The following is a 57,671-nucleotide window of genomic DNA, read 5'->3' on the forward strand; positions in this document are numbered from 1 at the left end:
TTGTCACAGATTAATGAATGTGATATTGTCATACAAACATTCTTGGATGAATATCAATCTATTATCGATAGCTTCGATCTTTCTACTTTACATAGGTATAAAAGAAAGAAGAATTCACGTTCTAAAAATGCTCCAAAATTTGATGTTGAACAGTATGCTTATTGCCTGTGGGGAGTAAATGTTTTTAATATCCCAGGCTTGAAGGACAGTGCAGTAATGCAACTGTTAGGTGAACTCGGGCATGATTTCGTAGAAAAATTTGAAACAGCTGAAAATTTTTGTAGTTGGTGTAATCTCGTTCCAAATAATAAAATATCCGGAGGAAAAATATTATCAAGTAAGCTGCCAAAGAGAAAAAATCCTGTTGGCCAAATATTTAGAATTGCAGCTTCGCCTTTATCACGTGACAAGGGTGAAATGGGAAATTATTATAGACGAATGAAAGCGAAAAGTGGAGGTATACAAGCAAATGTTGCGACTGCACATAAGATTGCAAAAATATTCTTTACTATCGTAAAAAAGAAGATAGAATATGATCCTTGCAAAGTTGGAATAGACGAAAAGGAATTAATTAAAATCAAAATGGCCAGATTAGAGAATTCTTTAGAAAAGCTGAATAGGAAACTTGCGGAAGCTAGTTAAAAAAATATAACATATTTCTGAATGTATCTGATTATTCATTTGTTATAAAACTGTTCTATGGAAGAATTATATTGATAGATTACCTGTCAGCTGTAAACTGCTCGGTGAACTCTATGGGTAGATGGTGAACTTCTGGAACGGCAATACCGTAATAATCTTAGTGGTTATCTGAGATGGGATCAGCTTCCACATGCAGAAGACTATTTATTGTTTGAAAAGAACATTGGAGCCTATGTCTGCATTGACGAAGTTGCCCTTTCACGAGGTGAGCTCTATACTATCCTTACCAATAAGGAGGGGCATGGCAGAAAAGGAAGTCTTATTGCTATAATAATAAGGAACAGATGTTCGTACTATTAGTTCTGTACTTCTGAAACTTCCACGACGACGTAGATACCAAGTACGAGAGATTACACTTGATATGGCTCCCAACATGGAACAGATTGCACGAACATGTTTCCCTGCCGCTAAAAGAGTAACTGACCGTTTTCATGTACAGAAACTGGCATATGAAGCCGTTCAGGAAATGCGTGTGAAAGCGCGTTGGGAAGCCTTGGATGAAGAATCAATACAGATAGCTCATGCCAAAGCATGTGGCAGAATGTATCATGCACCAATGTTCTCCAATGGGGATACGAGAAAACAGTTACTGGCAAGAAGTATTTATCTGCTTTACAAGAAAGAATCACTATGGACAAAGTCACAAAGAGAGAGAGCAGATATACTGTTTAAAGAGTACCCCGATATAAAGAAAGCCTATTATCTGGCCATGAGATTAGGCTTGATATATCATCAATGTAAATTTAAGGATGCCGCTCTTACAAGACTTGCAAGATGGTATGATGAAGTGGATAAATCAGGATTCCTTGCATTTGGGAGAGTGGCAAGATCTATTCAAACGCACTATCTTAATATCATCAACTTCCTTGATAAAAGATCTACAAATGCCGCGGCTGAGTCTTTCAGTGCTAAAATTAAAGCATTTAGAGCACAATTTAGGGGAGTTAAAGATAAAGCATTCTTTCTATACAGAATTAGTATGTTATATGCATAAAAAAATGAATCCCTCAACTTTTTACGTTGATCCGATTAGATTAAGCTGAAGCCTTCTTAGTAGAAAAAAGAAGAGGAGTTCGTATGAACTCCTCTTCTTGGTGATCCGCTTGGGGCTCGAACCCAAGACCCCAACATTAAAAGTGTTGTGCTCTACCTGCTGAGCTAGCGAATCATTTAATAATGCTATTCCTCTGAATTGCGAGTGCAAAAGTAGAGGCTTTTTTCGAATTATGCAAGTCTTATAGCGACTTTTTGCATTTATATTTCCAATAAAATTCTATTCTCACTAATTCTCAGAGGGTTGGTCGTTTGAATATTCTTCCTCTTTTCTTTTAATATATCTCTGATAATAGGAAAGCATTAGGCTTGTACATGGCAAAGCAATAATCATTCCCACTATTCCCATGAGAGAACCCCATACAGATAGTGATAAAAGTATGATAGCCGGATTAAGACCAGTAATCTTTCCCATAACTTTAGGTACTATTATAACATCTTGAATTATCTGTACAACGCAGAATACCACTATTACTCCAAGCATAATTATCCAGAAGCTCTCACCTGTATCTGCTGCCTTGAGTATGGCAAGTACAGTCATAGGAAGGAATCCCAGCAGTTGCAGATATGGGACCATGTTAAGTAACCCAATAAATAGTCCAAGTCCTATTGCAAGAGGAAAATCAATAATCAAGAAACCTATGCAGAACAGAATACCGACACAGAAAGCTACAATAGCCTGCCCTCTGAAATACCTGTTCATACCATTCTTTATATCGTTCACAACTTCTACAGTCTTATCTCTGTATTTCGAAGGAACCAGCGATACCCATCCTTCAGAAATCTCTTCATAATCTAGCAAGATAAAAAACGTGTATATAATGATAAAGAATATACTAACAATCCCCATAACTATGCTGAATGACTCAGATAATATCATCCATACTTTAGGAGCGATCTCTTTAATGGTTTCACTGAAGTTCTCTCCATTAAGAGCATTAAGGATGTACTCCATATTTATGTGTTCTGTAATAAATTTCTCTATTCCAGCCGGTATTGCAGATTGCTTGTTGCCTTCCGATATATAGCTTGCTATTAAATCCTTAAACCTGTAGAACTCATCAACTATAGATGGGACAATAAGATATGATAGTCCAGTGATAGCAGCAATAATAAATATGAAAACAGCAATGATGGATAGTACACGATTTTTAAATCTCAACTTGTGTTGAACAAAGTTTACGCAAGGGTACATCATGTACGCAATCAGCCATGCAATAAAGAATGGAAGGAGAACACTGCTTAGAATATCTATAATATATAATATTCCAACAATTATTATGGTAGTTAGTATGCCCCTGATAAAACTGTCAAAAGTGATCTTCTTCTGCATGTTGATAAGTATTATATTTTTTCTTCTTCCTCTAGACTTTTCATAAAGCATCTGCGGCAGAGAGGTTCATAGGTATCTTTCTCTCCTAATAACACTCTTTTCTCGCTTTTTGTTATTCTATGTGATGCGTATGCCAAGTTTCCACATTTCACGCAAATAGCATGAACTTTAGTAACCTCGTCGGCTATGGCACAAAGAGCAGGAATAGGGCCGAAAGGAATTCGTTTGAAGTCCATATCAAGACCGGCTATAATAACTCTCACTCCATTATCTGCAAGTTGGTTGCATATATCTACAAGTCCATCGTCGAAGAACTGTGCTTCGTCAATTCCTACCACATCAATATTTGATGAGAATAGAAGTATGCTGGCAGATGAATCAACAGGTGTTGATTGTATAGCGTTGTGATCATGCGATACTACCTCTTCATCAGAATATCTTGTATCTAATGCTGGCTTAAAGATTTCAACTTTCTGTTTAGCGAAGTTAGCTCGTTTAAGTCTTCTTATAAGTTCTTCGGTCTTGCCAGAGAACATTGAGCCGCATATAACTTCTATTCTACCTCTTCTACGTGTCTCTTGTATATTATCTTCAGAAAAAATTGCCATTTGTGTAAAAAATAGTTCTTATTCATGCAAAAATAGTATTTGTAAGGAAAAAAACCTCTGTTGTCTCTCTTTTTATTGATTATATTGAAAGATAAAGATACAACATCTGTTAAAAACTATGTATAGATAGTACTCTAATACAAAAACTTTTTAACTTTGCCCGATACTAACTCAATAAAAAGCATTATGGGGAAACTGTATGTCGTTCCTACTCCAGTTGGAAATCTCGAAGATATGACATTCAGAGCTATTCGTATATTGAAGGAAGCAGATCTGATACTTGCTGAAGATACTCGTACTTCGGGCATACTTCTTAAGCATTATGAGATAAAGAATGCTTTACAATCACATCATAAATTTAATGAACATAAGACTGTCTCTTCTATTGTAAATAGAATTGAAGGTGGAGAGACTGTTGCTTTAATATCTGATGCAGGAACTCCTGCTATTTCTGATCCGGGTTTTCTCTTGGTTCGTGAATGCGTAAGAAACGGCATTGAGGTACAATGTCTTCCAGGTGCAACAGCTTTTGTCCCTGCATTAGTTGCTTCAGGTTTGCCAAACGAGAAATTCTGTTTCGAAGGTTTTCTGCCTCAGAAGAAAGGACGAGTTACACGTCTAACTCAGTTACAGGAAGAGACGAGAACAATGATTTTCTATGAATCACCATATAGATTACTTAAAACCCTTACTCAGTTTGCCGAGTTTTTTGGCAGTGAAAGATCTTTATCTGTCTGCAGGGAAATTTCAAAAATCCATGAAGAGAGTGTAAGAGGAACATTGGCTGAAGTTATAGCTCATTTCACAGAAACTGAGCCAAAAGGAGAGATTGTAATTATATTAGGTGGAAAAGAAAAATAATTAACAACTCTAATTATAAAAGAAAATGAAAAAGTTATTGTTTTTATCATTATGTGTTGCCATGTTGGCATCATGTAATAATGGAGCTAAACAGGATCCTTTGAAAGCACAGAATGACTCTTTGTTAGTAGAACTTTCCAATCGTGATGCTGAACTTGACGAGATAATGCTCATTTAATGAGATACAAGAAGGATTCCAGCAAATTAATGAAGCTGAAAATCGTGTAGACTTACAAAAAGGCTCTGTACAGGAGAATAGCTCGAATGCAGCTAAGATAAAAGAAGATATTCGTTTTATCAGTGAGAGAATGCAGGCTAACCGCGAGCAGATTGCTAAATTGGAGAAACAACTTAAGAACTCAAGTTACAACTCTGCACAGTTGAAGAAGGCTATTGCAAATCTAACTAGCGAACTTCAGGCTAAACAGCAGCAGATTGAGACTCTTCAAGCAGAACTTGCTTCAAAGAATATCCGTATTGCAGAACTTGATGATGCTGTAGCAGGATTAAATCAGGATGTAGACGACCTTTCATCACAGAATGAAGCTAAGGCAGCAACACTGTCAAGCCAAGACAAAGCTCTCAATACAGCATGGTTTGTATTCGGAACAAAATCTGAGTTGAAAGATCAGAAGATTCTTCAGAAAGGTGATGTTCTCAAGAACTCTAATTTCAATAAAGATTACTTTACTCAGATAGATATCCGTACTGATAAAGAGATTAAACTCTATTCAAGCAAAGCTGAACTTCTTACTACTCATCCAGCCGGTTCATACGAACTTGTTAAAGATGCAAAAGAGCAGTTGGTTTTGAAGATTACTAATCCAAATCAGTTCTGGAGTGTATCTAGATATCTTGTTATTCAGGTAAGATAAGAAGATTACTAATATAAATTTAAGGACTGTATCTGAATAAGTACAGTCCTTTTTTATTATAAGCATAATAACAAAACAATAATAATGTATAAGAGTATATTTATAGACCTTGATGATACAGTGTGGGCTTTTTCTGATAATTCCCATGATACATTTAAGCAGATGTACGACAAGTTTGATTACAGTCGCTTTTTCTCATCTTTTAATCATTTCTATTCACTATATAGCGAACGTAACCGAGAACTTTGGGTGGATTATGGACAAGGCAAGATTACTAAGGATGAGTTAAACAAAGAGAGGTTCAGTCATCCGTTAAGAGTTGTTGGAGTTGATGATGATAATTTACCTGCCATGTTTAGCAAATCTTTCTTTGAGGAAATTGCCTTGAAGGATAAGTTGATGCCAAATTGTAGGGAGGCTCTTGAGTACCTTTATACAAAATATGACCTATATATATTATCAAATGGCTTTCATGGTCTGCAGCAGAAAAAGATAGACTCATCCGGAGTCTCAAAATATTTCAAGAAAATTATATTATCTGAAGATGCCGGAGTTCATAAGCCATATAAGGAAATTTTTGATTATGCTCTTGCTCAAACAGACTCTCAGGCAGAAACTTCAATTATGATAGGAGATAGTTGGGAAAATGATATTCTGGGAGCGCATGATGCGGGATTGAGCCAAGGGTTTTACAACATCAATTCAAGTGTGAATATGAGTTTCAACCCTACATTTATATTTCATGACTGGCTAGAAATTTCCGATTTCTTATAATTTTTTTAAAGAATAATTCCAATTTTACATTTTATTTTATAGATCGTAACATTGCTTTATTTTATATTTCTTTATTTATTTTATGACAAAAGTAATAAAAAAGGCGATAAATATGCAGAAAATGATATTGTTTATGATAATTTTATATTAAAACGTATTAAAATGTAAAAAATATTAATATCTTTGCGACTTGTTATTGTAATTAAAATATATTAATTAAGTCTTAAACTTTAAGAGAGAATTTATGAAAAGAAAATTAATGCTATTATTAACCTTACTTGTAATGAGTATAGGTTGGGCAACAGCACAAACATCCAAAGTCTCTGGTGTAGTTACAGCAGAGGAAGATGGTTTGCCCGTAGTAGGTGCCTCTGTTCTTGTGAAAGGTACGACTGTTGGTACTGTCACAGATATTGATGGTAAGTTTAACCTAACAAATGTCCCTAGTTCTGCAAAAACTTTAGTTGTTTCATACATTGGTATGAAAAGCCAAGAATTAGCAATCAAACAAAATATGTCAATTGTTTTGAAGGGAGATGCTGCAGTTCTTGAAGAAGTAGTTGTAACAGGATATGGAGTTACAAAGAAAGCAGCCTTTACAGGTGCAGCAACAACAGTTGCTACAGATAAGATTATTAACAAAACAGATGCCAACCCAATTAAAGCTTTGGAAGGTACTGTTGCTGGTTTGCAGTTGAATGTTGCATCAGGACAACCTGGAGCTCCTGCTAATATCTTTATTCGTGGACGTAACTCTATAAATTCAGGAACTCAGCCTCTATACATTGTTGATGGAGTACCTTATAACTCTGCAACAGTAGGTGTACGTTCTGATGAAGGACAAGAAACCAGCCCATTGGCAAACTTGAATGCAAATGACATTGAGAGTATGACTGTCCTAAAGGATGCTACTGCAACATCTATTTATGGTGCTCGTGCAGCTAATGGTGTTATTGTAATTACTACTAAAAAAGGTAAATCAGGAAAAACTAAGGTTAATTTCTCTGCTAAAGTCGGAGTTCAGATGATGCCTGCACATAAGCAATATGACTATTCTCCTGTTAGTGCTGATAAGTATAAAGAGATGTGGCTTGAAGCAATGAAGAATGAAGTAAGTGTTTACGGTGATGATAGTACTGTAAAATACTATATGGATGGTCTTGGATTGAACTATGATGAAGCAGGATATACCGAATTTTTAAATTGGGGTATTGGTAACACAAGTCCTGAAGGAACTGCAACAAACTGGTTGGATGAAGTAACTAGAAATGGTTTGACTCAAGAATATTCTTTAGATATACAGGGTGGTAGTAACGATCCACGTGGAGCTAAATATTTCTTATCTTTGAACTACTTAAATGATAAAGCTATTGTCAACGGTAAGGATTTGAAACGTTATTCATTCCGCTATAATTTTGACCAAGCTCCATCTAAATCTGTAAAATACGGATTTAATACAAACTTTGTTTATTCTGAAACAAATATGGGTTCAGGTGGTGGATATTTCACTGATCCAATCACTCAAGCATTTATGCAAAGTCCAATCACATCAGTTAAAAACACAGATGGTAGTTGGAACTTTGCTACTGTAAATGGATACAATCCAGTTGCTATTCGTAGTGAATTAGGTGATCAGAGTTTAGCAAAACAGTATCGTATATTGTTGTCACCTTATGTACAAATTAATTTTACTCCTGAGCTGTACTTTATGAGCCGTGGAGGTGCTGACATCTATCTAGTTGACGAATTTGGATTCTGGTCTTTCTTGCAGCCACAGGGCTCTGATATGAGAGGTATGGGTGAAAATAATAATACAACTCGTACATTATTGTCAATAACTAATACATTAAATTATATAAAGACATTTAATGAGAAACATAACATAAATGTTTTATTAGGACAAGAAGCACAATATACTTATTTGAAGGAAGCATATCTTTCTGGTTCAAATTATCCTGTTGATTACTTACCTCAGGTATCTAACACAGCTGTTCCAGGTAGCGCTTCTACAAGAATTAATCGCGTAGCATTAGCTTCTTTCTTTGCAAATGCAGAATATGATTATAATAGTAAGTATTATGCATCAGCAAGTTTCCGTATGGATGGTTCTTCTCGTTTTGGTAAGAATAACCGTTGGGCTCCATTCTTCTCTGTAGGTGCTAAATATCGTATTTCTGATGAGGCATTTTTGAAAGATAATGCAACATGGTTGAATAACTTGACATTACGTGCTTCTTATGGTACATCTGGTAACTCTGAAGTAGGAGCATCATGGTATGCATCTCGTGATCTATTTGGATTTGGCTATAACTACAATGGCATCCCAGGTATGGCACATGAGCAATTCGGTAATGAAGATCTTAAGTGGGAAAGAACTCAGAAATTTAATTTTGGTATAGATATAACATTCTTGGATCGTTTTACTGTTGAAATGGATTATTATAATCACCGTACTACAGATATGGTGTTTGCTGTACCTACATCTTTTGTTACTGGTCTAGATTCTTATTATAAGAATATCGGTGAATTAAAGAATACCGGTTTTGAAGCTACTTTAACAGCTCAAATTATTAACACAAAAGATTTATCATGGAATGTAACACTTGTTGGTTCTCATAATAAGAATAAGGTTGTTAAATTGAGCACAGATAACCCTATTGAAACTACTTATCAAATAACTGAAGTTGGCAAACCTTTATATCAATTCAAGATGAAAGAGTTTGCTGGAGTTGACCCTCAAACAGGTAATCCTACTTGGTACTTGAATGAGACAGGAGATGAAACAACTACTAATTATAATAAGGCTACTAAACGTTATTTAGGAAGTGCTAACCCTGATTTCCTCGGTTCTTTAAGTAGTACATTGAACTATAAGGGATTTGATGTATCATTCCAGATGAATTATTCTTTAGGAGGAAAAATATACGGTAATAACTTACGTTATGACGAACAGATTGGTGGATCATTTGGTGAAAACTTTACAGAATATGTTTATAAAAACAGATGGCAGAAACCTGGTGATATAACAGATGTTCCTAAATTGACAGCATTTGGTTCTTCAAACAAGGCATCAAGCCAATTCTTGATGGATGGTGATTATTTAAAGATTCGTTCATTGACCGTGGGATATACATTACCTACAAGTTGGACTGAAAAGGCATTCATTAGCCGTTTAAGACTATATGTACAAGCTGATAATATTTACACATTTGGTGCAAGTAACTATCGTGGTTTCGATCCATCGGGTATTGGAGCTAACGGAGTACAATGGTGGAACTTCCCAAGCCCAAGAAATATAGTTTTTGGTGCTAATGTTAGTTTTTAATTTAAACTTATAAAAGAATAAGACAATGAAAAAAATATTTAAATATGCACTTACAGCTACATTGATAATAGGTTTAAGTTCTTGTAACTCTTATTTTGATGTAGATTTAGAGCAAAACATTCCTTCAGAAAATGCATACAAAAGTGCACAGGATGTACAAAATGGTATGATTGGAGCATATTATGCTTTAGGAACTTATCGTTTTTATGGAAGAAATGTATTAGCTATAGGTGATATGGCTTCTGATGTTGCTTCTGCTGACGCTTCATCTGGTCATTATGTATCAATTAATCAATATACTATTAGTGATACAGAGGGAGATATATTAGATACATGGGACTATGGTTATAAATTGATTGATAGATGTGTACGTACTATACAAGGTGCTGAAGCTATTGAGAGTAAAGCTACCGAATTAAAATTAAGTGGGTCTGATCTTAATAAAATTAAGTCTTGCAAATCACAATGTTATGCATTGAGAGCTTTAACTACTTTTACAATGACTAACCTTTGGGGACTTCCATACCAACCAGGTAAAACAAATAGCCAATTGGGTATATGTTTATTAGATAAAACTCCTCTAGAAGCATTCAAAAAAATTGAACGTTCTACAGTAGAACAGTGCTACAGTCAGGTATTATCTGATATTAAATTAGCTAAAGACTTTTATAATGGTGAAGATATCATGAATGGCTCACCACAATTCTATTTTAATGAAGCTGCTATTTATGCATTAGAGGCACGTGTAAATCTTTATATGGGTAAATATAAGGAAGCTGAAGCCGCTGCAAAGAAAGCTATAGATTTAAGAGCTTCTGGAGATGTATCTAATGAGATGTATGTTAACATGTGGAATTCTACATCAATAACTAATGAAGACATACTTACTATTGCAAAATCTGATGATGATAATTTATCAGCAAATGCGTTAAATACATTGTATGGTTCATATGGTGGTACTATTGCAAAAACTGCTACTTCTTTATTTAAAAGCACTGATTCACGTAAAGCAATTTTAGATATTAAAGCTTATAAATTCTGCGGAACATCTACTTCTCAAGCTACAAGTAATATTCCTGTATTCCGTAAATCTGAGATGTATTTGATTATTGCTGAATGTGAAGCTCGTTTGGCAGATGGTACTTTGGAGAATGCTCAGAATGCACTACTTTATACTGCAAAAAGAGATGCTAGTATTAAAACTATTGCAGATCTTCCTCAGACTAAAGCTGAATTGCTTACTTTCATAGCTAAAGAAAGAGTTCGTGAATTGTTCCAGGAAGGACACAGATGGTTTGACATTCGTAGAACCGGCGAAGTAATCTCTACTGCTAATTATTCTAAGTTTGATGCTTCTAAGTTTGTTTATCCTGTTCCAGCTGATGAGATTAATGCAGGTTTCTGCACTCAACAGAATGATGGTTGGGAAGACGCATTGCCACAATAATATTTAACTATAGATGGTTTAGAGAGGATGTGTTATTATAACACATCCTCTTTTTATGTTAATACAAAATGAAATTAACTACGGTGTGTTGTGAAATAAGAAAAATTCTAGAAATGTATAATATATAAGATTCATGATATAATAGTTTAAAAAGGGTGAACATGTTTCACCCTTTTTTTGTTATATTTGTCACATACTTATAGATTAGTTGATAAATGAAAGAATTTGTAATTTCAGAGGCGCAGGTAGAAACTGCAATTTTGGTTGGACTAATTACCCAATCGCAGGATGAACGTAAGACAAGTGAATATCTTGACGAACTGGAGTTCCTGGCTCACACAGCCGGAGCAAATGTTGTGAAGAGATTTACACAAAAGATAGAACCAAATAAGGTAACATATGTAGGAAAGGGTAAACTAGAGGAGATACATAAATATATTGAAGAAGAAGACGAGGCAGAAAGAGAGATTGGTATGGTTATTTTTGATGATGAACTCTCGGCAAAGCAGATACGTAATATAGAGGCAGTACTTAAGGTGAAGATTCTTGACCGTACATCTCTAATACTTGATATCTTTGCAATGCGTGCACAGACTGCCAATGCTAAGACTCAAGTAGAACTTGCCCAATATAAATATATGCTTCCACGTCTTCAAAGATTGTGGACTCACCTTGAAAGACAGGGCGGTGGCTCTGGAAGTGGAAAGGGTGGATCTGTAGGGTTGAGAGGTCCTGGTGAGACACAGCTCGAAATGGACCGCCGTATAATTCTAAACCGTATGTCTTTGCTTAAGGAGAGACTTGCAGAGATTGACAGGCAGAAAATTACACAGCGTAAAAACCGTAGTGAACTTATACGTGTAGCACTTGTAGGTTATACTAATGTTGGAAAGTCTACTTTGATGAATCTCATAGCAAAAAGTGAGGTTTTTGCTGAGAATAAACTATTCGCTACTCTTGACACTACTGTTAGAAAGGTTATTATAGGCAATCTGCCATTCCTTCTGACAGATACTGTAGGATTTATTCGCAAACTTCCTACAGACCTTGTAGACTCATTTAAATCAACTCTTGACGAGGTACGTGAGGCAGACCTGCTCATTCATGTGGTAGATATCTCACATCCAGATTTTGAAGAGCAGATAAACGTTGTAGAGAAGACTATAGCTGAACTTGGTGCATCCGAGAAACCATCAGTGATTCTTTTCAATAAGATTGATGCATATTCATATATCAAGAAGGATGAAGATGATCTTACACCAAAAACAAAAGAGAATATATCACTTCAAGAGTTGATGAATACATGGATGGCAAAACTTAATGATAACTGTTTCTTCATTTCAGCTAAAGAGAAAACAAACCTTGATGCATTGAAGGATAAATTATACAATAGAATACGTGAACTTCATGTACAGAAATATCCATATAATAACTTCCTGTACCAGACTTATGATGATATTGAGTAAGAGTAATTAAATACTATATTATGAAAACATATCGCTTATTGAGAAAGGATGAGATCGAGATTCTCGAGAAACAATCCTGCACTGCACAAGAGTGGTCAACAATAGAGGTAGATATAAACTTTGACCCAAAGTATATACATAACACACGCTTTTCGGGTGTAGTAAAATTAGGAGTGTTTAAAGAGGAGTTCACCTTAGCAGGTGGTATTCAGAAACACTCCGGTATATCTAATTCGACTCTGCATAATGTTACAATAGGCGATAACTGCTGCATTGAGAATATTAAGAACTATATAGCTAACTATATAATCGGCAACAATACTTTCATTGAAAATGTAGATATAATACTTGTAGATGGAAAGAGCAAGTTCGGCAATGGTACAGAGGTCGCTGTGCTCAATGAGACAGGTGGAAGAGAGGTCTATATACATGACCGTCTTTCAGCTCATCAAGCATACATTATGGCTCTTTACCGCCATCGCCCACAGCTCATATGCCAGATGAAAAGTATTATATTCAAGTATGCTGAAGAGAATGCATCCGATGTGGGAACAATAGGAAATAACGTTACTATAGTAGATGCAGGATATATTAAGAATGTGCGAATAGGTGACTTCTGTAAGATAGAGGGTGCCGGAAGATTGAAAAACGGTAGTATAAACAGTTGTAAGGTAGCCCCGGTGCACATCGGTTACGGAGTTGTATGCGATGACTTTATAATATCTAGTGGTTCAAGCCTTGAAGATGGAACTATGCTTACTCGCTGCTTCATTGGTCAGGCTTGTCACCTTGGGCATACATATTCAGCATCCGATTCACTCTTCTTCAGTAACTGTCAGGAGGAGAATGGAGAGGCTTGCGCAATATTTGCCGGTCCTTTTACTGTTACACATCATAAATCTACTCTGCTCATTGCCGGTATGTTCTCGTTTATGAATGCAGGTTCCGGTTCAAACCAGAGTAACCATATGTATAAGTTAGGTCCGATACACCAAGGAGCTATGGAAAGAGGTGCAAAAACCACTTCAGACTCATATATACTTTGGCCTGCGCGTATAGGAGCTTTCTCACTTGTTATGGGGCGTCATGTAAACCATTCCGATACTTCCAACCTTCCATTCTCTTACCTCATAGAGCAGCAGAATACTACTTATCTGGTACCAGGAGCTAACTTGAGGAGCGTTGGTACTATAAGAGATGCTCAGAAGTGGCCTAAACGTGATGGACGTACCGATCCTAACCGCCTTGATCAGATAAACTATAATCTTTTAAGTCCATATACCATCCAAAAGATGATAAATGGAATGAGTATACTTAAAGATCTTAGAAAAGTGTCTGGTGAGACATCAGATATTTATGCTTATCAGAGTGCAAAGATTAAGAATTCATCGCTTAATAATGGTATTCATTTCTATGAAATGGCTGTTAATAAGTTTTTAGGAAACTCAGTTATTAAACGACTCGAAGGACTTATTCCTGAGGATGATTCGTCAATAAGAGAGAGACTTCAACCGGATACTGAGATTGGAAAAGGTGAATGGTAGATATATCTGGTCTTATAGCCCCAAAGAGTGAGATTGAGAGACTGATGAATGACATTGAAAGTGGAGAGCTGACTAATGTGGATCAGATTCATGATCGTTTTGCGATTATGCATGCCAACTACTATACTTATGAATGGACTTGGGCATACGAGATGATTCTGGAATACTATAAACTTGATGCATCTAAGCTATCTGCAAAAGATATTATTCATATTGTAAATGAATGGATGAATGCTGTCGTATCTCTCGACAATATGGTCTATGCAGATGCTAAGAAGGAATTCTCTCTCTCGGCAATGACCGGATTTGGTGCAGATGGTAACCGTAAGGAGCAGGAGCAGGATTTTGAACAGGTTAGAGGTGCTTTCGAAAGTAATACCTTTGTTACTGCCGTTCTTCAGCATATTGAGGTGAAGACTGAACTTGGAAATGAACTGATATCTCGTCTGAATAATATAATCTAGTTCTCTATTAGAAGAGATAGAGGAATATCTATTAAATAAGCTCTTTTTCTATTCATCACGAAGTATATTTTTCAATGATTAATAGAAGAAGAGCTTCTCTTATATCTGATTTATTATCCAAAGGCATAAAACAATTATCCAAAGCCTTTGGACAAATATCCTAAGGCTTTGGATAAGTAAATTAAGAGATAATATCTGTTATTTATTTTACTATTGGTAGAATTACTCTCGAAGCAGCTCCTTTTTGGTGGAATATCTCTATATTCTGCTTCATCATAAAATCTTCAATACTACAATTGTATGTATCAATGAACTTCTGTGGGTTACGGTCAATAATAGGGAACCATGAACTTTGAATCTGTACCATTATACGATGTCCTGGAAGAAAAGTGTGAGCTACATCATAAAGAGTGTAGTTTACATCGGTTACCTTGCCCGGCTTGAATGGTTTAGGATTATCGAAACCTTCACGAAAGCGTCCTCTGAATAGTTCACCTCGTACCATAAGCTGATATCCGCTCATAGGGTAGCTTATATTGTATCTATCCTTGATTTCATTGTTATAGTCGAAGTTTTCAGAGAAAACATCTATAACCTTTACCATAAAATCGGCATCAGTTCCCTCAATGGCAACTTTAAGCTCGACTTCTATTGGTCCACCTAATCTGAGAGTATCTTTCAGTGGCTCGCTTACAAATGTCAGCACATCTGGACGAGAAGAAGCGAATCTCTGGTCGTCTACCATGAACTCTTTCGTACGATATGTGGTAGGGTTTGCTGTGTATGGCACAGGATGTCCCATGTCAGATATATACTTGCTTGAAGAGGATTTATCCTGTGGCATATCTGTAGAGACAGAGCCATTGCCATGCAGATATAGTGGAGTAGGAATCATTCCTGTCAAAGGCCATTGATTGGATGCTCTCCAACGATTATCTCCCGAGAAGAATACACTGACATTATTTTGAGGCTTCTCTCCCTTACCCTCAAGATAGTATCTGAAGAAAGGATACTCAATGTTATCCTGATAATCCTTTGAAGAATCATTCCCAAAGTAGATATTTCCAAATGCTTGAAAATCTCTTCTAGTCCATGCTCCATGCCACCAAGGCCCAAATGCAAGATAAAGTTCGGTATACGGTGACTGTTTCTTTATTGCTTTATATGTTTCCCATGCTCCGTAGCAATCCTCTGAGTCGAAAAGACCTCCTGTTACAAGTATGGCAGGTTTAAGGTTGTAGCAAGCCTGGCGTACATCGCGCTCTTTCCAGAACTGGTCTAAGTTTGGATGATTCTTGATATTATTCCACATTGTCTCCGTACTATCGTTAACCATAGAGTCTATATCCTTAAAGGTACCGACTTTCAGGAAGTCTGTGTATACATCATTTTTTACTATATTGCTTATCACTCCACGTCCCATGTTTTTACCTTCTAGTCGTGGCAGGAAGTTTGTTGTCTGAAGTAGTGTGAAAGCACCGTTGTGATGGCGATCGTCTCCACGGAACCAATCGGTTACAGGAGCCTGTGGTGATACAGCTTTCAGTGCAGGATGGTTGCATGATGCACTCATCGTTGCATAGAACCCGTCATAGCTTATGCCCCATGTTCCAACTCTCTGATTACTGTGGGTGTTGTGTATAAGCCACTCTATAGTATCATAAGTATCCGTTGCTTCATCAATATCTTTGTTACTTTTCTTCTCTTTTAGAAGAGGACGTATCTGAACAAATTCTCCTTCGCTCTTATTGCGCCCACGCACATCTTGGAAGACTATTATATAGTTATTCTCGATATAGTTATTCAGAGAGCCATAAAAACCGCGGTCAAATCCATCACCATAAGGGGAGCATGAATATGGAGTGCGCATCATTAAGGTTGGGTGTTTCTCTGAGTTATCTTTAGGTTCATAAATGGCAGTATATAGTTTCTTACCGTCACGCATCTTTATCATAACCTCTCTTTTGGAATATATCTTTCTCAGGCTATCGGTTATGCTGTCACCCGAAGAGAGTCTTATTGCCTGTAAAGATGTGCTATTAAGAAAACAGATAAGTGATAAAATTAGATAAAGTAGCTTTGGAGTTCTTTTCATTCTCGTTAAATTATGATTAAAAAATAGTAGCTGCAAAGGTAGCCACTTTCCTAAAGTTTTTAAACCTCATTAAGGAAAAATTTCAATAATAGTTGTTACCTTTGTCACATAAATATGTAACAATTTAACTAATAATATAAATTTATGGCAACACCTGATTTTCATTATCAACCTATGTTCGATTTGGGACCTGATAAGACAGAATATTATCTTCTAACTAAAGATTATGTATCTGTTGGAGAATTTGAGGGACAACCAATACTTAAGGTTGCAAAAGATGGACTGACAGCAATGGCAAATGCTGCTTTTCGTGACGTATCTTTCTTGCTTCGTCGTTCACACAACGAACAGGTAGCAAAGATCCTTTCTGACCCTGAAGCTAGTGATAACGATAGATATGTAGCTCTTACTTTCTTGCATAATGCTGAAGTATCTGCAAAAGGAAAACTTCCTCTTTGCCAGGATACAGGTACAGCAATTATTCATGGAGAAAAGGGACAGCATGTTTGGACTGGATATTGCGATGAAGAGGCTCTTTCTTTAGGAGTATACAAGACTTATACTGAAGAGAATCTCCGTTATTCACAGAATGCTCCTCTTAATATGTACGATGAGGTTAATACAAGATGTAATCTCCCTGCTCAGATAGATATCGAAGCTACAGAGGGTATGGAGTATAAATTCCTTTGTGTTACTAAGGGTGGTGGTTCTGCAAACAAGACTTATCTCTACCAAGAGACTAAGGCTGTGCTTAATCCTAATACTTTGGTTCCATTCTTGGTTGAAAAGATGAAGAGCCTTGGTACTGCTGCTTGTCCACCTTATCATATAGCATTCGTTATCGGCGGTACATCTGCTGAGAAGAACCTTCTCACTGTGAAACTTGCTTCAACTCACTATTACGATGAACTTCCTACTTCAGGAAATGAATATGGTCGTGCATTCCGCGATGTTGAACTTGAGAAACAAGTGCTTGAAGAGGCTTATAAAATTGGTCTTGGTGCTCAGTTCGGTGGTAAGTATATGGCACACGATGTACGTATAGTACGTCTTCCTCGTCATGGAGCTTCTTGTCCTATCGGTCTTGGAGTATCTTGCTCTGCTGATAGAAATATCAAGTGTAAGATCAATAAAGATGGTATCTGGATTGAGAAGATGGATGATAAACCAGGAGATTTAATACCGGAAGAGTTTAGAAAAGCGGGCGAGGGTGATGCTGTAAAAATCAACCTTAACCAGCCAATGTCTGAAATCCTTAAGGAGCTGACTAAATATCCTGTATCTACTCGTCTCTCTTTGAATGGTACAATCATAGTAGGCCGTGACATTGCTCATGCAAAACTTAAAGAGCGTTTAGATCGTGGTGAGGATCTTCCTCAATATATCAAGGATCATCCTATATACTATGCAGGTCCTGCTAAAACTCCAGAAGGTATGGCTTGTGGCTCTATGGGCCCAACTACTGCAGGACGTATGGACTCTTATGTTGATTTGTTCCAGTCACATGGGGGTAGCATGATTATGCTTGCTAAGGGTAACCGTAGCCAGCAGGTGACAGATGCTTGCAAGAAATTTGGTGGTTTCTATCTTGGCTCTATCGGTGGTCCGGCAGCTATCCTTGCTCAGAATAACATTAAGAGCATCGAATGTTTGGAATATCCTGAACTTGGTATGGAGGCTATCTGGAAGATTGAAGTTGAAGATTTCCCTGCATTTATCCTTGTAGATGATAAAGGAAATGACTTCTTCAAACAGATTAAGCCACGTTGCGCAGGAAGCTGTGACATTAAAAAGTAATTGTTTATACTATTGCTTTTGAATACAAACTAATAATCATGCAACTTCTTTGTTGCAGAGCAAATAAAATAAAAATGGTTGAACTTCATTTTTGAAGTTCAACCATTTTTTATGAATTTTAAATAATATATATAGTTATCAGTGAACAGAAGAATATCTTAATGGGGAAACTCCTTTTACAATTTTAAATATACTACTAAAATAGTAAGTATCATCAAATCCAAGAAGAAATGTAATCCGGCTTATCTTTGATTACGCATAATCAATAATTTACGTTCCTTTTTGGGGCTATGATCCTATGGAATATAATATCTGAGGATGTGTGCTTTCCTTAATAAATTCATTCAATAGTCTGACTCTATCCGGAAGATGGCATGCACCATGTATATGTCTCTTAAATAAAATTACCCAATAGTCTGGCTCCATATAAGAGGAAAGAAATGGTTTTTTAATTACAATAAAGCCGGACTACTATTGTATATAGTTCTTATTGACAAAACAAATCTTATTATCGGGTTTCGAGATGGCTTAAAAATAAGCAGAGCCTATCTACTGTTTTACTAGTCCTATAGGCTCTCTATTTCATTAATATTTTGCGTTTGCCAGATTCCACATATTTAGGAATGAGCCTTCGTTATATCCACCACCTTGTTGTAATTTATCTTCTCGCTGAGTCGCCAGGCATATGGTAGTCGGCATGTCCGTCGGTGTGATACCATATTATAGGAATACCTGCTTTGGCAAAGCTTCCGTTATCACTACCTCCTACAGGATTATCCCATGAACGGTAGTCAGGTTCCAATTGGAGTCTGTAGGTCTCAATATCTTTCTTAAGCCATTCTCCGAAAATAGGCTTGCTGGCAGTATAGAAATAAACTACATATTTAGGTTTCTGCTCATTTTTGTTTCTTCCAATCATATCGTAGTTAAGATAACCCTTAACCTTGTTAAGCTCAGGATATGTCATAGTGAAGTAACGTGAACCTAATAGTCCTTTCTCTTCGCCATCCCAGAAAGCAAATATCACAGTTCTTTCAGGTTGTACATCTGTTGCCAGGAAAGCTCTTGCAACCTGCAGCACGGCAGATACTCCCGACGCATTATCATCAGCGCCATTGTATATCTTGTCGCCTTCAAGATGCTTATCCATTCCGAGGTGATCGTAATGAGCACCGATAATTATAATCTCATTAGAATTTTTACCATCTATCTTGGCAAGAATATTACGCATTGAAAGTTTCTGGTGTACATCTTCCTTAAGTATAGCAATAGAGTCAGGATGAATTTGGTATTGTCCTTTTTTCTGTCTCTCTGCGCGGTAAGCATCGAAAGGTTGATCATAGTCGTTGAAAAGAGGTCTCAGCCCCATCTGTTTAAGAATTGAGATGATATAATCGCCAGCTATCTTTCCACCATTTTCAGAAGCTTCGCGTCCTTGAAGTTGATCAGAAGCAAGAAAACCAATATGAGCCTCGGCTGTAGCACGGTTAATACTCTCAACACCTTTTTTCTCAGGCAGGCTCTTCTTAGGTGTTGCTGCATGTGTAATAACAGAGAAAGCCGTCATAAAAAATATAGCAGCAATAAAATAATATCTCATAATAAAATATGGTTTATTAATAAGCAGCCCTATATTTCCCCTCTTCCTTATCTTCCAACATGTTCAGGTAGGAGTTATATCTGGACTGGCTTATGTAGTTATCTTCTACAGCTTTGATGACAGCACATCCCGGTTCATGCCTGTGTGTACAGTTACCATACTTGCAGTCAACTGAAAATTTGAATATCTCTTTGAAATAGTGACTCATCTCTTCCTCATCCATATCAAAAGAGCCGAATCCTTTTATTCCCGGAGTATCTATTATATATCCTTCGCCATCAACAGGGAACATCTCTGAGTATGTAGTGGTATGCATACCTTTGTTGTGCATGACAGATATCTCTCTAGTCTTTTGCGATTCTTCAGGGAGCATGGCATTAATAAGGGTAGACTTTCCTACTCCGGAGTTGCCGGATAGGAGAGTGACTTTTCCATTAAGTTCTCTATTAATCTCATCAAGACCTATGTTCTCTTTTGCAGATATCTTGAAACATTCGTAGCCGATATTTGTGTATAGATTGATGAGGGCATCCATATAGTTCACCTCCTCTTGAGAGTATCTGTCAACTTTATTGAATATAAGCTTTACAGGCACCCTGTATGCTTCGGCAGAAGCGAGGAAACGGTCTATGAAGGTAGTTGAAGTCTCTGGGTAGTTTACAGTGACTATGAGCATACACTGGTCGAGGTTTGCAGCAAGTATATGCGACTGTTTGGAAAGATTTGAGGCGCGGCGTACAATATAGTTTTTCCTATCTTCAATTTCAGTAATGAAAGCGGCATTGTCATTGTTGTCAACAATCTGGACGTAATCGCCCACTACCACAGGATTAGTACTTTTGATACCTTTGAGTCGGAAGTTTCCTTTGATTTTACACTCAACATATCTTCCATCGTCGGTCTTTACAAGATACCAGCTTCCGGTGTTTTTTATAACAAGTCCTCTCATCTATTGTATTTCGCGCCTCAAATTATTATACTGTCATAATTTCTTTATCTTTCTCAGCAAGCAAATCATCAATCTTCTTGATGTACTTGTCGTGAACTTTCTGAAGTTTTTCTTCACCGTTCTTCTGCTCATCTTCAGGCATGCCGTCTTTTACAGCTTTCTTAAGGATGTCGATAGCATCGCGGCGAGCATTGCGCACACTTACTTTAGCAGTTTCACCTTCGCTCTTGCACTGTTTAGCAAGTTGTTTACGTCTTTCTTCTGTCAGAGGAGGAATACCTATTCTGATAATCTCTCCATTGTTTTCAGGCGTGATGCCAAGATCGGAATCGATGATAGCTTTTTCGATAGCGCGAAACATATTTTTATCCCAAGGCTTGATAGCGATACTTCTAGCATCGGGTGTAGATACAGCGGCTACGTTGTTGATAGGAACCATACTTCCGTATGAATCAACGCGGATTCCGTCGATAAGGCGTGTGCTGGCTTTTCCTGCACGGATATGAGCCAATGATTCTTCAAGATACATAATGGCCATGTCCATTTTTTCTTGAGCCTCTTCAAGGCAAGTCTTAACGTCTGTCATATAATTATATTATTTAGTATGAGCTTTATTTATACGAATCGAATTGTAGAAACAAAAGTAAAACAATTTTTGATTATCTGCAATATAGAGCTTTGTCGATTATTATACTAATGCTTTACCTTTTTTTATTTGATGCTGTTGTAAAAGTTGTAAATTTGTAGTGGTAGAAAGATTTAAAAGAATGATTACACTATATCTTGTCCGACATGGACAAACAAAAGAGAATTTAGAGAGGATATTTCAAGGGCATCTTCCTGGTACATTGACTGAGGAGGGTATTGAACAGGCTAAGCAATTGCGTGAAGAGTTGAAAGATATTAAATTCGATTCTATAATATGCAGCGACTTGCAAAGGGCTGTAGATACTGTTGATATTCTATTAGATGGAGAAGAGGTTGAATATTACCGCACTGAACTTCTAAGAGAGGTAAACTGGGGAAGTTGGACTGGCATGCTGATAAAAGATGTTGATATAAAAAATCTTCCATCGGATGTTGAGACACAAGAGATGCTTTATGAACGTGCCGGGGATTTTGTGAAGTACCTTAAGAAGAACTATGACGGCACTATCCTGGCAGTAGGACATGGACTTATAAATCGTGCCATTCAGGCAAACATTCAAGATATACCGCTTAGCAATATACGTACTATAGAGAGGGTAAGTAATTGCGAAGTCCGCAAGTTTATTATTAGATAGAAAAAGATCCATACTTAATTTGAACTGACCCCCAAAAGTTTTTGTCTAACTTTTGGGGGTCAGTTCATCCTTTTCTTATTAGTTGTGTACAAAAGTACCTATGTTTTCTTCGTTGATCACTTTCTTCAAGTTACCTACTGTATCCATATCGAATACTATAATAGGAAGATTGTTCTCCTTACACATACATGTAGCTGTGAGATCCATCACTTTTAGTCCTCTACTTAGTACTTCATCGTAAGTTATATCATCGAATTTTGTAGCAGTGGGGTCTTTCTCAGGATCGGCAGTATAAATACCATCAACTCGTGTTCCCTTTAACATTACATCTGCTTCAATCTCTATACCTCTAAGTGAAGAGCCTGTATCAGTAGTAAAAAATGGGTTACCTGTACCTGCAGATAATATGGCAACAGCACCGCTTTCCATTGCTTCAATAGCTTTCCACTTGCTGTAGAACTCACCGATAGGTTCCATTCTTACGGCAGTAAGGACTTTAGTTTTTACCCCTTCAACTTCGAGTGCAGAACTAAGACCAAGACTGTTGATTACTGTAGCCAACATACCCATCTGATCGCCTTTTACTCTGTCAAAACCTTTAGAAGTTCCACTCAGTCCACGGAATATATTACCACCACCTATCACAATTCCAATCTGAACTCCCAGATCGTGTATCTCTTTTATCTGTTTAGCATATTCGCCAAGACGCTTTTCGTCTATACCATATTGCTTTTCGCCCATCAGACTCTCACCGCTGAGCTTCAATAATATTCTTTTGTACTTAGCCATAATGTAGATAACTTTTATATGCTGCAAAAATAAGATATATTTTTATCTCTATCGCCAGATGGGCGGGTAAAATGCATCTTTTATATGATTTATGATAAATGGCTCACTATCTCCGATAACCGAAATTATATCAAATCGTACAGAGTTGTCTATCTGAAACAGACGGATATAAGCATCGGCCGAAGATACTATCCTCTTTATCTTACTGTCGACTACTGAATCCTCAGGGTTACCGAAATTGATATTTCTTCTTGTCTTAACCTCAATGATTACAAGCTCATCTTTATCAAAGGCAATTATATCTAACTCTTTCTTGCCCGATCTCCAGTTACGGTCCTTAATGATATATCCCTCTTTTTCAAGATATCTGCAGGCAACATCTTCGCCTCTATGTCCAAGTTCATTATGTAATGCCATATTATCTTTTTAAGAAGATAAAGATTGTTTTATCTCCATTAGTAACTATTTTTGTGCAACATTATACTAGTCAATTCATAAAGTATAAGTTGTTTTTGGTATAACATACAGATATGCTGAATGAATTTCACTATAAATATATGGATATCAGTAGCTAAAGTTAAATAAAATATGGAAATTCTAAAAAGAGACGATAATTTTTATATGAAGCAGGCACTCATTGAAGCTGAAAAAGCTCAGGAGAGAGGAGAGGTTCCGATAGGTGCTGTGGTTGTGTGCAATGGAAATGTTATTGGAAGAGGTCATAACCTTACTGAGACACTGCATGATGTGACTGCGCATGCTGAGATGCAAGCTATAACAGCTGCTGCAAATTACCTCGGTGCAAAGTATTTAAATAAATGTACTCTTTATGTTACCGTTGAACCGTGTGTGATGTGTGCCGGAGCTATTGGATGGTCTCAGATGGGAAAGGTTGTCTTTGGTACTGAGGATGAAAAACGTGGTTATCAAAGGTTTGCACCTGATGCACTGCATCCTAAAACAGAAGTAGTAAAAGGTATTATGTGTGAAGAATGTGCAGATATTGTAAAGAAATTCTTCAGAAATAAGAGATAAGTCTATTTTATATCTTGATAATCAACATACTCTCCCTCATCTTCACTTATTATCTTACTTTTTTGATCTTGAGAGTTACCGTTGGCTCTACTGTCTTCTTTAGTAGAGCTGTTACCGTATTCGTTATTATCACTTCTAGTATAGGTCTCTCTTCGGCTTGTACGTTTTTTCCCTATACCAAATATCCTTAAGATGCTCGATAATATTGTACTGACAAAGACTAAGCCTATAATCACTACAAAAATAATTATGATAAAGATGAATCCTAAAAAACCAAACATATAATAATTCGTTAATATACCATCAAAAAAATCTTTCCAGATTATTGTTTTGAATATCTAGAAGTAATAACTGATAGAATTATATACCACAATATAACTGCTGCAAAACCACTTATTCCTAAGAATAGAAGAAGAGGAATTGAGACAATAAGGAATATATAACTTATCTTATTTTTTTTCCATGATAGGCTTTTAAATTTAAGAGAGAACATTGGTATCTCACTTATAAGAAGCCAAGACATGAATATTATTAAAATTATTAGATATAGGGCGTTGAATGAATGTGATATCAGAAAATCGTGACCACCAACAACAAGTGATCCCCAAAATAGTGCATTAGCAGGTGTTGGAAGACCTATAAATGATGATGACTGACGAGGGTCAATATTGAACTTTCCTAATCTAAGTGCAGAGAATACAGCAATGATAAATGCAAAATAGGGAACTATATCAGATATTGGTAGTAGAAATTCAGGATAGTCTACCTCTTTAAGTAGTGAAAATACAATTGCAGATGGAGCAAATCCGAAAGTTATATCATCTGCCAATGAATCCAACTCTTTGCCCATTGGGCCTGATACAGATAGTAATCTTGCAAGCATGCCATCGAAAAAGTCGAATACAGCTCCAATAATAATGAAAAGAATAGCCATATCGTATTCAGCGTTGAATGCCATTACTGAGGCAATGCAGCCGGAGAATAGATTGCAGCAAGTAACTGTATTGGGAATATGGCGTGTTATAGAATTTGCCATTTTATTATGTTTTATGGTTTTAACTTAGCAATGACTGTGTCATTACCTACTGTTGACTGCCCCATCTTAACACAAACTTCTGTTCCTAATGGAAGATAGACGTCAACTCGTGAACCGAATTTAATGAATCCCATATGCTCGTCAATGTAGCACTCCTCGCCAACTTCTGCATATGTAACAATTCTTCTAGCCATGGCACCTGCAATCTGTCTTGTCAAAACAGTCTGCCCCTCAGGAGTCTTTATGACAATCGTTGATCTTTCATTATCTGTGCTGGCTTTAGGTAACCAAGCCTTAAGGAACTTACCGTTGTGGTGAGCAACATATTTTACTACTCCATCCACGGGATACCAATTTGCATGAACGTTTACTATGCTCATGAATATAGATATCATTAGTCGGCGGTCATGGAAATACTCATTTTCATCAACTTCTTCAATAACAACAACCCTACCATCAGCAGGAGCTACAACAATGTTTTCTGTGTCGTGTTCAAATAGTCTGATAGGGCAACGAAAGAAATTTATCATTAATAGATAAATTACAGTGCTTGTGAGAGCCAAGAAAAAGAATGGAATTTTACAATCAAATAACCAATATATGAATGCATTTACTGCAATAAGCAAAAAAGCACTTGTTATTAATATGCTTGTTCCTTCTCTATGTAGTCTTATTTTCTTTAATTTTTTTAGTCGGTTCATAATTTTGCGAAACCAAATGTTTGGCAAAAATATATTTAATTTAAAAGCTATGCAAATAAAACGAAACGGAATTGGATGTTTACAACCCTTTTAAAGAAAAAATAGTTCTCTTTATTTAATTAAAGATTATTCTTATTGCATCTTTTCCTAAAGGAGAGTATCTTTAAACCAAGTTTTAAAATGAAGAGATAATATTATGCAGGATTTTGTCCATTTACATGTTCACACACAATACTCAATACTTGATGGTCAGGCTTCTATCCCTAGACTTGTTGATAAAGCAATAGCTAATGGGATGAAAGGTATTGCTGTAACCGACCATGGTGACATGTTTGGAATAAAGGAGTTCTTTAATTACGTTAATAAGAAAAATGGTGGAACTAATGGTGAGATTAAAACTCTAAAAAAGAAAATTTCATCATTGGAGAAAGAGGGAGCTCCTATATCAGAGATTGAAGAGGCTAAACAGGCAATAGAAAATGCAAAAAAGAAACTATTCAAACCAATTCTTGGATGTGAGATGTATGTTGCCAAAAGACGTCTGTTCAATAAAGAGGGCAAACCTGATCAAAGCGGATACCATCTTATAGTTCTTGCAAAAAATGAAAAAGGATACCATAACCTTATTAAACTAGTTTCGAAAGCTTGGACTGAAGGTTTCTATATGCGACCTAGAACAGATAGGGTGGAACTGGAGAAGCATAGTGAAGGTCTTATTATATGTTCTGCCTGCATTGCAGGTGAAGTACCTAGAAATATTATTGCAGGTAAGTATGAACAGGCCGAGGAGGCTATCCAATGGTATAAAAAAGTATTTGGCGACGACTTCTATCTTGAACTACAGAGGCACAAGGCTACTGTTGCCAGAGCAAATCATGAAGCATACAAACTTCAGGAGATTGCTAACTCAAAGATAATAGAATTCTCAAAGAAATATGGAGTAAAACTTGTCTGCACCAATGACGTTCACTTCGTAGATGAAGAGAATGCAGAGGCACACGACAGATTGATCTGCCTTAGTACAGGAAAGGATCTTGATGACCCAAATCGTATGCTATACTCCAAACAGGAGTGGATGAAGACTAAAGAGGAGATGAACGAGGTTTTTGCAGACCAACCTGAAGCTCTTCAAAACACAGCAGATATATGCGACAAGGTTGAATTCTATTCTATCGACCATGCACCTATCATGCCTACTTTCCAAATTCCGGAGGAGTTTGGTACAGAGGAGGGATATAGGAAAAAATATAATGAGAAAGATCTTTTTGATGAATTCACTCAAGACGAAAATGGAAATGTTGTAATGAGTGAGGCTGATGCCAAGTCAAAGATTGAGAAACTTGGTGGTTACGATAAGCTCTATCGTATAAAGCTTGAGGCGGACTATCTGAGAGAACTTGCTATGGAAGGTGCAAGGAGATGTTATGGAGAAGAACTTTCGGACGAAGTTAAAGACCGAATAAAGTTCGAACTTCATATCATGAAGACCATGGGTTTCCCTGGATACTTCTTGATTGTGCAGGATTTTATCAGAGCTGCTCGTGAAGAGCTGGATGTATCTGTTGGGCCAGGACGTGGATCTGCCGCGGGTTCCGCTGTGGCTTATTGTCTTGGAATCACAAAAATAGACCCTATTAAATATGACCTTCTGTTCGAGCGTTTCTTAAACCCGGACCGTATCTCTTTGCCTGATATCGACGTTGACTTCGATGACGACGGACGAGGCAGAGTGTTGAATTGGGTGACCGAGAAGTATGGTCAGGAGAAAGTTGCACATATCATTACCTACGGTACAATGGCCACTAAATTGGCTATTAAGGACGTAGCACGTGTTCAGAAACTTCCTCTTCCTGAATCAGACAGATTGTGTAAGCTTGTACCTGACAAGATACCTGATAAGAAGATGAACCTTCCTAATGCCATTGCATATGTAAAAGAGCTGCAGGCTGCCGAAGTTTCACCAAATCAGATATTACGTGATACTATAAAGTATGCGAAGATGCTCGAAGGTAATGTGCGTAATACAGGTGTGCATGCCTGTGGTACCATTATCTGCCGTGACGATATTACCGATTGGGTACCTGTAAGTACAGCTGATGATAAAGAGACTGGTGAGAAGATGCTCGTTACACAATATGAAGGTAGTGTTATTGAGGATACCGGTCTTATCAAGATGGACTTCTTGGGCTTGAAGACCCTATCGATTATAAAGGAGGCTGTAGAGAATATCAAACGTAGTAAGGGAATTATACTGGATATAGATAATGTAAACATAGAGGACCCTGCAACATATGAACTCTATAGTGAGGGAAGAACAATTGGAACATTTCAGTTCGAGTCTGCAGGTATGCAGAAATATCTCCGTGAACTGAATCCGACAACTTTTGAGGATCTTATTGCGATGAATGCCCTTTATAGACCAGGTCCAATGGACTATATCCCCGATTTCATCGACAGAAAGAACGGTCGTAAGCCTATTGAGTACGATATACCTATCATGGAGAAATACCTTAAAGATACTTATGGTATCACGGTATATCAAGAGCAGGTCATGCTTCTTTCTCGTCTTCTTGCCAACTTTACTCGTGGTGAGTCAGATGCTTTACGTAAAGCCATGGGTAAGAAGCTTAGAGATAAGCTGGATCACATGAAACCTCAATTTATCGAGGGAGGACAGAAGAACGGACATAATCCAAAGGTTCTTGAGAAGATATGGACCGACTGGGAGAAGTTTGCATCATATGCGTTCAATAAGTCGCATGCTACATGCTACTCATGGGTAGCTTTCCAGACTGCGTTTCTTAAAGCGAACTATCCTTCTGAATATATGGCGGCTACAATGAGCCGAAATATTTCAAACATTACCGAAATCACTAAACTGATGGACGAATGTAAGGCAACTGGTATACGTACTCTTGGTCCTGACATAAACGAGAGTTACCATAAATTCTCTGTTAACCATAGAGGTGATATACGTTTTGGCCTTGGAGCGATAAAAGGTGTTGGTGAAAGTGCTGTTCAGAGCATTATTGACGAGCGTGAGAAGAATGGACCTTATAAAGATATATTCGATTTTGTCCAAAGAGTAAACCTGTCAGCTTGTAACCGTAAGAATATTGAAAACCTTGCTTTGGCAGGTGCTTTCGACAGTTTCCCTGAGATAAAGAGAGAGGACTTTTTCGAAATGAATGCCAAGGGTGAAGAATTCGCTGAGGTATTGGTTAGATATGGCAATAAATATCAGATGGATAAGTCGGCTGCTACCAACTCACTCTTTGGTGGTGACAATATGGTTGAAGTGGCAACTCCTGAGATTGTCTCTGCATCACAGTGGGGTGATCTTGAGAAGTTGAACAGAGAGAGAGAACTGGTAGGTATCTATCTTTCAGCTCACCCTCTTGATGAATATTCAGTAATTCTTGAGAACGTATGTAATGTTACCATGTTGGAGCTGTCTGATCTCACTCCGTTACAGGGCAGAGACCTTGTTATGGGTGGTATAGTTACTAATGTACGCGAAGGTCAGACAAAGACAGGAAAACCTTATGGTATTGCGAAGGTTGAAGACTACTCAGGCTCCTATGAATTTGCATTTTTCGGTTCAGAATGGATTGATAAAAGAAACTTCTTTATGGTAGGAATGTTCCTATTCTTGAAGGGCAAATGTCAATCAAGACAGTGGAAACAGGATGAGTGGGAGGTAAAAGTAGGTAATATAGAACTACTTTCTGAAGTAAAAGACAAACTTATAGATAAAATTACCATAAATGCACCTCTTTCATCGGTTGACGATGAGATGATAACCGATCTGCTTTCAATAGTAAAGGAACATCCCGGAAGAGCAGAACTATGCTTCGTTGTGAAAGATGAGGATGGTGAGATGCATGTGAGCCTTAGCTCGAAGACAATACACATTGAGGTTGAGAAAACAGTTATGAGTTATATAAAAAGTCAGCCCCAATTGTCGTTTAAAATAAATTAGTATATTTGCATATATAATCTATTAATAAGATAAGAGATGGCACTAGAAATTACAGATAATAATTTTGAAAGTATTTTGGCAGAGAACAAGCCTTTAGTATTAGATTTTTGGGCATCATGGTGTGGTCCATGTAAGAAAATCGGTCCAGATATTGAGGCTTTAGCTGATGAATATAAAGATCAGGTTAATGTTGGTAAATGTGATGTTGATGAAAATGACGAACTTACCGGTAAATTTGGTGTACGTAATATACCTACAGTGCTTTTCATTAAGAATGGTGAAGTAGTTGACAAACAGGTTGGCGCAGCTTCAAAAGCACAGTTAGAAGAGAAACTCAAAAAAATATTATAATCAACTTAGTATTAACCCATTAATTATTAATCTATGGGACAAGAAGACGATTTCCTACTAGAAGACGAGGATGATGAAAAGACTATTGAGTTTATCAAAGCCTACCTCCCTCAAGAGCTAAAAGACAAGTTCACAGACGATGACCTGTATTACATGCTCGATGTGATTGTCGACTATTACACAACAAGTGGTTGTCTCGATGCTGAACCTGATAAAGAGGGATATATTAGCATAGACCAGGATGAGATTGTTGATTACATAGTTAAAGAGGCAAAGAAAGATGAGATGGGACCATATGCTCCTGAAGATGTTCTCTTTGTGGTACAGGGAGAGATGGAGTATGGTAATTCTATTGGTCAAGTGGATTAAATCATAATCTTAATTACCATTTTACATGGTAGTGATTATTAAACTATAAAAAAGAGGATGAATCATTGATTCATCCTTTTTTTAATCTATATATAATGACTATTTTGCAATACCATTCACAGAGAGAAAGAAAAAGACCCCTGTGGCAATCATTAATAAGCCGATGAGGGCATAAAACCATCTCGCTTTTTTTCTTCCTGCGTTCTTAACGATAAACTCTGAGTTATGAGAGTTGAAGAACCAGTCCCAGTTGAATATTGCTGCCAGCAGTGATAAGCATCCAACGATTACAAAAACTGCTTGCAAAATATAGTGCATTGTCATGGCAAATCAATTAAGCTTCAAATTTTATAGAGCGGCTTCCGTCTTCATTCTCATCAATATATACCTTGACAGCATCTCCAGGTAGAAGTTCTTCTACTAGTTCAGGCCATTCAATAAAGCAAAGAGCTCCACTGTAGAAGTAATCTTCATATCCCATATCGTAAACCTCGTCTAGTTTCTTTATTCTGTAAAAGTCGAAGTGGTATATCAGTTCACCATTCTCATCTGAGCGGTATTCATTTACTATTGCAAATGTAGGTGAGTTGATTACATCAGTAACACCTAACTCTTCACAGACAGCTTTTATAAATGTTGTTTTTCCTGCTCCCATTTTTCCATAAAAGGCGAAGACTGTATTGTCGCCCATAGCAGAAATAAACTCTTTTGCAGTCTCATGGATGTTATCCAGTGAATTAATTTTTATTTCCATATTGTTTCTATTTAATTCCTTGATTTAACTGTATATATGTTCTTCCCTAATTTGCAAATTACATAAATCAGTATTGAGAAGAATATTATTGAAGCACCCGAAGGTACTTGAAGTGTATAAGACATTAGTAGTCCCCCAAGACAACCTATGTAGCCTATAGCTATAGAGAGCCATATCATATTCTTATAGCTATGTGTGAATATGTTGGCTGTTATCTGTGGTAGTGTAAGCAGGGATATTGCAAGAACGATACCTATCATGCGAAGACAAGCCACAATAGTCAGAGCAATGAAAACCATCATAAGATACTCAAAGAAGACTACTGGCATGCGCTGTGAACGAGCAAATTCCCTGTCAAAAGAGATATATACTATAGGGTGGAAGAACATTATAAAGAATATTGTTACAATGGCTGAGATGACAGCAAGGAATATAATGTCTCCTGTTGTTATAGTAAGTATATTTCCAAAGAGGAATGCTGAGAGATCAGGTGTAAAGCCAGGTGCAAGGAAGCTGAATATTATACCTATAGCCATTCCGAAAGTCCAGAAGACTGCAATTGCTGAGTCTTCTCTAACATCATTTCTTTTACTGAGCCACTCTATTCCTAAAGCTGATAATATAGAAAATATTGCAGCTGATATGATGGGTGATATGCCAAAGAATAGACCTATACCTATTCCTCCAAATGATGCATGAGTGATTCCGCCACTGATAAAAACAAGGCGTTTGGTAACAATATATGTTCCCATGATACCACATGCAATACTTGCAAAAAGGCTTCCGAGCAGTGCATTGCGGAAAAATGCATATTGAAGAAGTTCAATTAAATCCATTACTATCCTCTCTGTTAAATTCTTCTCTCACCAACAATCAGGAAAAGTTCATCTTTAAGTTCATCAGGTATTTCAATACCTCTTAGCTGAAGACTTCTTGCCCATCCGGCAACCTCATCTTCTTTGCAAGTATACATAATTTCCCTGAACTCATCAATCTCATCACTGCTATATTTGTCAGAAGGATAACTCTTGAAACGATCCAGTTCCTCATCATCGTAGTACTCAATATTTTTACTTACAGCAGCCAGAAGGCTCTCTTTTTCGCAGACCTCATGCTGACCGCAACATTCTGAATCAACAGTAATGATTTCAGGGGCTTTTTCAATTTCCCCTTTTTCAATCTGTCTCTTAATCTTTATATTCCTTGCCCATCCAACTATCATAGCTATGATGAAGACAACGAAAAATGAAATAATCAATATCCACATATCTTATTTGCCTTTCTATTCTACCTCTTCAACAATAAATCCTGCTTTTTTTAAATCTTCAAAGTATCTTGGGTATGATTTTGATACCACTTCAGGGTTGTTTATAGTTATCTTATCGATAAAAAGAGCAGCCGGGGCAAATGCCATAGCCATTCTGTGGTCCTCGTATGTGTCGATGGCTTGGTATGAAGGTTCAACGCGTTCTCCATTCCACCATAGAATAGAGTCTTCGGTGTCGTGTATTACATATCCGAGCTTTATCATCTCTTTCTTCAACGCTTCAATTCTATCTGTCTCTTTAATCTTCAGACTCTGAAGACCTGTAAATCGGAAAGGAATGTTCAACAGCGAACATGTTACAACAAAAGTCTGAGCAAGATCAGGCTGATTGACGAAGTCATAGTTAAATTCAGTAATTACATCACTCTTTTTCGCTATAGTAACATAATCTTTTCCATACTCTGTCTTTACGCCTAACATATCGAATATATCTGCCACCTTGCTATCTCCCTGTAAACTATCTGCAAAGAGCATAGGTAGTACCACCTTTGCACTCTGTGAGAGAGCAGCAATCTGATACCAGTATGAAGCAGCGCTCCAGTCATTCTCAATATAGAATGGCATAGATTTGTACTGTGACTTTTCAATCTTTATTGTAGCCTCATCTTTCCAAAATGCAGTAGCACCGAACTGTTTCATAAGTTCCATCGTGAGATTGATATAAGGACGTGATATAATATCACCTGTAAGCTTTATCTCGAGTCCATCTGTAAGGGTCGCACCAATCATCATTAATGCCGATATATATTGCGAGCTTACGCTTCCCGGTATGTCGATAGACCCTCCGATAAGCACCTTTCCCTTTATCCTCAATGGTGGAAATCCCTCTTCATTTACATAACTTATCTCTGCACCTAATTTCCTTAATGCTTCTACAAGAATCTTTATCGGACGCTTCTTCATCCTTTCCGATCCAGTGATAATCCTATCGCTACCTGGTAATACAGATAGATAAGCAGTAAGAAAACGCATAGCTGTTCCAGCAGCCATAATATCAATCTCTTCGCCCTCTTTACTCATCAAAGCCTTAACCATCACCCTAGTGTCGTCACACTCCGATAAATTATCAGGATATGATGATGATTGGGAGAGAGCATTAATTATTAATGCTCTGTTGCTTATGCTCTTAGATGCAGGCAGTATAATAGTAGTATCAACTGTTCTTGGAGCTCTTATCTTTATCTGCTTCATATAAGTAAAGTTTGTTGAGATGCAAATTTACTAAAAAAGAATATATACTCTGTTTGTCTCTCTCTTTATTAATTTTTTATTCAGCAATATCACACTACAAACAATGTAAAAATGATAGATTCAAATTAAAAAATATCTATTTTTGTATATTCTTGCACGAAGAACTTTATGTTATGGGCAAAATACAAAAACATCTCTTTGTCTATTTAATGATGCTGCTTATTCTAGGTGGTGGAATATATTTTTCCATCTCTTTAGGTGAGCAAATCTTCTCTTCGTCTACTGTTCTAACAAGCACAAAAAGTTCCTATCAACTTTTTATTGATGTGTTGAAAGATAACTTAAATCACCCTTTCGCACTTCTTCTTCTTCAGATAATAGTTGTGCTTTTTATGGTGAGAATCTTTGGATATATCTTCAAGAAACTGAAACAGCCAAGTGTGATAGGTGAGATTGTAGCCGGAATAGTTTTAGGCCCATCTGTATGTGGAATTCTTTTCCCTGATTTTTTTCAGTTTCTTTTTCAGCCATCATCCCTTAAGAATCTTGAGATTATAAGTCAGATAGGACTTGTGCTCTTTATGTTTGTAATTGGTATGGAGGTTGACTTCAGGGTATTGAAAAATAAAATTAATCAGACCCTTGTTATTAGTCATGCAGGTATCTTAGTCCCATTCCTACTAGGTATAATAGCCTCTTTCTGGATTTATGAGGAGTATGCATCAGATAGTTCTGACTTCTTGCCTTTTGCACTCTTCATTGGTATATCAATGAGTATAACGGCTTTTCCAGTATTGGCGCGTATTATTCAGGAGAGGAATATGGCCAAGAGCCATATAGGTATTCTTACCATAGCTTCAGCTGCAAACGATGATGTGACAGCATGGTGTCTGCTTGCGGTAGTTATTGCTATAACCAAGGCAGGAACATTTGGTGGAGCTATCTATACTATAATATTTACTTTGATATACATCTTTGTGATGTTTATAGCAGTAAGGCCATTTCTTAAGAAACTTGGATATCTATATTCCAACAAGGAGTTGATAAATAAGACATTCGTTGGCTTTATCTTCCTGGTACTGATAATTTCTTCTGCTACAACTGAGATATTAGGTATTCATGCTCTGTTTGGAGCCTTCATTGCAGGAGTTGTAATGCCTTCGAATTTCGGATTTAGGAAGGTTATGATGGAAAAGGTTGAAGATGTTGCATTAGTATTCTTCCTGCCATTGTTTTTTGCTTTCACAGGCTTGCGTACAGAGATAGGCCTTATAAATACACCGGAGTTGTTATTAGTCTGTCTTTTACTGATACTTGTTGCTGTAGTCGGAAAGATTGGAGGTTGCAGTATAGCTGCAAGACTTGTCGGAGAGAGTTGGAAAGACAGTCTCATAATCGGTACATTAATGAATACTCGTGGACTTATGGAACTTGTTGCGCTTAATATAGGATACGAGCTTGGTGTTCTTCCTCCTTCAATATTTGTGATATTGGTAATCATGGCGCTTGTAACAACATTTATGACTACGCCTATCCTTGATTTCGTAGAGTGGCGTTTCAGACCAAAAGGTGTTGCTTCAAAGAAGAGAAAGCTCTTCATCTTTTTTGGGAACCCGAAATCCGGCACAAAATTGTTGTGGGTCTATTCGACACTCTTTGGAAAGGGGCTTAAAGATAACTATATTGCAGCCATACACTATACAAAAGGTACAGATATAAATCCGACCAATGCCACTGAATTCATGAACAGTAGTTTTAATCCGATAAACAACTATTCTAAGCGTATAAATATAGATGTAGAGAATGTTTATGGAGTAACAGATAATATAGTAGGTGATATACTAGATAAGATTAATTCGGAGAAGCCTGCCATGGTGTTAATAGGTACCGGTCCAAGCTTTATGAATATAGAGGAGAACAAAATTCCTGCTATATTCAGCCTTTTCAAAAATAAGGTGGATAGTATTATTGATAAAGTAGACTCTACTGTTGGTGTGCTTATCAATCACTCACATATGAGCGGAGGGAGTGTTCCTGCTATATTTATAAATGGCGAGTTGGATAACTTCTTCTTCCTCTTTATTTCAAACCTTATGCAAGTGGGAAGTAATAAGATAAATATATATTATTGGAATACAGAGTCATTTAAATACAATACTCGCTTGAACTTCCTCAAACTAAATCATCCTGATAGGGTTAACCTTATAAAAGTAAATGATATCGAAGATTTGAAGATGCATAATAATGAAGGGTTATTGCTTATGAGCGCAACGACATGCGATTATATACTAGAAAATCATACATCGCTATTCAACTCTTTACCTCCAGTTCTGATGATAAAGCCCGGAAATCTTAATACCTCTGTAGTAGGTAATGGTCATTTATATTGAGAATACAATATAGGGAATAAAGGAAACAAAAAAACATCGGGCCATGTGGCTCGATGTTTTTTATAAATATCTCATTATCATTTCCAAAGCATAGGAAGGAATCCTTGATATAACAGGTTACGCCATGTTGACCAGTCGTGTCCTGTTTTGCCTACTGACAGATATTTATAGTCTATCTTACGGCTATCCAGAGCATCACGCAGACCTTTTACTCTAGCATTGAAGAATCCGGACTCTTCACCACCACCTTGTCCGATAAATAGCACATCTACTTTATCGTTTGCTTTAGGGTCATTTAAAAACTTGCCTATTGTCTTCTCGCAATTATTGTCACCGGCACTAAGTATTCCAAAGTTGCTGAACAAGTCAGTGCTGTTGAGGCCTACAAATATGGTGTGACGCCCTCCCATTGATAGTCCAGAAATAGCACGTCCCTTAGGGTTTGCTATTGTCTTATAATTCTTATCAATAAATGGTATAATAACCTCGCGGTACTCTCTCTCCATTATATCGAAGCTGAGCTCAGCGTGACGTGGATGGTTACGGTGTACGACCTGATTGTTTACTATTGCAATAATCATTGGTTTTACTTTTCCCTCTGCTAAAAGGTTGTCCATAATGAAATTCACACGTCCGTCATAAATCCAGTTAGATGGTAGTTCACCACTTCCACCCATAAGATAAAGTACAGGATATTTTTTATTTGAATCAAAGAATGGAGGAGTATATACATACATCTCACGCTCTCCACCTGTAACATCACTATGATATACATGTCTAGTCACAGCACCATGTGGTACATTCTGTGCGTCGTACCAAGTAGGTTTATCGCCATGAATAATCAGCTCGCTATAAGGTGGCATGGCAGTAAATGAGGCATATGTATTATTGGGATCAGCCATGCTTACCCCATCTACTGCCAGATTATATTGGTACATATCCACAGGTAGAGGGCCTAATTTTAGTGTCCATATTCCATCATCACCTTTAGTAAAGGGAACAGTACCTTTTAATCCAAGAACAGTAGTTATTGCACCCGAAGAGAGTGCTACCGACTCTGCCTTAGGAGCTTTGAGACGGAATATTACAGTCTGGTCATCGTTTACCTGAGGAGAGTTCAAGCTGGCACTGAATGGAATAAGTCCCTCTGTATCTTTCTGAGGATTATGGCTCAGATTGATATTTGACTGTTGCGCTGCTATAGTCAGAGAGAATAGCAGTGCGACAGGGGTAAGTATATATTTTCTTCTCATAGATTTATTATTTATCAAATTTCCAATTTCTGAACTTGAAACATCCATTCTCTTCAGTAGCCTTGAAGGTCTCGTTTACCTTAGGGCCATGGAATACAAAGAATAGATCGTGTACACCTTCGGCACCCTTGATCTTACATTTCTGTGCCTTTTCTTTAGCTCCGGCTTTAAGATTCAGAGTTCCAACTAATGGACCATCCTTTGAATCAAGACGAATCTCTATAGAACTTCCATTGATAACATCAGATACTGTAGCAGTAAAACGTGATGCACCCTTTCCGAAATCTACCTGCTTAAGGTTTATGAAGTCGGCATCGTCAATACCACATACATATATACCTTTATCATCCTGACGTGAAACCATTCTATATCCCCAAGCCATAGTGCTGGCCTTGATAGTGTTGTATGGGTTGAAACTCTCTATTGGAGTCATTTTTGTCTCAAGCCAGTAAGGTACCTCCTCGATATTTCCATTAGCATCATATTTCATCTCAGCAACAGAAACAGAACGTCTTTCGTGATGTTTGAATTTCTCACCTGCAGTGTTATAGTCAAGAGTCAATAGGTCGTAGTTCTGTCCGAATATGTAACTCTTTCCTTTGTAGTCAATTACGCCTGGATGGTTACCACGGTCACGCTCTGTCGGTGTCATAATATATCCCTTGAAAGTCCAAGGTCCCATAGGATCGGGAGCGGTTGCATAGCCTAATCCCTCAGGACAGCATGTTGAAGCATAAGCCAGATAGTATTTGCCATCTTTCTTGAATGCCCAAGGTCCCTCCTGATAGTGAGCAGGTGCTTTAAGTTTCATAATCTCACCGTCAGTGCTTATCATATCTTTATTAAGTTTCACGCAATATAGGTTAGGATTACCCCAGCTCATATATGCCTGACCGTCATCATCAATAAGTATTGTCGGGTCTATATCTTCCCAATGCTCCTTCTGCCAAACTAAAGGCTTACCTATAGGATCAACAAATGGTCCGTAAGGAGAGTCGGAGACAAGTACACCTATTCCGTTACCATGAAGAGGGCAGTACATATAGTATTTGCCATTACGTTTTACAACCTGTTGAGCCCATGCTCCATTATCACGTTTACACCATTTGAATGCATCAAGAGAAGCTACTACACCATGTTCAGTGAAGTTCACCATATCGGTAGTGGTGTACAATATCCAGTTGAGCATCTTGAACTCATTATTATCTGCGTCATCTTCATCATGAGATGTATATAGGAAGATGGTATCGTTAAATACTACGGGAGATGGGTCGGCATTATACTTAAGCTGAGAGATAGGCATTCCACCGAAAGAGTTATGCTGAGGAGTTGCAGGGGCTACACCTTGTGATGTAAGAGAGACAAACTTCATTGTTCCATCTTCATTATAGTTTAGCTTATCCACGCATACACTGCGTCTTCCACCTCCACCTGAGTATCCGTCAATGGCAAGCGTACCATTATGATAGAATAGGTACCAATTGTTTTTGAATTCGGCGATTCCCGGATGTATGGTAAAGCTGTCTTTAGCAGGTCCTGTAAGAGGTCCGCGGCTTGTCCATTCTCCATCGAGAGATGTTGCAGTAGCATATTCTATGCATTCGCCACCTCTACCCATAGATGCATAGGTAAGGTAGTAGATGTCATTTCTCTTGTGCAGCCAAGGTCCCTCTACATAGTTCTTCATATTGAGAACACGAATCTTTCCGTCAATACCTTTCAGGTCGGGAGTAAGCTTTGCAAGGAAGCATGTTCCGTTGCCCCAGCTCATCCATGCCGATCCATCGTCATCGATAAGTACTGTTGGGTCAATATCATTCCACCATCCACGAGCGCCATTATCTGTCATGGCATCTGTTACAAGAGGTTTGCCTATATGGTCAACAAATGGACCTTCAGGGCTATCGCTTACAGCAACACCTATCACCTTAGTGCTATCAGGTTTTCCTGACTGCATTGATGTGAAGAAATAGTATTTACCCTTATATTCAATAACTTGTGAAGCCCAGGCTTCACCAATGGCATATTTGAAATCGGTAGGTTTCATAATTACCCCATGATCTTTCCAATGTACCATGTCCTCTGTTGAATAGAGCAGCCATTCAGTAAGATTGTATCCATACTTACCTTCGAATCCCGGTTTATCTTCATAGCACTGGTCATGTCCTGTGTAAAGGTAGAGACGGTTGCCTACTACCAAAGGAGCAGGGTCGGATGTGTGCCTGTTGCGGATGATAGGATTTGATGTAATGGTAAATTCCTTTGCATCGCCTTTAGTGTCAGTAGCTTTGCAAGGCATAATAGCAGCTGTAATAACTGCAGCGGTTAAAATAAGTCTTCTCATAAATATTATTTAAGATATTTTTTTACAGTAGATTTCAAAAGTGATTGATTAGCTGATTTATCTATTGGCTTTAATATCCAACGTACTGTCCAGCTGATCTCTTTTCCCGGTTCTATCTTCTCATAAGCTCCCTGGTTTTCTATTTCAATATATGTAGTACCACGGTTGACGTAAATCTCTACTTCATCCTCTTTAGGAGCAGCCTTTTCTGTTGTTATGTTGTCAAATTGCTTAACGAATAGCATCCCATCGTTAGAAAAAGCCAGCCAACCTTCAGCATCGGCGAAAATCTTGCGGTTCTCTTTCTTATCCTCTGAGAATGGTAACCATGTCAGTCCGTTTTTTTTCTCTGAAGGAAGCACATTTTCAGGACGGATAGATGGTGCGTCAAAGAATATCACACCGGCTCCCGGTACTCTTGTTATCTCCCATGGAGCCACACTCACGGCCTTATCACTTGCGTTCTTTATAGTATATTTTATGGCAAAAGCACCATTACCTTCCGACTTAAACTCCTTAATGAATATATAAGGGTATTTATCATCCTTACCACTTGTCATGGTAACGCAGTTCTCACCGGCTTTTACGCTATATGGTGCATTGTCGTAAGTCTTGATAGGAGGCCAGTTCCAATCTGTCTGTGGGCTAGGCCAGAATGTAGAACCATAGTCGTTTACATTGTTTTGCCAACCTTTGGCAGGTACATGTTGAGCTAAAAGTTCTTTATCTACCAATTTAAGAGATGTCACTTTAGCACCGTTGCTCTGGTCTATTGTCATGACTACATCACCAGACTTAAGTGTATATGAAGGTTCTTTAACTCCTTCACTAATCTTTTTGAAATATTCTACCATCTTCTTGTAATATGGTTCACTGAAGCATACAGGACCATGTCCACCACCTTCGACTAACACTAATTCAGCTTTAACTCCAGCTTTATCATATGCCTCTTTTAGGTTTATACTCTGGCAGCATGGTACTACATTATCTTTATCTCCGTGGAAGATTAAAATCTCTGGATCTGCTTTATCTACATAGTAAAGAGGGCTCACAACACGGTCCCAGTCAAGTTCAGCACGTGGATCTTTTTTACCGATGAGCATAGCCTCAGGAGATTTGTCATCATTTGGCGTTGTACATCCATTAGCAAAACGAAGCATGTCAACAGGACCGAACCAATCAACTACTGCATCAACATTGCTTGATGTTGAGGTATATTTTCCTAAGTTTCCTTCAATATCAACTGTGACATTGCCAGATGTAAGAGTCTTAACTCCGTTTGTGGTTCCGGCAAATGTAGAGAGGTGCCCTCCCGAAGAGAATCCAGTGATACCGATGAAAGAGTTGTCGAGTCCATATTTATCAGCCTCAGCACGGATGAATCGTATCGCGGCTTTTACATCTTGAATCTGAGCAGGCCAAGGAGCCTCAGGGCTGGAACGATGGTTTATTGTAGCTACAGCAAAACCTGCATCAAGCAGAGGAATGCCTATTGTGGTTACAGGAGCCATTTTAGCATTGTTGGCGAACCAAGCGCTTCCATAGATAAGAATAATTACTTTACTCTTTCCGTTTGCACTTTTGGGAAGGTAAATGTCCATGTTGTGGCTTTCAATGTTGTCTCCAACATAGTTCACATCAGCAAACAACTTAGAATAGTTATCCTTTGATGGTCCTTTTGGCATCATTGGTGTGAAATTCTGAGCAGTTACAAAGGTACATATGGCAAGAAATGCCATTGATAATACAAACTTTCTCATTTTTTAATATTGAATATTAGATTTAAGACTGTAAATATATTAATTATTATCAATATAATATTGCGCAAGCTAAAATGTTATAAATGATATAGTTGAAAAAAGTGTAAAAATGACCCTTTTTTATGATAAAAAATGATATTTATACCAAAAAATAGTGGTGCTGTAATTGTATTTTCAACAATAAGGTGATATTGATCGAGAGAATATTAATTGAGATTCATGGATTAATAATTAAAAAGCTTAGAAAAAATTGTGATTTGCCGTCTCCGTCCGATATGTTGCCGCTGTCGTCTGATGATTTGGCGTCGCCGACTGATAAGTTGTCGTCGCCGTCCGAAGAAGAAGTAGTGATGAAAGTGTTTATCAACCGTGATTGTGTCTAGTTTCACTTGGTGAAATAGCGTTTGGTTATGTGCAATAAAAAAAGTTCCTCAGTAAAAACTGAAGAACTTTTTGTTGGGCTACTCGGATTCGAACCAAGAATAACAGGACCAGAATCTGTTGTGTTACCATTACACCATAGCCCAAACTTATGTTGTCAAATTCCCCCTTTGGAATTTGACGGTGCAAAGATATCTCTTTTTTTAAAACCTGCAAAAAAAACTACATCTTTTTTCTTTCATAAGTTGCCTAAGACTGCTTGGTTGGGCACTTAATTGGTTAATATATATGTTAATGCATTTTGATTAACTAACTAAAAATAGTGAAATGTGAATATATTTATACACAATTTTTCGTAAGACAAATAAAACCAAGTATATTTGTACTTTGTTATTTGTATAAATATCTCAGATAATTTTTATTTCTATAATGAAGAAAAAGAACATATTAGTTGAAAAAATAATAGAGGGTATACAGGAAAAAAAAGGTAAAGGAATAGTAGTTGCAGACTTGAGGGATACTGACAATACGATTTGCAGTTATTTTATAATCTGTCAGGGAAATTCTCCTACACAAGTTGCTTCAATAGCTGATTCTGTTAAGGATTATGTGAGAGAACAAATTGCAGAAAAACCTATAGCTGTTTCAGGAATAGAGAATTCTGAGTGGATAGCGATGGACTACTGTGAAGCAATAGTACATATTTTTCTTCCTTATACAAGAGAGTTTTATAACTTGGAACATTTGTGGGCAGATGCTAAGCTTACCAATATTCCAGATTTGGATTAATATTTAACATAAGAAAGATGGGCGATTCAAAAAATACTAATAAACCGAAAGTAAACATGCCACGATTCAACTTAACTTGGCTTTATATAATTATTGCTGTAACACTTGGTGTGTTGTGGTTCTCCGGACAAGAGGGAAATTACAGTAAGCAGTTGACATATACTGAATTCAAGGATATAGTGAACAAGGGATATGTCAATAAAGTTGTATCATATGATGACAAATCTGTTGAGGTATATATCAAGCCGCAGTTTGTTAAGACAGTCTTTAAGAAGGACTACACAAAGGTAGGACGCAATCCTGTGATGACTGTAGTTGTAGGCTCTCAGGAGTCCTTGGAGAAATTCCTAGATAAGGCTCAGGAGGAGGGACACTTCTCAGGAACTATTGTTTATGATAAGAAAAATGACTATTTCGGAGCAATATTCTGGAACATAGCACCATTCATATTTCTCATCGCAATATGGATATTCTTAATTAGAAAGATTGGTGGAGGTGGAGGAAACTCTGGAGGTGCAAATCCTTTCAATGTCGGTAAGAGCCGTGCTACAGTATATGAAAAGGGTAATGGTACTCGCGTTACTTTCAAAGATGTAGCAGGACAGGCTGGCGCTAAACAGGAAGTTGAAGAGATTGTAGAATTCCTTAAACAGCCTCAGAAATATACAGAACTTGGTGGTAAGATTCCAAAGGGAGCTCTACTTGTAGGCCCTCCGGGAACAGGTAAGACTCTATTGGCTAAAGCTGTAGCTGGTGAAGCTGATGTGCCTTTCTTCTCACTCTCAGGTTCAGACTTTGTTGAGATGTTCGTTGGTGTGGGTGCATCTCGTGTGCGTGACCTTTTCCGTCAAGCAAAAGAAAAAGCTCCATGCATTATCTTCATTGATGAGATTGATGCTGTGGGTCGTGCTCGTGGTAAAAATCCGAGCATGGGTGGTAATGATGAGAGAGAAAATACTCTTAATCAGTTGCTTACCGAGATGGATGGATTCGGCACAAACAGTGGTGTGATAATACTTGCGGCTACAAACCGTGTAGACATATTGGATAAGGCTCTTCTTAGAGCTGGACGTTTCGACAGACAGATTCATGTTGATTTGCCTGATTTGAACGAGAGAATAGAGGTGTTTGGAGTTCATCTTCGTCCTATAAAACTTGACTCAAATGTTGATGTCGAGTTACTTGCTCGTCAGACTCCTGGATTTAGCGGTGCAGACATTGCAAATGTTTGTAATGAGGCTGCTCTTATTGCTGCTCGTCATGGTAAAAAGTCAGTAGAGAAACAGGATTTCCTTGATGCTGTCGACAGAATAATTGGTGGTCTTGAGAAGAAATCAAAGATCATGACTCAGGGCGAGAAGAGAACTATTGCTATCCATGAGGCTGGTCATGCTACTCTTTCTTGGTTCCTTGAACATGCTAACCCACTTATCAAAGTTACTATAGTACCAAGAGGAGGCTCTCTTGGAGCTGCATGGTATCTTCCTGAAGAGCGTCAGATCACTACTAAAGAGCAGATGCTTGATGAGATGTGTGCTACACTTGGAGGACGTGCTGCTGAGGAGTTGTTCACTGGACATATATCAACCGGTGCGATGAATGACCTTGAGAGAGTTACAAAACAGTCATACGGTATGATTGCTTATGCAGGTATGAGTGATAAATTGCCAAATCTATGCTACTATAACAATGAAGAATATTCATTTAATAAGCCATACAGTAACAAGACTGCCGAACTAATTGATGAAGAGGTAAAGTCTATGATAGGCAGTGAGTACGAAAGAGCTAAGCAAATTCTTTCCGAACATGAGGATGGACATAGAAAACTGGCTGATCTGCTTGTTGAAAAAGAGGTTATCTTTGCCGAAGATGTTGAGGCTATATTCGGAAAGAGGCCATGGACTTCGCGTTCAGAAGAGATTATGGCTGACGAAAATAGGAATAACGGTAAAAAAGAGGAACAGCTTGCTTCTGTAGAGGAGGAGAGTATTGATTCTGATGAAGTTGTTTCTGATGTAGAGAGTCAGGATAAAACTGAGACTACTCAAGTTTAATTGTAATATTCATCCATTCTATACTATAATTGCTAAATGTAGTGTAGAATGGATTTTCTTATATTTTTAATTACTATGAAAAGTAATTTTGTAAAGAGGTCTATCACAGGTATAATATTTGTATCTGTTCTTATTGGATTTACTTTGATGAACCCAATTTCTTTTGGGGCACTATTCGTGTTGATAAGTGCATTGTCAGTAAATGAGTTCTGTAATCTTGTCAATAAAGAGGACGATGTTAAGGTGAATAACAGGATATGTATGCTTGGTGCTATGTATCTATTCTTTGCTTTCTTCTATCAGGGCATTGATACCACTCAGACTGCTGTTTTCATCCCTTATATATTATTTATCTTATATTTGCTTATAAGTGAGTTGTATCTTAAGAGAAAGAATCCTATCAACAATTGGGCATATTCTGTTCTCTCACAGGTTTATATAGCATTGCCTTTTGCCCTGTTGAATGTTCTCTCTTTCCATAATTCAGGAGAGTCTCAGTTGTCTGAATATAATCCTATACTACCTCTGTCAATATTTATATTCAGTTGGATAAATGATACCGGTGCTTATTGTACCGGAACCCTGTTTGGTAAGCACAGACTATTTGAACGTATCTCTCCAAAGAAATCCTGGGAGGGCTCAATAGGTGGAGGATTGTTATCACTCGTTGCTGCTTTGGTACTCTACTACTTCTTTCCATTCATGTCAATGCTTGCATGGCTTGGCTTAGGTCTTACAGTAGTGGTATTCGGTACTTTGGGTGATTTATCTGAATCACTTCTTAAGAGACATCTTGGTATAAAAGACTCAGGAAATATATTACCTGGACATGGCGGTATGCTTGACAGGTTTGACAGCGCTCTGTTTGCAATCCCTGCAGCAGTAGTATATCTTTATCTGATCAGCATGTTTTAATGCTGATCAGATAATTTATTTATTATAGCTTTAGCAGCCTTTCCCGAGGCGCTCTCTTTTCCAAGTATATCAATTATCTTGTCGTACTCAGATAGCATATTCTCTTTGTAATTCACATCGTAAAGTATTGATTTTGCTTCTTTATTGATGTTGTCTATAGTCATGCTGTCGGCTACCAACTCTTTCACTACCTCTTTTCCTGCTATAAGGTTTACTAAAGAGACATATTTTACCTTAAGGATGTGACGTTTCAGTAATGATAGTAGTTTTCCCATAGGAGTATAGTAACACACAACCTGTGGAACTCTGAATAATGCTGTCTCCAGTGTTGCTGTGCCTGATGTCACGAGTGCTATCTTTGCGAAGTTCAGGATGTCGTATGTCTTTCCGAAAAGAATCTTTACGTCACCATCAATGTAGTTCGAATAATACTCTTTGTCAATGCCCGGAGCACCTGCAAGAACTATCTGATAATCTTTTGAGAACTCTTTCATCGACTCAATCATCATTGGTAGATTGTCTTTTATCTCTTGTCTGCGACTTCCTGCAAGAAGAGCTATGACAGGTTTCTCGCTTAGCCCGTTCTCTTTGCAAAAAGAGTCGAATCCATCGTTGTTTTTACTCTTAAAGTCAAGTACAGAATCCATGCATGGGTTGCCTACATACTCTATCTCATAATTGTGCTTTTTGTAGAACTCTATCTCAAAAGGAAGTATAGAGAGCATATAGTCTATATTCTTCTTTATATCTTTTATTCTATACTCCTTCCATGCCCAAATCTTAGGTGATATATAGTAATATACCGGTATCTTAGTGTGCTCTTTTACAAAAGAGGCAATCTTAAGGTTGAATCCGGGATAATCTACAAGAATAACCACGTCAGGATTCCACGATACTATATCCATTTTACACATGTCCATATTCCTGAATATAGTGCGCAGGTGCAACAGCACCGGGATGAACCCCATGTAGGCCATCTCCTTATAGTGCTTTACGCAAATGCCTCCTACAGATTTCATCAGATCGCCACCAAAGAATCTGAACTCTGCATTTTCATCCTGTTTCTTGAGCTCACGCATCAAGTTAGATGCATGCAGATCTCCGGAAGCTTCTCCCACAATCAGGTAATACTTCATATTGTATAATCCCAGCTTTTCAGTTTGTTTATATAGTGATATGCAGTAACATCTATCTGAGTAGGAGTTATTGCTACATATCCGTTATCTAAAGCCCAGTGGTCAGATTCCTCGTTTTCCGGTTCATGGTTTTTGTAATTACCAGTCAGCCAGAAATACTCTCCTCCTCTTGGGTGTACACATGTCTTCCACTCATTTTCCCATGACCCTTTTGTCTGCTGGCACACTTTTACCCCTTTATATTCAGCTACATCAGGGAAGTTTACATTCAGGCATATACCTTGAGGAAGCTTATGTTTGATTACGTTCTCAGTAATCTTTCTGATATATGGAAGGGTTGGAGAGAAGTCAGCATCAAAGCTGTGGTTGCATAGAGAGAAACCTATAGATGGAATTCCTTTGAGACATCCCTCTATAACTATTCCCATAGTGCCCGAGTAGTGCACATTTACAGATGAGTTATCACCATGGTTTATTCCACCAATAATAACGTCAGGAGTACGAGGAACTACAGCATGCAAGGCTAGTTTTATGCAGTCAACAGGTGTGCCGGAACATTTGTATATGGTTATATCCTTATCTTTCTTGACTTTCACAAACTTTACAGGACTTTCTGAGGTGATTGCACTTGAAGCACCCGAGCGTGGACCGTCCGGTGCCATTACAATAATTTCTCCTAATCCATTTAAAGCTTTAATAAGTTCATTAATTCCCTTGGCGGTAACGCCATCATCATTCGAGAGTAGTATTAACGGTCTGTTATTCATATTAAGTTATTCGTTTTCAAAAGTAAAGATACAACCTTATATCCATTTTTAACCTTTCGTTATTGAAAATTATCTTAATGTTATACAACCATTAAGTCTATTGTTGAGAAATAATTATCTTTGTGACGGTTTAAGTTATTAACAAAACCTTTGAGTTATCAACAGTTTCGCGAAAGGCTTGAATAATTAATAAAGAAAATAATTTATTATTAGTTATTTAGCAATCTGAAAAATTGATTAAAATGGGAAAGATTATTGCTTTAGCCAACCAGAAAGGTGGAGTGGGAAAGACAACTACCACTATTAATTTGGCGGCTTCTCTTGCTACATTAGAAAAAAAAGTCTTAGTTATTGATGCAGATCCTCAGGCAAATGCATCTTCAGGTTTAGGAGTCAATATTAAAGAGGTTGAGTCCTCAATATACGAATGTCTTATCAATCAGGTTGACATTCATGAGGCAATCTATACTACAGATATTGACGGACTTGATATTGTCTCTTCTCATATTGACCTTGTTGGCGCAGAGATAGAAATGCTCAACTTCGAGAATAGGGAAAAGATAATGAAGAACCTACTGTCATCAATAAAGAATGAATATGACTATATACTAATAGACTGTTCACCTTCATTGGGTTTGATAACAATCAATTCACTTACAGCAGCCGACTCAGTAATAATCCCTGTGCAATGTGAATATTTTGCTCTCGAGGGTATCAGTAAGTTGCTTAACACAATAAAGATAATTAAGTCAAAGCTTAATCCTTCTCTTGAAATAGAGGGATTCCTATTGACAATGTTCGACTCAAGATTGAGACTTGCAAATCAGATTTATGATGAGGTTAAGAGACATTTCCAAGAACTTGTTTTCAAGACGGTCATCCAACGTAATGTTAAGCTCAGTGAGTCTCCTAGCCATGGTATTCCTGTAATTCTTTATGACGCTGAGTCTACCGGAGCGAAGAATTATCTTTCATTAGCAAAAGAAATAATAACACATAATAAATAAGTAAAGAATGGCAGTACAAAAGAAATTCGCTTTAGGACGTGGCCTTGATGCACTTATTTCAACAGAAGAGATTAGAACTTCTGGATCATCTTCTATAAATGAAATAGAATTATCAAAGATCTCTGTAAATCCTAATCAGCCAAGAAGGGAGTTTGATGCAGTTGCACTTCAGGAACTTGCAGACTCTATATTGGAAATAGGAATTATACAGCCTATTACGTTAAGGAAGATTGATGATGACTCTTACCAGATTATCGCTGGAGAAAGACGTTATCGCGCCTCTATACAGGCAGGACTCAAGACTATTCCTGCTTATATCAGGACAGCCGATGATGAGAATGTAATGGAGATGGCTCTTATTGAGAATATACAGCGTGAAGATCTTAATTCATTAGAGATTGCGCTGGCATATCAACATCTTATAGAGCAATATGAACTTACACAGGAGAGATTAAGTGAGAGAATTGGTAAGAAGAGAACTACTATAGCAAACTATCTGAGACTTTTGAAACTCCCTGCATTAATACAGGTAGCACTTAAGAATAAAGAGATTGACATGGGACATGCAAGAGCTCTTATTTCTCTTGATGAGCCAAAAACTCAGATAAGAATATTCAATGAAATTTTATCTCAAGGTTATTCTGTACGCAAGGTAGAGGAAATAGTAAAATCACTCACTCACGGCGAGATGGCCGATATGGGTAATAAAAAAATAAAACCGAAGGATGCATCTTTGTCTGAAGAGTTTCTCCTGCTGAAGAAGCAGTTGTCAAACTTCTTCGGATCGAAAGTTCAGTTGTCATGTACTTCAAAAGGTAAGGGAAAGATAAGCATCCCATTTAAAAACGAAGAGGATCTTGAGAGGATTATGGAGCTATTCGATTCACTTCGTTCAAATGATAATAAGCAGTAATATTGAAGTTGAATAGAAATAAATATATTGTCGTCCTTCTAATCCTGTTCACAGGATTGAGTTGTATGAATGCATATTCTCAGAAAGCAAGGCAGAGAAGATTGCAAATAAAAGCTGATACTACTAGTGTAGCTACTGACACTATCTCGCAGATAAATCGTGAAGGTCTTAGAAAGCTTACTACACCAGTCGATACAGCTTCATTAGTTAGGAAAAATGATTCTATACAAAAGGTAGAGAAGTCACCTAAAATAAAATTTATTCCTGATTCTAGAAAGGCTGTATGGATGGCTCTGGTTATACCGGGTGGAGGACAGTTCTATAACAGGAAATATTGGAAGCTTCCTCTTTTTTATGGCGGTTTTATGGGATGTGCCTATGCTTTGAACTGGAATAATAATATGTATAAAGATTATTCACAGGCATTCCTTGATATTATGGATGATGATCCTAATACGAAAAGCTATGAGGACTTCCTTCCTCCTGGAACTTCAATTTCAGGACAGGAAGAGAGATTTAAGGAGATTTTCAGAAAGAGAAAAGACCTTTATAGAAAACAACGCGATTTAAGTATTTTTGCCTTTATAGGTGTATACTTACTTTCTGTAATTGACGCATATGTAGATGCTGAGCTATCCGACTTTGATATTTCAAAAGATATAGGTATGAAGGTTTCTCCTGCTTATATTGACAGTCAGAAAGGTTATAAATTTGGCGCTGTAGGATTACAGTGCAGTATTAATTTTTAGATTTATGAGAAGAAAGTTATTTGTTATTTTATTAAGCTTTACCTTATTACAAGTAAATGCACAGGTAAAAGATGTAAACACAAACGAGACTGGTGAGGACTACGATACTGAAATGCCTGAGAGTATGCGCTCGAATATCGAGAGTCAATATAATATATGGCTTAAGAAGAATCTGATATCTTTCGAAAACGACTGCATGAGTACTAATAAGAGCCCTGTTGTAGCCGATTCTTTGATCATAGATCGCCTTTCACGCATACCTACTGTAATAGAGATGCCTTTCAATGAAGAGGTGAAAAAATATATCACTAGATATGCCAATTCTCTAAGAACAAAAGTATCGTTCATGCTGGGAGCAAGCAACCTATATGTTCCTACTTTTGAAAAAGCACTAGATCTATATAACCTTCCTATAGAACTTAAATATCTGCCTGTTATAGAGTCTGCACTCGATCCATTGGCTGTATCAAGACAGGGCGCCACAGGACTATGGCAGTTTATGTTGACTACAGGAAAGAAATATGGATTGAAGCACAACAGCCTCATAGATGAGAGAAGAGACCCGATTAAATCTACATGGGCCGCTGTAAACTACCTCAAGGATTTATATGATATCTATAGTGACTGGAATCTTGTTCTGGCTGCTTACAATAGCGGACCGGGAACAGTTAACAAGGCTATCCAGAGAGCTGGTGGTGTGAAAGACTATTGGAAAATATGCAGATTTCTGCCAAAAGAGACAAGAGGATATGTACCTGCATTCATTGCAGCAAACTATATAATGACATATTACTGCGAGCATGGAATATGCCCGATGACTAATGAACTTCCTGAGACAACAGATACTATACAAATAAATAGGGACTTGCATTTTAGCCAAGTTGCAGAGGTTTGTAAAGTGGATATTGAGGAGCTTAGAGTGCTGAACCCTCAGTATAAAAAAGATTTAATCCCTGGAAATAGTTTTGCTTGTAGCCTTAGTTTGCCTTCCCAAAATGTTGCTCTGTTTGTTAATAATGAAAAGACAATATTCGACTATAAATCTGATGAACTCTTTACAAAGAGAAGAGAGGTAGAAGTAGATAAGAGTGAAACTAAAACTACTCACAGCAGTTCAAGAAAGGCTAAAGTACGCCATAAAGTGAGAAGAGGAGAGACTCTTGGAACTATTGCAGATAAATATGGAGTATCAGTAAGTAAGCTGAAAAAGCTCAACCATATCAGAGGTTCTAAAATTACAGCTGGTAAGACTTTAAAGATCAGATAGTATTTTTGTTATATCTATTTTATCGATATAAAAATAGGTAATCATTGGATACAATTGATTTTTAATTATTTTTGCAATAACACTTGTTAAGGAAAGATTTATATTATGGAGGATAGTAAGTTATTACAACAGACAGATGATGAAATGATAGACCAGGCGTTTAAAGAACTTCTGGATTCTTATCTTGCGACAAAACACCGTAAGAAAGTTGAGATAATAACTAAAGCCTTTAATTTCGCCCGTGAAGCTCATAAAGGAGTAAAACGTAGATCAGGTGAACCATATATAATGCATCCTATTGCTGTAGCAAGAATAGTATGTGAGGATATAGGACTGGGTTCTACATCAATTTGTGCAGCATTATTGCACGATGTAGTAGAAGATACAGACTATACTGTTGAGGATATTGAAAACCTTTTCAATCCTAAGATAGCACAGATTGTAGATGGCCTTACAAAGATATCTGGCGGTATATTTGGAGATAGGGCATCTGCTCAAGCTGAGAACTTTAAGAAGCTGCTTCTCACAATGAGTGATGACATACGCGTCATACTTATAAAGATAGCGGATAGACTTCACAATATGAGGACTCTTGGTTCAATGCTTCCTACAAAACAGTTTAAGATAGCAGGCGAGACTCTTTATATTTATGCCCCTTTAGCAAACAGACTTGGACTTAATAAAATTAAGACAGAGCTTGAGGACTTGAGTTTCAAGTATGAACATCCTGAGGAGTATCTTCAGATACAGAAGAAACTTGAGAATACTCAAATGGCTCGTGTAGCTGTCTTCGAAGAGTTTACTTCACCAATAAAGGCGCAGCTGGATAAGATGGGACTGAGATATCAGATTCTGGCACGTGTTAAATCTCCATACTCTATATGGAATAAGATGCAGACCAAGCATATCTCTTTCAATGAAATTTATGATATACTTGCTGTTAGAATTATTTTCACTCCTAAATATCCTGATGATGAGATCAACGAGTGTTTCAGCATATATGCTTCCCTCTCTAAAATATATAAACCACATCCTGAAAGATTAAGAGACTGGATTACTCATCCTAAGGCTAATGGATATCAGGCTCTTCACGTCACACTTATGAGTAATCGTGGACAATGGATTGAGGTTCAGATTAGAAGCGAAAGAATGAATGATGTTGCAGAGCAAGGCTTTGCTGCTCATTGGAAGTACAAAGAGGGTGGTGGTAGCGAAGATGAGGGTGAACTAGAAAAATGGCTTAAGACAATTAAGGAGATCCTTGATGATCCTCAACCAGATGCCATTGACTTCCTTGATACCATAAAACTTAATCTTTTTGCATCCGAGATCTTTGTCTTCACTCCTAAAGGTGAGATTAAGACAATGCCTCAGAACTGTACAGCATTGGATTTTGCCTTCTCTATTCATACCTTCCTTGGAAGTCACTGTATAGGAGCTAAGGTTAATCATAAACTTGTGCCGCTAAGTCATAAATTGCAGAGTGGTGATCAGGTTGAGATATTAACATCAAAGTCACAGTTCGTACAACCTTCATGGATAAACTTTGCCACTACAGCAAAGGCAAAGGCTAAAATCCTTGCCATACTTAAACGTGAAGAACGTACTTTGCAGCAGAGAGGTGAGGAAGAGGTTGCCGACTTCTTTAGAAGCGAGAATCTTGAGTATTCATCTCAGAATATAAAGAAGTTATGCAGATATCATATGCTTGATTCTGTCGAGAAATTATATTCTGCCGTTGCAAGAAAAGATATTGTTCTTGGAGAGAGTGATAAGAATGTTGTTCTTGAGAAACCATCTTCGCAAGGGTGGAAGAAGTATATAACTTTCGGTTTCCGTAGTAATAAGTCACAGAAGAAGGAAGAGGATGAGGAAAAACCTGTTGCTCAGACTTCGGATATTGATATTAAGAAGGTGTTGCATATCTCTACCGATGATAAGAATAAGAATTATGTTGTAGCAGATTGTTGCAAACCTATCCCAGGAGATGATGTGTTAGGATTTATAGATGATAATAACCAGGTCGTTATACACAAACGTCAGTGTCCTGTTGCTACCAAACTGAAGAGTAGTTTTGGAAATCGTCTTCTTGCAGTAGAATGGGAGTCTGATCAAGATCTATATTTTCCTGTCAATCTATACATAAAAGGAATAGACCATATCGGTCTTTTGAATAAGATCACTCAGGTTATTTCACAACAGCTAAATGTAAATATCCATAAGCTTACTATAGAGAGTAAGGATGGTATTTTTGAAGGAAGAGTCCAACTTTTAGTTCATGATGTGAGTGATGTGAAGGTTCTGTCTACAAATCTGTTTAAGATTTCAGAAGTCAAAGTAGTAACACGTATAGAGAACTTTGATGATAAACCGGAAAACTAATCAGGTAATATAATCTAACGCTTTACGCATACTTAGCAACTCCTCTTTTATAGCTGTAAGTCGGTCTATTATTTCGGTCTGGTTTACAATAGTCTCTTTGTTATCTTTCAATCTTTGTCTGGCACCTTGAAGTGTCATACCTCTCTCTTTTACAAGGTGGTATACTAGTCTTATGTTCTCTATATCCTCTTTCTTGTATTGTCTTACATTACCTGCTACTTTCTTGGGCGCGATAATAGGGAACTCTTTTTCCCAATATCTCAGAAGTGATTCTGTGACATCGAACATCTGTGCTACCTCTTTGATAGAGTAATACAATTTCAACTCTTTGTTAGGATTATAAGCCATTTTTGTTTTTCTATTTATACAAATATATGAACTTTTTTTTACGAAGAGATGTTTAAGGATATAAATAAATACCGTTTAACTTTCTTCTGAAAAAGAAATTAAACAGTGATATTTGTTTAGTGATATAGGTAGATGTCTAAGGAAAATCTCTTTCTAAGGAGTACCCTTTGATAAAAATATTAGAATATGGAATTAATTAAGATTTTATTACGTGGAGCAAGTCAGGTAATGTTTCAAAACAATATTTGGTGTGGGTTGCTGTTTATTGTTGGTATATTTTGGGGCTCATATGAAACAGGTAACGGACTCGTTGCTTGGGGAGCACTTTTGGGGCTTATTGTCTCGACCTCTACGGGATTTATTTTAGATTTGCCCGACAATGAAGGTGAAGAAGGCTTATGGGGATTTAATGGTATACTTGTAGGATGTGCTTTCCCAACATTTATGGGTGATTCTGTTCTTATGTGGCTTTCACTGATATTGTGTGCTATGATGTCTACTTGGGTATACAGGGCATTCAACAATATACTTGCACCATACAAAGTCAGCTCTTTTACTTTCTCATTTGTATTTACTACATGGATATTCTTACTTGCCTCTAGGGCTATGGATGGCTTGTCTCCACATACTCTCCCTTCAATAGGTATATCACCCTTAACTCCACTTATTAAATATGACATTCTCTCACTTATAGAGTATTGGTTGAAAGGTATTTCACAGGTGTTTTTGGTTAATTCATGGGTGACAGGAGCAATATTCCTTCTTGGGCTCTTTATCAGTAATAAGTGGGCAGGAATATGGGCTGCCGTAGCTTCAGCAGTATCTCTCTTCATTGCTATTCTGTTCTCAGCTTCAGGAGGAAGTATAACAGAAGGATTGTATGGCTTTAGTGCTGTCCTTACTGGTCTGGCATTAGGTATGACATTCTACAAAGTTAATATACGTACAGCAATATGGGCTCTGTTAGGAATAATAGCGACCGTATTTATACAGGCTGCTATGAATGTTCTTCTCTCTCCTGTTGGAATACCGACACTAACAGGACCATTCTGTCTTGCAACCTGGTTGTTCTTGTTGCCTTTGATTAGATTTGATGACAAGGGACACTATTGCTCTTTATTAAGAGAAAAATTAAAGAAGTCTAGGGATGATGAGTAATTGGGGTGATTATTGTGATACATTAATATAGATTAATTGGATGGCATAACCAACCATATAATGGACGCTCTATGCAGTGGAATAAAAGCTTGTCAGTCAGCTCGGCTATGATGTTTTAATTATCCAAAAGTCAATATTTTAAGGATATTATATCATTAAAAATGATAAAACAGATTATCTTTGCACATTATTTCGAAAAATATAATCAAAAAATATATAAAAGCGACATGATGACAGCTAAAGAAATCAGGGATTCCTTCAAAAGCTTTTTTGAATCAAAGGGACATCATATTGTTCCTTCTGCTCCCATGGTCATAAAAGATGACCCTACCTTAATGTTTACAAATGCAGGTATGAACCAGTTTAAGGATATTATTCTAGGTAACCATCCTGCCAAATATAAAAGAGTGGCCGACTCTCAGAAATGTCTTCGTGTAAGTGGCAAACATAATGACCTTGAAGAGGTAGGTCATGATACATATCACCATACTATGTTCGAGATGCTAGGTAACTGGTCTTTCGGTGATTACTTCAAGGAAGATGCAATCAACTGGGCATGGGAATATCTTGTTGGCGTTCTTAAGCTAAATCCTGAACACCTTTATGCAACAGTATTCGAGGGTAGTCCTGAGGAGGGTCTGGAACGTGATAATGAAGCTGCTTCATTCTGGGAACAATATCTTCCAAAGGATCATATCATCAATGGAAACAAACATGATAACTTCTGGGAAATGGGTGATACAGGACCTTGCGGACCATGTTCAGAGATACATATTGACCTTCGCCCTGCTGAAGAACGCGCTAAAGTAAGCGGTCGCGATCTTGTAAATCATGATCACCCACAGGTTATCGAAATATGGAACCTTGTATTTATGCAGTTCAACCGTAAGGCTGACGGCTCTTTGGATGGACTACCGGCTAAGGTTATCGATACAGGTATGGGATTCGAGCGTCTCTGTATGGCTATGCAGGGAAAGACATCTAACTATGATACAGATGTATTCCAACCAATTATAAAGGCTATTGCTGCTATGGCAGGAACAACATATGGAAAAGATAAGCAGGCTGATGTTGCAATGCGTGTTATAGCTGACCATATACGTACTATAGCATTCTCTATTACTGACGGTCAGTTGCCAAGCAACGCTAAAGCCGGTTATGTAATTCGTCGTATCTTGCGTCGTGCTGTTCGTTACGGATATACATTCCTTAACCAGAAGCATGCATTTATGTATAAATTGCTTCCTGTACTTATCGACAATATGGGTGATGCTTATCCGGAGTTGAAGGCTCAGCAAGAACTTATCGGTAAGGTTATCAAGGAGGAGGAAGAGTCATTCCTTCGTACTCTTGAGACTGGTATACGTCTTCTTGACAAGACTATGGAAGATGCTAAGAAAGCCGGAAAGAAAGAGATTAGCGGATCTGATGCATTTACTCTTTATGACACATTCGGTTTCCCATTAGATCTTACAGAACTTATTCTTCGTGAGAATGGAATGACAGTAAACGAGGATGAGTTTAATGCAGATATGCAGAAACAGAAAGAGCGTGCTCGTCATGCAGCTGCTGTAGAGACAGGCGACTGGATTACATTGAACGAAGGTGAAACAGAGTTCGTAGGATATGACTATACAGAATACGAGACAAGCATTCTTCGTTATAGAATGGTAAAACAAAAAAATCAGACTCTATATCAGATTGTACTTAGCAAGACTCCTTTCTATGCAGAAAGTGGTGGTCAGGTAGGTGACACAGGTGTTATTGTAAGCGAGTTTGAAACAATAGAAGTTGTTGATACTAAGAAGGAGAACAATCTTCCAATACATATTGTAAAGAAGCTTCCTGAGCATATGGACGCTCCTATGATGGCATGTGTAGATACAGACAAGCGTACAGCTTGTGCTGCTAACCACTCATGTACTCACCTTTTGGATGAGGCTTTGCGTGAAGTGCTTGGTACTCATGTTGAACAGAAGGGCTCTCTTGTAACTCCAAATTCTTTAAGATTTGACTTCTCTCACTTCCAGAAGGTAACCGATGAGCAGATCCGTCAGGTAGAGCATATGGTTAATGCTAAGATCAGAGAGAATATAGCTCTTACTGAGCATAGAAATATACCTATCGAGGATGCAAAAGAACTTGGAGCTATAGCTTTGTTTGGTGAGAAATATGGTGATGAGGTAAGAGTTATCCAGTTCGGTAGCTCTATAGAGTTCTGTGGTGGTACTCATGTATCTTCAACTGGTAAGATTGGAATGGTTAAGATTATTTCTGAGAGCTCCGTTGCTGCCGGTGTTCGCCGTATCGAGGCAATAACAGGTGAGAAGGTAGAGGAGTTGATGGA

The 57,671-nt window shown here is 37.5% G+C and carries 44 protein-coding genes, 2 tRNA genes and 4 pseudogenes (1 of these 50 running past the window's edge); 26 read left to right on the forward strand and 24 right to left on the reverse strand.

What is annotated here, in order from left to right; all coding sequences use genetic code 11:
• Positions 1–642, forward strand: a 642-nt coding sequence (locus JCM15092_RS16620; RefSeq protein WP_024994302.1) for a transposase, incomplete at its 5' end; no start/stop codon positions are given.
• A gap of 70 nt (positions 643–712) precedes the next feature.
• Positions 713–1,696 (forward strand): annotated as a pseudogene (locus tag JCM15092_RS15545) (ISAon1 family transposase).
• A gap of 98 nt (positions 1,697–1,794) precedes the next feature.
• Here the strand turns inward: JCM15092_RS15545 and JCM15092_RS08575 are convergent.
• From JCM15092_RS08575 to JCM15092_RS08585, 3 genes are all read right to left on the reverse strand, one after another.
• Positions 1,795–1,870: transfer RNA gene (locus JCM15092_RS08575), tRNA-Lys, on the reverse strand.
• Positions 1,871–1,984: 114 nt separating this feature from the next.
• Complete coding sequence (locus JCM15092_RS08580; RefSeq protein WP_024994303.1) at positions 1,985–3,088, reverse strand: AI-2E family transporter; 1,104 nt, start codon at positions 3,086–3,088, stop codon at positions 1,985–1,987.
• An 11-nt stretch (positions 3,089–3,099) separates the two neighbouring features.
• Positions 3,100–3,696 carry a thymidine kinase gene (locus JCM15092_RS08585; RefSeq protein WP_024994304.1) on the reverse strand — a complete coding sequence of 199 codons (597 nt, stop codon included), beginning with the start codon at positions 3,694–3,696 and terminating at the stop codon, positions 3,100–3,102.
• A 186-nt stretch (positions 3,697–3,882) separates the two neighbouring features.
• Between JCM15092_RS08585 and rsmI the strand changes: the two genes are divergently transcribed.
• From rsmI to JCM15092_RS15555, 7 genes and pseudogenes are all read left to right on the forward strand, one after another.
• Positions 3,883–4,557, forward strand: coding sequence for a 16S rRNA (cytidine(1402)-2'-O)-methyltransferase (gene rsmI, locus JCM15092_RS08590; protein ID WP_024994305.1), 675 nt, complete (start codon positions 3,883–3,885; stop codon positions 4,555–4,557).
• Positions 4,558–4,582: 25 nt separating this feature from the next.
• Positions 4,583–5,432: pseudogene (locus tag JCM15092_RS15550) on the forward strand (Cbp1 family collagen-binding glycoprotein adhesin).
• An 81-nt stretch (positions 5,433–5,513) separates the two neighbouring features.
• On the forward strand, positions 5,514–6,206 hold the full coding sequence (locus tag JCM15092_RS08600; RefSeq protein WP_024994306.1) for a YjjG family noncanonical pyrimidine nucleotidase: 693 nt from the start codon (positions 5,514–5,516) through the stop codon (positions 6,204–6,206).
• Between the two features lie 244 nt (positions 6,207–6,450).
• Positions 6,451–9,531, forward strand: a complete 3,081-nt coding sequence (locus JCM15092_RS08605; RefSeq protein WP_024994307.1) for a SusC/RagA family TonB-linked outer membrane protein — start codon at positions 6,451–6,453, stop codon at positions 9,529–9,531.
• A gap of 25 nt (positions 9,532–9,556) precedes the next feature.
• Complete coding sequence (locus tag JCM15092_RS08610; protein ID WP_024994308.1) at positions 9,557–10,978, forward strand: RagB/SusD family nutrient uptake outer membrane protein; 1,422 nt, start codon at positions 9,557–9,559, stop codon at positions 10,976–10,978.
• 215 nt (positions 10,979–11,193) lie between these two features.
• Positions 11,194–12,444 (forward strand): GTPase HflX, encoded by a 1,251-nt coding sequence (gene hflX, locus JCM15092_RS08615; RefSeq protein ID WP_024994309.1) that lies wholly within the window; start codon positions 11,194–11,196, stop codon positions 12,442–12,444.
• A 20-nt stretch (positions 12,445–12,464) separates the two neighbouring features.
• Positions 12,465–14,452: pseudogene (locus JCM15092_RS15555) on the forward strand (DUF4954 family protein).
• A 202-nt stretch (positions 14,453–14,654) separates the two neighbouring features.
• Here JCM15092_RS15555 and JCM15092_RS08625 read toward each other — a convergent pair.
• The gene (locus JCM15092_RS08625; RefSeq protein ID WP_024994310.1) at positions 14,655–16,547 is read right to left on the reverse strand and encodes a CocE/NonD family hydrolase; all 1,893 of its coding nucleotides are present in this window, start codon (positions 16,545–16,547) and stop codon (positions 14,655–14,657) included.
• Positions 16,548–16,691: 144 nt separating this feature from the next.
• Between JCM15092_RS08625 and JCM15092_RS08630 the strand changes: the two genes are divergently transcribed.
• The gene (locus JCM15092_RS08630) at positions 16,692–18,344 is read left to right on the forward strand and encodes a fumarate hydratase (RefSeq protein ID WP_024994311.1); all 1,653 of its coding nucleotides are present in this window, start codon (positions 16,692–16,694) and stop codon (positions 18,342–18,344) included.
• 585 nt (positions 18,345–18,929) lie between these two features.
• Here the strand turns inward: JCM15092_RS08630 and JCM15092_RS15560 are convergent.
• The 3 genes and pseudogenes from JCM15092_RS15560 to frr form a co-directional block, all read right to left on the reverse strand.
• Positions 18,930–19,911, reverse strand: a pseudogene (locus JCM15092_RS15560) (M28 family metallopeptidase).
• 49 nt (positions 19,912–19,960) lie between these two features.
• Positions 19,961–20,893 carry a ribosome small subunit-dependent GTPase A gene (rsgA, locus tag JCM15092_RS08640; protein WP_024994312.1) on the reverse strand — a complete coding sequence of 311 codons (933 nt, stop codon included), beginning with the start codon at positions 20,891–20,893 and terminating at the stop codon, positions 19,961–19,963.
• A gap of 25 nt (positions 20,894–20,918) precedes the next feature.
• Positions 20,919–21,479 (reverse strand): ribosome recycling factor, encoded by a 561-nt coding sequence (gene frr / locus JCM15092_RS08645; RefSeq protein ID WP_024994313.1) that lies wholly within the window; start codon positions 21,477–21,479, stop codon positions 20,919–20,921.
• A gap of 181 nt (positions 21,480–21,660) precedes the next feature.
• Between frr and JCM15092_RS08650 the strand changes: the two genes are divergently transcribed.
• Positions 21,661–22,176 (forward strand): histidine phosphatase family protein, encoded by a 516-nt coding sequence (locus JCM15092_RS08650; RefSeq protein ID WP_024994314.1) that lies wholly within the window; start codon positions 21,661–21,663, stop codon positions 22,174–22,176.
• Between the two features lie 78 nt (positions 22,177–22,254).
• On the opposite strand, the gene pyrH is transcribed toward JCM15092_RS08650, so the two are convergent.
• Complete coding sequence (pyrH, locus tag JCM15092_RS08655; RefSeq protein ID WP_024994315.1) at positions 22,255–22,965, reverse strand: UMP kinase; 711 nt, start codon at positions 22,963–22,965, stop codon at positions 22,255–22,257.
• 48 nt (positions 22,966–23,013) lie between these two features.
• On the reverse strand, positions 23,014–23,382 hold the full coding sequence (locus tag JCM15092_RS08660; RefSeq protein ID WP_024994316.1) for a YraN family protein: 369 nt from the start codon (positions 23,380–23,382) through the stop codon (positions 23,014–23,016).
• 171 nt (positions 23,383–23,553) lie between these two features.
• Between JCM15092_RS08660 and JCM15092_RS08665 the strand changes: the two genes are divergently transcribed.
• Positions 23,554–24,000, forward strand: a complete 447-nt coding sequence (locus tag JCM15092_RS08665; protein WP_024994317.1) for a nucleoside deaminase — start codon at positions 23,554–23,556, stop codon at positions 23,998–24,000.
• 2 nt (positions 24,001–24,002) lie between these two features.
• Here JCM15092_RS08665 and JCM15092_RS08670 read toward each other — a convergent pair whose 3' ends face one another.
• Genes JCM15092_RS08670 through JCM15092_RS08680 form a run of 3 tightly spaced genes read right to left on the reverse strand, consistent with a single transcriptional unit; the run spans position 24,003 to position 25,737 of the window.
• Entirely contained in the window at positions 24,003–24,281 is a 279-nt protein-coding gene (locus JCM15092_RS08670; RefSeq protein WP_024994318.1) for a DUF4834 family protein, read from the reverse strand.
• Between the two features lie 41 nt (positions 24,282–24,322).
• The gene (gene pssA, locus JCM15092_RS08675; protein WP_024994319.1) at positions 24,323–25,036 is read right to left on the reverse strand and encodes a CDP-diacylglycerol--serine O-phosphatidyltransferase; all 714 of its coding nucleotides are present in this window, start codon (positions 25,034–25,036) and stop codon (positions 24,323–24,325) included.
• Positions 25,037–25,047: 11 nt separating this feature from the next.
• Positions 25,048–25,737, reverse strand: a complete 690-nt coding sequence (locus JCM15092_RS08680) for a phosphatidylserine decarboxylase family protein (protein WP_024994320.1) — start codon at positions 25,735–25,737, stop codon at positions 25,048–25,050.
• Between the two features lie 196 nt (positions 25,738–25,933).
• On the opposite strand from JCM15092_RS08680, the gene dnaE reads away from it, so the two are divergent.
• Genes dnaE through JCM15092_RS08695 form a run of 3 tightly spaced genes read left to right on the forward strand, consistent with a single transcriptional unit; the run spans position 25,934 to position 30,439 of the window.
• The gene (gene dnaE / locus JCM15092_RS08685; RefSeq protein ID WP_024994321.1) at positions 25,934–29,719 is read left to right on the forward strand and encodes a DNA polymerase III subunit alpha; all 3,786 of its coding nucleotides are present in this window, start codon (positions 25,934–25,936) and stop codon (positions 29,717–29,719) included.
• Between the two features lie 36 nt (positions 29,720–29,755).
• On the forward strand, positions 29,756–30,070 hold the full coding sequence (trxA, locus tag JCM15092_RS08690; protein WP_024994322.1) for a thioredoxin: 315 nt from the start codon (positions 29,756–29,758) through the stop codon (positions 30,068–30,070).
• 33 nt (positions 30,071–30,103) lie between these two features.
• On the forward strand, positions 30,104–30,439 hold the full coding sequence (locus JCM15092_RS08695; RefSeq protein ID WP_024994323.1) for a hypothetical protein: 336 nt from the start codon (positions 30,104–30,106) through the stop codon (positions 30,437–30,439).
• A gap of 99 nt (positions 30,440–30,538) precedes the next feature.
• Here the strand turns inward: JCM15092_RS08695 and JCM15092_RS08700 are convergent, their stop codons facing one another.
• Genes JCM15092_RS08700 through JCM15092_RS08720 form a run of 5 tightly spaced genes read right to left on the reverse strand, consistent with a single transcriptional unit; the run spans position 30,539 to position 33,711 of the window.
• On the reverse strand, positions 30,539–30,763 hold the full coding sequence (locus tag JCM15092_RS08700; RefSeq protein ID WP_024994324.1) for an immunity 17 family protein: 225 nt from the start codon (positions 30,761–30,763) through the stop codon (positions 30,539–30,541).
• A gap of 10 nt (positions 30,764–30,773) precedes the next feature.
• Positions 30,774–31,193, reverse strand: a complete 420-nt coding sequence (gene tsaE / locus JCM15092_RS08705; RefSeq protein ID WP_024994325.1) for a tRNA (adenosine(37)-N6)-threonylcarbamoyltransferase complex ATPase subunit type 1 TsaE — start codon at positions 31,191–31,193, stop codon at positions 30,774–30,776.
• Positions 31,194–31,204: 11 nt separating this feature from the next.
• Entirely contained in the window at positions 31,205–32,029 is an 825-nt protein-coding gene (locus tag JCM15092_RS08710) for a metal ABC transporter permease (protein ID WP_024994326.1), read from the reverse strand.
• A gap of 14 nt (positions 32,030–32,043) precedes the next feature.
• Entirely contained in the window at positions 32,044–32,460 is a 417-nt protein-coding gene (locus tag JCM15092_RS08715) for a hypothetical protein (RefSeq protein ID WP_024994327.1), read from the reverse strand.
• Positions 32,461–32,475: 15 nt separating this feature from the next.
• On the reverse strand, positions 32,476–33,711 hold the full coding sequence (locus tag JCM15092_RS08720) for a 3-phosphoshikimate 1-carboxyvinyltransferase (protein ID WP_024994328.1): 1,236 nt from the start codon (positions 33,709–33,711) through the stop codon (positions 32,476–32,478).
• A 173-nt stretch (positions 33,712–33,884) separates the two neighbouring features.
• On the opposite strand from JCM15092_RS08720, the gene JCM15092_RS08725 reads away from it, so the two are divergent.
• Positions 33,885–36,101, forward strand: coding sequence for a cation:proton antiporter (locus JCM15092_RS08725; RefSeq protein ID WP_024994329.1), 2,217 nt, complete (start codon positions 33,885–33,887; stop codon positions 36,099–36,101).
• 77 nt (positions 36,102–36,178) lie between these two features.
• On the opposite strand, the gene JCM15092_RS08730 is transcribed toward JCM15092_RS08725, so the two are convergent.
• From JCM15092_RS08730 to JCM15092_RS08745, 4 genes are all read right to left on the reverse strand, one after another.
• Positions 36,179–37,354 carry an esterase gene (locus JCM15092_RS08730; RefSeq protein ID WP_024994330.1) on the reverse strand — a complete coding sequence of 392 codons (1,176 nt, stop codon included), beginning with the start codon at positions 37,352–37,354 and terminating at the stop codon, positions 36,179–36,181.
• 7 nt (positions 37,355–37,361) lie between these two features.
• Positions 37,362–39,698, reverse strand: a complete 2,337-nt coding sequence (locus JCM15092_RS18020) for a family 43 glycosylhydrolase (RefSeq protein ID WP_084488509.1) — start codon at positions 39,696–39,698, stop codon at positions 37,362–37,364.
• Positions 39,699–39,703: 5 nt separating this feature from the next.
• The gene (locus JCM15092_RS16870) at positions 39,704–41,458 is read right to left on the reverse strand and encodes an alpha/beta hydrolase fold domain-containing protein (protein ID WP_024994332.1); all 1,755 of its coding nucleotides are present in this window, start codon (positions 41,456–41,458) and stop codon (positions 39,704–39,706) included.
• Positions 41,459–41,914: 456 nt separating this feature from the next.
• A tRNA-Gln gene (locus JCM15092_RS08745) sits at positions 41,915–41,985 on the reverse strand.
• 283 nt (positions 41,986–42,268) lie between these two features.
• Here JCM15092_RS08745 and rsfS point away from each other — a divergent pair.
• The 3 genes from rsfS to JCM15092_RS08760 all read left to right on the forward strand — a co-directional run bounded on the left by rsfS (position 42,269) and on the right by JCM15092_RS08760 (position 45,597).
• Entirely contained in the window at positions 42,269–42,628 is a 360-nt protein-coding gene (rsfS, locus tag JCM15092_RS08750) for a ribosome silencing factor (protein ID WP_024994333.1), read from the forward strand.
• A 17-nt stretch (positions 42,629–42,645) separates the two neighbouring features.
• A complete protein-coding gene (ftsH, locus tag JCM15092_RS08755) occupies positions 42,646–44,682 on the forward strand; it encodes an ATP-dependent zinc metalloprotease FtsH (protein ID WP_439645905.1) in 2,037 nt (678 codons plus the stop codon).
• A 75-nt stretch (positions 44,683–44,757) separates the two neighbouring features.
• The gene (locus JCM15092_RS08760) at positions 44,758–45,597 is read left to right on the forward strand and encodes a phosphatidate cytidylyltransferase (RefSeq protein WP_024994335.1); all 840 of its coding nucleotides are present in this window, start codon (positions 44,758–44,760) and stop codon (positions 45,595–45,597) included.
• Here the strand turns inward: JCM15092_RS08760 and lpxB are convergent.
• Positions 45,594–46,733 (reverse strand): lipid-A-disaccharide synthase, encoded by a 1,140-nt coding sequence (gene lpxB, locus JCM15092_RS08765; RefSeq protein ID WP_024994336.1) that lies wholly within the window; start codon positions 46,731–46,733, stop codon positions 45,594–45,596. The genes JCM15092_RS08760 and lpxB overlap by 4 nt on opposite strands.
• Positions 46,730–47,500, reverse strand: a complete 771-nt coding sequence (gene surE, locus JCM15092_RS08770; RefSeq protein ID WP_024994337.1) for a 5'/3'-nucleotidase SurE — start codon at positions 47,498–47,500, stop codon at positions 46,730–46,732. Before surE ends, lpxB begins: the two co-directional genes overlap by 4 nt.
• Before the next feature lie 242 nt (positions 47,501–47,742).
• Here surE and JCM15092_RS08775 point away from each other — a divergent pair, with 242 nt between their 5' ends.
• The 5 genes from JCM15092_RS08775 to JCM15092_RS08795 all read left to right on the forward strand — a co-directional run bounded on the left by JCM15092_RS08775 (position 47,743) and on the right by JCM15092_RS08795 (position 53,818).
• Positions 47,743–48,507: a ParA family protein gene (locus JCM15092_RS08775; RefSeq protein ID WP_024994338.1), complete on the forward strand. Its 765-nt coding sequence runs from the start codon at positions 47,743–47,745 to the stop codon at positions 48,505–48,507.
• A 7-nt stretch (positions 48,508–48,514) separates the two neighbouring features.
• Entirely contained in the window at positions 48,515–49,420 is a 906-nt protein-coding gene (locus JCM15092_RS08780) for a ParB/RepB/Spo0J family partition protein (RefSeq protein WP_024994339.1), read from the forward strand.
• A gap of 8 nt (positions 49,421–49,428) precedes the next feature.
• Positions 49,429–50,169, forward strand: coding sequence for a DUF5683 domain-containing protein (locus JCM15092_RS08785; RefSeq protein ID WP_439645906.1), 741 nt, complete (start codon positions 49,429–49,431; stop codon positions 50,167–50,169).
• 4 nt (positions 50,170–50,173) lie between these two features.
• Entirely contained in the window at positions 50,174–51,436 is a 1,263-nt protein-coding gene (locus tag JCM15092_RS08790) for a lytic transglycosylase domain-containing protein (protein ID WP_024994341.1), read from the forward strand.
• Between the two features lie 105 nt (positions 51,437–51,541).
• Positions 51,542–53,818 carry a RelA/SpoT family protein gene (locus JCM15092_RS08795; protein WP_024994342.1) on the forward strand — a complete coding sequence of 759 codons (2,277 nt, stop codon included), beginning with the start codon at positions 51,542–51,544 and terminating at the stop codon, positions 53,816–53,818.
• Here the strand turns inward: JCM15092_RS08795 and JCM15092_RS08800 are convergent, their stop codons facing one another.
• Positions 53,819–54,166 (reverse strand): MerR family transcriptional regulator, encoded by a 348-nt coding sequence (locus JCM15092_RS08800; RefSeq protein ID WP_024994343.1) that lies wholly within the window; start codon positions 54,164–54,166, stop codon positions 53,819–53,821.
• Positions 54,167–54,352: 186 nt separating this feature from the next.
• Between JCM15092_RS08800 and yut the strand changes: the two genes are divergently transcribed.
• Positions 54,353–55,324, forward strand: a complete 972-nt coding sequence (gene yut / locus JCM15092_RS15570) for an urea transporter (RefSeq protein WP_051532526.1) — start codon at positions 54,353–54,355, stop codon at positions 55,322–55,324.
• A gap of 227 nt (positions 55,325–55,551) precedes the next feature.
• On the forward strand, positions 55,552–57,671 hold the 5' portion of the coding sequence (gene alaS, locus JCM15092_RS08810; protein ID WP_024994344.1) for an alanine--tRNA ligase. It continues 499 nt past the right edge of the window; the window shows 2,120 of its 2,619 coding nt (coding positions 1–2,120); its start codon is at positions 55,552–55,554; its stop codon lies off the right edge, out of view.

It is taken from the genome of Phocaeicola paurosaccharolyticus JCM 15092 (genome assembly GCF_000613805.1).
In the GTDB taxonomy this organism is placed as follows: Bacteria; Bacteroidota; Bacteroidia; order Bacteroidales; family Bacteroidaceae; genus Phocaeicola; species Phocaeicola paurosaccharolyticus.

What these genes read in the sequence shown, in the direction of transcription:
- JCM15092_RS08580 (WP_024994303.1), bottom strand. Translation starts at nt 3,088, where the DNA reads ATGCAGAAGAAGATCACTTTTGACAGTTTTATCAGGGGCATACTAACT.
- JCM15092_RS08585 (WP_024994304.1), bottom strand. Translation starts at nt 3,696, where the DNA reads ATGGCAATTTTTTCTGAAGATAATATACAAGAGACACGTAGAAGAGGT.
- rsmI (WP_024994305.1), top strand. Translation starts at nt 3,883, where the DNA reads ATGGGGAAACTGTATGTCGTTCCTACTCCAGTTGGAAATCTCGAAGAT.
- JCM15092_RS08605 (WP_024994307.1), top strand. Translation starts at nt 6,451, where the DNA reads ATGAAAAGAAAATTAATGCTATTATTAACCTTACTTGTAATGAGTATA.
- JCM15092_RS08610 (WP_024994308.1), top strand. Translation starts at nt 9,557, where the DNA reads ATGAAAAAAATATTTAAATATGCACTTACAGCTACATTGATAATAGGT.
- hflX (WP_024994309.1), top strand. Translation starts at nt 11,194, where the DNA reads ATGAAAGAATTTGTAATTTCAGAGGCGCAGGTAGAAACTGCAATTTTG.
- JCM15092_RS08625 (WP_024994310.1), bottom strand. Translation starts at nt 16,547, where the DNA reads ATGAAAAGAACTCCAAAGCTACTTTATCTAATTTTATCACTTATCTGT.
- JCM15092_RS08630 (WP_024994311.1), top strand. Translation starts at nt 16,692, where the DNA reads ATGGCAACACCTGATTTTCATTATCAACCTATGTTCGATTTGGGACCT.
- rsgA (WP_024994312.1), bottom strand. Translation starts at nt 20,893, where the DNA reads ATGAGAGGACTTGTTATAAAAAACACCGGAAGCTGGTATCTTGTAAAG.
- frr (WP_024994313.1), bottom strand. Translation starts at nt 21,479, where the DNA reads ATGACAGACGTTAAGACTTGCCTTGAAGAGGCTCAAGAAAAAATGGAC.
- JCM15092_RS08650 (WP_024994314.1), top strand. Translation starts at nt 21,661, where the DNA reads ATGATTACACTATATCTTGTCCGACATGGACAAACAAAAGAGAATTTA.
- pyrH (WP_024994315.1), bottom strand. Translation starts at nt 22,965, where the DNA reads ATGGCTAAGTACAAAAGAATATTATTGAAGCTCAGCGGTGAGAGTCTG.
- JCM15092_RS08660 (WP_024994316.1), bottom strand. Translation starts at nt 23,382, where the DNA reads ATGGCATTACATAATGAACTTGGACATAGAGGCGAAGATGTTGCCTGC.
- JCM15092_RS08665 (WP_024994317.1), top strand. Translation starts at nt 23,554, where the DNA reads ATGGAAATTCTAAAAAGAGACGATAATTTTTATATGAAGCAGGCACTC.
- JCM15092_RS08670 (WP_024994318.1), bottom strand. Translation starts at nt 24,281, where the DNA reads ATGTTTGGTTTTTTAGGATTCATCTTTATCATAATTATTTTTGTAGTG.
- pssA (WP_024994319.1), bottom strand. Translation starts at nt 25,036, where the DNA reads ATGGCAAATTCTATAACACGCCATATTCCCAATACAGTTACTTGCTGC.
- JCM15092_RS08680 (WP_024994320.1), bottom strand. Translation starts at nt 25,737, where the DNA reads ATGAACCGACTAAAAAAATTAAAGAAAATAAGACTACATAGAGAAGGA.
- dnaE (WP_024994321.1), top strand. Translation starts at nt 25,934, where the DNA reads ATGCAGGATTTTGTCCATTTACATGTTCACACACAATACTCAATACTT.
- trxA (WP_024994322.1), top strand. Translation starts at nt 29,756, where the DNA reads ATGGCACTAGAAATTACAGATAATAATTTTGAAAGTATTTTGGCAGAG.
- JCM15092_RS08695 (WP_024994323.1), top strand. Translation starts at nt 30,104, where the DNA reads ATGGGACAAGAAGACGATTTCCTACTAGAAGACGAGGATGATGAAAAG.
- JCM15092_RS08700 (WP_024994324.1), bottom strand. Translation starts at nt 30,763, where the DNA reads ATGACAATGCACTATATTTTGCAAGCAGTTTTTGTAATCGTTGGATGC.
- tsaE (WP_024994325.1), bottom strand. Translation starts at nt 31,193, where the DNA reads ATGGAAATAAAAATTAATTCACTGGATAACATCCATGAGACTGCAAAA.
- JCM15092_RS08710 (WP_024994326.1), bottom strand. Translation starts at nt 32,029, where the DNA reads ATGGATTTAATTGAACTTCTTCAATATGCATTTTTCCGCAATGCACTG.
- JCM15092_RS08715 (WP_024994327.1), bottom strand. Translation starts at nt 32,460, where the DNA reads ATGTGGATATTGATTATTTCATTTTTCGTTGTCTTCATCATAGCTATG.
- JCM15092_RS08720 (WP_024994328.1), bottom strand. Translation starts at nt 33,711, where the DNA reads ATGAAGCAGATAAAGATAAGAGCTCCAAGAACAGTTGATACTACTATT.
- JCM15092_RS08725 (WP_024994329.1), top strand. Translation starts at nt 33,885, where the DNA reads ATGGGCAAAATACAAAAACATCTCTTTGTCTATTTAATGATGCTGCTT.
- JCM15092_RS08730 (WP_024994330.1), bottom strand. Translation starts at nt 37,354, where the DNA reads ATGAGAAGAAAATATATACTTACCCCTGTCGCACTGCTATTCTCTCTG.
- JCM15092_RS18020 (WP_084488509.1), bottom strand. Translation starts at nt 39,698, where the DNA reads ATGAGAAGACTTATTTTAACCGCTGCAGTTATTACAGCTGCTATTATG.
- JCM15092_RS16870 (WP_024994332.1), bottom strand. Translation starts at nt 41,458, where the DNA reads ATGAGAAAGTTTGTATTATCAATGGCATTTCTTGCCATATGTACCTTT.
- rsfS (WP_024994333.1), top strand. Translation starts at nt 42,269, where the DNA reads ATGAAGAAAAAGAACATATTAGTTGAAAAAATAATAGAGGGTATACAG.
- ftsH (WP_439645905.1), top strand. Translation starts at nt 42,646, where the DNA reads ATGGGCGATTCAAAAAATACTAATAAACCGAAAGTAAACATGCCACGA.
- JCM15092_RS08760 (WP_024994335.1), top strand. Translation starts at nt 44,758, where the DNA reads ATGAAAAGTAATTTTGTAAAGAGGTCTATCACAGGTATAATATTTGTA.
- lpxB (WP_024994336.1), bottom strand. Translation starts at nt 46,733, where the DNA reads ATGAAGTATTACCTGATTGTGGGAGAAGCTTCCGGAGATCTGCATGCA.
- surE (WP_024994337.1), bottom strand. Translation starts at nt 47,500, where the DNA reads ATGAATAACAGACCGTTAATACTACTCTCGAATGATGATGGCGTTACC.
- JCM15092_RS08775 (WP_024994338.1), top strand. Translation starts at nt 47,743, where the DNA reads ATGGGAAAGATTATTGCTTTAGCCAACCAGAAAGGTGGAGTGGGAAAG.
- JCM15092_RS08780 (WP_024994339.1), top strand. Translation starts at nt 48,515, where the DNA reads ATGGCAGTACAAAAGAAATTCGCTTTAGGACGTGGCCTTGATGCACTT.
- JCM15092_RS08790 (WP_024994341.1), top strand. Translation starts at nt 50,174, where the DNA reads ATGAGAAGAAAGTTATTTGTTATTTTATTAAGCTTTACCTTATTACAA.
- JCM15092_RS08795 (WP_024994342.1), top strand. Translation starts at nt 51,542, where the DNA reads ATGGAGGATAGTAAGTTATTACAACAGACAGATGATGAAATGATAGAC.
- JCM15092_RS08800 (WP_024994343.1), bottom strand. Translation starts at nt 54,166, where the DNA reads ATGGCTTATAATCCTAACAAAGAGTTGAAATTGTATTACTCTATCAAA.
- yut (WP_051532526.1), top strand. Translation starts at nt 54,353, where the DNA reads ATGGAATTAATTAAGATTTTATTACGTGGAGCAAGTCAGGTAATGTTT.